This window comes from Mycolicibacterium sp. 624, assembly GCF_040548615.1.
GTDB lineage: Bacteria > Actinomycetota > Actinomycetes > Mycobacteriales > Mycobacteriaceae > Mycobacterium.
In genome coordinates this window covers 286,277-342,424 of the sequence record NZ_JBEPRZ010000003.1, presented here as the reverse complement: position 1 = coordinate 342,424, position 56,148 = coordinate 286,277, and the positions used below count along the sequence as shown (strand labels likewise).

Here is a 56,148-nt window from a genome sequence, read left to right as displayed (position 1 = left end):
CTGTACGTGCCAGGTGTCGCTGTGGCAGCCGCCGCTGCACAGCCGCCCGCCACGAGGAAGCACGCCGCGACGTACCAGAGATTCCCGATGGGATCGCCATTCGCGGTGATGCCGTTCACCGCGCCGAAGTAGGCCGGCAGTGAGGCCAACCACAGAACCGCCATGACCGCGAGATAGGCAATGCTGTAACGGATTACTAGTGGGCTCGTATGGCGCTGCGCTGTTACGGCACTGGTGCGCAGCCGCCGCCACTGGCTGACCATCACCGGAACCGCGACACAGGTGATCGCCACGAGCTCGGCGGCATAGACAGTCCCCATCAGCGTGGTGTTGGTCAGCGCACCGATGAGCGTCGCGGGCAGTGGCAGGATCGCGGTTCCGAGCGAGGCCAGCACGCCCACGACGACGGTCCGCCAGAGCACCTGCACACCGGTGAAGCGCTCACCGCGGTCGACGTGTCGGCCCACAAAGAACTGGACGCACAGGGCCAACGACATCGGCCACAGCGCGGCGAACACTACGACGCTGGGCAGTGGCACGGCATCGAACATCGGTTGGTTCATCGGGTTGTCGACGGACCACTCCCACCAACGCAGTTGGGGGCCGAGGTGATCGAAGATCTCGTAGAAGGCGTGGTGCACGAACCCCACGCACACCGCCCCAATGAATGTCCCGTAGCGGCGGAACACCCCGAGGACCCTGACGATCTCGAAGGCGACCGTCGCCATCATCGGATAAATCGCGATGATGTAGAGAGGCAGTCTCCCCCAGAGGAAGTCGACGCTGAAGACGTTATGGGCGAACATCGTGTCGACGTGCTCGTCGATGCCGAATGCCGCCGGGAAGTACAGCGGCGGTTCGATGATCAGGAGGTAGGCGATCGCGCCGAACCACAGGGCGAGATTGGTCGCGTCACCGTGACGTCGGTATCGGCTGATCGCGTAGACCAGGGTGAGGATCGCTCCCACGATGACCGTCAGTTCGAGCACTGGCAGTGTCCAGTTCTCGAGGGCCAGCGGGTTGCGGAACTCGACCAGGCCGCCGGCTTCCTCGCAGGAGAATCCGAGCGCTCTCGCGAGTTGCTCGAACGTCGGCGCGCACAGATCAGACATCGGCTTCCCTCAACGCTGCGGCGGTGTACCAGTTCGTCACGTCGTAGCCGGCGTCGTAGCGATCGAACCACTCCTCAGCCAGCGCCGGCAGCTTTTCGTGTGCGGGTTTGTGGTTCGGCATCTGGCTGCGCACGATGCCTGCCAGTGCCCGCAGCTGCTGGCCGGCAGGCAGATGCGCGAACGCGTTCTGCACGGGGCCGTTGTCGGTCTTGGTGCCGAACGGGAGCCGCCGACGGATCTCTTGTTTGTACCGATGGGTGACGAAGGTCGAAAGTGCGTCGACTCGGCGTTCCTCCACCGCGATGTGCTTGTTGAATCCCTCCGCGGCCATGCGCACGACGGCCATCACGTGTTTGAAGATCGCCGGGGCTACCCGGACTCGATAGATCGGGTCGGCCACCACGTGGTCGTAGATGATGAGCGCGGAGCTTCGATGCTCGACCTCCTCGACGAAGTGCCACAGAAACAGCGACGCCACCCGATCGTCGCCGGGGGCGAACAGCGTGTCGTCGTTGTCGAGCATCAGCTTGAACACTGGCGTGAACGTCGCCTCGAGGTCGGCGGTGTAGGCCAGGCGGTAGGCCAGCGACGTGTTCGCCGTCAGATCGTCGAATGCCGCGATGACCTCGTCGAGCGTTTCCTTCAGCGCCGGATGGCTTTTGATCAGCCCCTTCACGTGTTGGCGATGAGCCATCGAGTGCTGACCCTCTTGCCGCACGAAGGCGTCGGCCTCCTCGGCGACCGCCGGGTCGGTGATCAGCGGCATCGCCTCGGGGATCATCGCCCCGATCATCTTCTCGAATGCGACGGCCAGGAACGAGACCGCGTTGGCCATGCACGAGAACGCGGGATTGTCCTCGTTCCACAGGAACGGCACGTCGTAATCGGCGAAGCCGAAGCGCATCTTGCGTACTTGAAGGTCTGTCATCAGCTGGCACCTCGTGACTTGGGCGCTCGGCTGATCCCCCGCAGCGCGTTTCCTTGAACATACAACCATACGTATATCCGTGTGATCGTATGATAGGTAGGCCGCGATGCGGCGTGAAGACACGCGTCGGCCCACCTTTTCCCAGGCCAGCAGGGGTGTCGTGCTATGGTCGCGTCGCTGCCGGCGTGGCGCCGGAATGTTCACTTAGACAGCGTCGGCCGAGGATCGGACATGGCACGCAGGCGTGGATGGGGTGGGCATCCGCCCAGTAGCGACGACGAGGCCGCGGAACGTGTCGTCGCCGCCGCGGTTGCGCTGATCGCCGAAACCGGTTCCGCCATCACCATCGCCGACGTCGCATCCTCGCTGGGCGTCATCCGTCAGACCGTCTATCGGTACTTTCCGACTGCTGAGGCATTGATGCACGCGGCAGCGGTCTCGCTGGTGGACGGCTTTCTCGATCGACTTGAGGAGCATGTCCGCGGGATCGCGGACCCGGCTGTGGCGATGACCGAGGGAACGATCTACTCGCTCGAGACAATCAGGAACACACCAGGTTTCGGCATTCTGATTACGGGAACCTTCACTCAGAATTTCGTTGAGAACCTCGCCTCCGACGAGGCGCGCACATTCGGTATGCGCATGATCAACAGGTTCGACGTCGACTGGCAGGCCCACGGCTACGACGACGTCAGTCTGCGCGAGCTGGTTGAGTTCACCTTGCGCACCATGCTGTCGTTCGTGGTGGCGCCAAACGACCCGACTCGCTCCCAGGACGACCTGCGACGGTATCTGCGCAGGTGGCTGGGCGGCGCGATCGAAGCGCAGGGCAGGTCTGGGTTGGTCCCGCCGTGACTCGGATCATTCACCTCGTGACGTGGCTGGCCGTCATCGCCGTACCGGCGGCCGGGTGGTTCGTGAGGGATTGGTCGGCTGGCACAACGCTGGTCGTCTACTGGTTCGAAACCGCCGCGGTGTGCCTGTTCATCGCCGCCCGGATCCTCGTTCACCAGTACTGGAATCCTCGCCGCGGACACTTCAGGTACGCGGCGCCGAGCACGGATCGACGCAACTCCTACCCGTCCTTCGTCAAGGGCTTCGTCATCACCACCACCGCCTTCTGCGTTGCCCATGGAGCTGTTCTCGGCGCCATGGTGCTGGTGCTCAACCGCGGCGGAACACGGCCGATCGTTGACATCGACTGGCACAGTGTGGGATCCGGCTGCCTCAGCGTACTGATTCTTCTCGCCATCGATTTCGTCGTCGATCTGTTCAGCCTTCGGCAACGATCATTCCTCGACATCGAACAGCTCGCCAATCGAGGCACCAGTCGCATAGTGCTCGTGCATCTCGTCCTTCTCGTCGGCTTCCTCGGCATCGCGCTCACCGGCGCGCCGACGGCGCTGTTCGGAGCCTTCGTCGTCCTCAAGACCCTGTTTGCGCTGAGCAGTGCCCTGCCGCAGTGGGAGCCCGTCGCAGCGCCGGAGCGGCTCAGCCGGGTGATGAACCGACTAGCGCGCGATCGCCCCGGCCTGAGCTTCGCTGAACAGTGGGATAAGGACCGCGCCGAGGAAGCCCAACGGCGCGACAGAAACGAGCAGCCCTGGGGCGGCGCTCGCTCCGGCACGAATTTGGCATAGCGCCGGTAGTCGGCAGCAACCAAATCTGTCCCCTGCGATCGTTTCAACGACAACCACTCGCGCCACGGGAACGAAGTTCTGTGCGTTGAAACCGCACCACAAGAGGATGATTCGATCTTGATGCGCGGACACCGCGCTCCGCGGGGGGGCTCTGCGCCGAAGTGGAGGAGGAGCGAAATGAAATATGTCGTTGCGATGAACTTCAGGATGGGCGGTTCGGCATCCGAGAACGACGCAACCGTCAAGCGCATGCTTGAGCTGTACTCCAAGTGGTCACCGCCCAAGGGCACGACCTTCCATCAGTTCCTCGGCAGACTCGACGGTGGCGGAACATTCGCCGTCGTCGAGACCGACGATCCCGCGGAGATCGCGGAGACCACCAGCCAGTTCGGTCCATATGTCGAGTACCAGCTCTATCCGGTCCTTGACATCGAGGACACGGTCGGTGCCGCGCAGAAGGGCGTCTCCTTCCGGGAGTCGGTCGGCTGACCTCGCGATTCGGCCGCATCAGGTAGGTGTGAGGATCACGAGTCGCTGCGTCGCTCGGGTCATCGCCACGTAGCGGTCGACCGCGCCTTCGACACCGCTGCCGAATGCCTCGGGATCGACGAGGATGACGAGATCGAACTCGAGCCCCTTCGCCAACTCGGGCGGCAGGGACTGGACGCGGGATGTCGGCTCGAACGTCGGATCACCGATGACACAGGCTGTTCCGTCGTCATGCGAGGCGAGCCAGTCATCGAGGACGGCGGAGAGCTCCGACACTGATCGGTGTTCGACGGGGATACCGCTGCTGCGGACGGAGGTCGGCACGTTGGCGTCTGGGAGGACGGCCCGGATGATCGGCTCGGCTTCGGCCATGACCTCGGTCGGCGTCCGGTAGTTGATGCTCAGAGACGCCACGTTGATCCGCTCGAGGCCGATCCGCTCGAGCCGTGCCCGCCAGGACTCGGTGAACCCGTGCCGGGCCTGCGCACGGTCGCCGACGATGGTGAAGCTCCGGGTGGGGCAGCGCCGCATCAGCATCTGCCACTCGGCGTCGGTCAGTTCCTGAGCCTCGTCCACGACGACGTGTGCGAATGGGCCGGCAAGCGGATCGGTGTCCGCGTCGGGCAGGGCGGCCTCGTCGACCAGCGCGTCACGGATACCCTGCTGGCGCAATTGGGCGATCATTCCCTCGTCGTCGTCGGCCTGTAGAAGTTCGTCGACGACCCTGTCCATCTGTCTGCGCTCGGCGGCGACGGCCGCCTCGTACGCGCGCCGACGACGTGCGGCGGCCGGGTCGCCGAGCCGCTGCCGCGCTGCGTCCAGCAGCGGCAGATCGGACACCGTCCAACTCCGGGCGTCCGCGCGCTGCAACCTCCGCACGTCGTCGGGACCAAGCCACGGCGCGCACTTGCGCAGGTAGGCCGGCACCGTCCACAGGTCTGCGACGAGATCTGCGGCCGCGATCAGCGTCCACGAGTTGTTCAGCTTCGACCGCAGCTCCTCGTTCTGCAGCAGGGCGTTACGCAGTGCAGTGGGTGGGGCGTCACCGGCGCACTTGTCGAGCAGGATCGTCAGCAGCACCTCCCAGATCGCCCCCCGCGCGATGTTGTGCGGCGTCCCCGGCTCCGGTGCGTCGAACGCCTCGGCCCAGTCGTCGGCGCTCAGCCAGATATCGGCCCAGTCGGTCGTGACCGTCATCCCCGCGCTTGGCGGCTCCTCATAGAACCTGACGGCCGTTTCGATCGCCCTCACCATGTCCACCGATGCCTTGAGCCGGGCCACCTGCGGGTCGGTCTCGACCCCCGCCGCGGCTCCCTCGGGGACAAGGTCACCCACGGTGCAGGTGAGCACGCCCTCCTCGCCCAAGTTGGGCAGGACATCGCCGACATAGGCCAGGTAGGGCTGATGCCGACCGATGAACAACACCCCGCCTCGATGCTGATCGAGCCGGTGGTCGGAGTACAGGAGGTAGGCGGTCCGGTGCAGGGCGACGACGGTCTTGCCCGTCCCTGGACCACCGTCGACGACGAGAGCTCCGGGTGATGCCGCGCGGATGATGGCGTCCTGGTCGGCCGCGATGGTGCCGAGCACGTCGCGCATCTTCGCCGACCTGTTGGTGCCCAGGCTTGCGATGAACGCCGACTGGTCGTCTAGTGAGGCGTTGTCATTCAGACCGTCGGGGGTGAACACCTCGTCCCAGTAGTCGCTGACCCGCGCTTCGTTCGCCGATCCGGAGCTCCAGCGATATCTGCGGCGACGTGTCAGACCCATCGGGTTGGCATGGGTCGCACCGAAGAACGGCTCGGCCGCGGGCGTGCGCCAATCGATCAGCAGCTGACGGCCCCCTCCGTCCATGAGGCCGAGCCGGCCGATGTACACGGGCGCGACGTCATCCGGCCCGATCATGTGCCCTAGGCATACATCCAGACCGAAGCGGCGCAGGTAGCGCAGATGCGCCGCCAACCGGTGAATCTCCATGTCGCGCTCCATCGCCCCCCGATCCACGCCGCCGGGCGACCTGTGCAGGGCATCGAGGCGGGCGGTCACGTCCGCGATGGACTTCTCGAGGCACTGTGCGATGGCCGCAAAGTGCCGCTCGTCGTCGGCGATCAGTGTCGGGTCGGCCTTCGCGGTAAGTCGACCGGGAAGGGCGAAGGCGCTCGTCGACATCACACTCATTTCGTGGCCCTCACTTACATGCGTCTGTGGGTTCGGCCAGCGATTCTGCGGCACCACCCGGGTCTTGCCGCAAGCCCCCCACTGCGCTATATGTTGAAGGTGGAAGGAGTTTCGTCCTCCTTTCTCATCGATCGTCCCTCGCGCACGGGCAAACTCCACGACCTCCTCGGTTGTTTGACTCCGCCACGAATCCTCGACGGACGTCCGGCGATGTGCGGAAAACCGCCCGGCGAGATGTTTCGATGAAGCCGATCCGGGAAACCCACGCCCCGAACTGCTAAGGGGCACTAAACAAGCCCGCTCTGGACGTCGAGGAGCCGAACCATGGGCAACGGCACAGCTGGACACACGTCAGCGGATCGCCACCCGTCCCGCACCACACGCGCACAACGCGGGATCCCCCTCCTGCTCGTCGCAGCCGTGGCGGTCCTGACAGCGGTGGTACACCCGTTCGTCTACACCCCGGTGGCGGCAGCCGCGCCATGCCCCGACGTCCAGGTCGTGTACGCACGCGGCACCTTCGAGCCGCCCGGTGTCGGACTCACCGGACAGGCGTTCGTGGACGCACTGCGCGGGAAGCTGCCCGACAAGTCCGTTGACGTGTACCCCGTCAACTACCCTGCTTCTCTCGACTTCGCCCGAGCAGCCGACGGTGTCATCGATGCCACCAACAAGGTGCAAGACGTGGCGGCAAAGTGCCCCGACACGAAGATGGTGCTCAGCGGCTACTCCCAGGGCGCCGCCGTCATCGCCTACATCACCACCGATTCGGTGCCTGCCGACTACAAGTTGCCACCCGGGATAACCGGCCCGATGCCGGAGTCGGTGGCCGGTCACGTCGCCGCTGTCACGCTCTTCGGAAAACCGTCGACCGGGTTCATGAACATGATCGACCGCAGTGCACCGCCCATCACGATCGGCAGCGAGTACGCGGGCAAGGCGCTCGACCTCTGTATACCCGCAGACCCGATCTGCTCGCCGAACGGCGGCGACAGTGCCCTGCACACCCTGTACGCGGTCAATGGAATGGCCGACCAGGCAGCGACATTCGCGACCCAACACCTGCGGCTGACGTGAGGTAGTTCAGCCCCGAATCTGTGAATTGTGCGAGGAAAGGGCGCTGTTGCGACCTCTCCCCTTCTCCGGCTGTGGCCGCCCTCACACGATGGTCGACATCTACCGGAAATGAGAGGGCCAGGACATGGTGTCGCAACAACAGGAAATGGGCGAGGCGCCCAGCGGAAGGTCGGTCGCAGGCAACGTGATCCGCGGATCACTGGGCAACTTGATCGAGTGGTACGACTGGTACGTCTACGCGGCGTTCAGCATCTACTTCGCCAGCGTGTTCTTCCCCTCGGGCAATCCGACGGCGCAGCTGCTGAACACCGCGGGGATCTTTGCAGTCGGATTCCTGATCCGACCGCTGGGTGGTTGGGTGTTCGGCCGCTACGCCGACCGTTTCGGGCGCCGCGCCGCGTTGACCCTATCGGTCACCATGATGGGTGCCGGCTCGCTCGGCATCGCTGTGCTGCCCGGATACGAGCAGATCGGGGCGCTGGCGCCGATCCTGTTGGTCGCAGCGCGCCTGCTGCAGGGATTGTCACTTGGAGGCGAGTACGGCACGTCGGCGACGTACCTGAGCGAAGTGGCCACGCCCCACCGCCGCGGCTTCTACTCCTCGTTTCAGTACGTGACGCTGACGAGCGGTCAACTGCTCGCTCTCGGCGTGCAGATCGTGCTGCAGCAGATCCTCACGCCGGAACAGATGCACGGCTGGGGTTGGCGGATCGCTTTCGTCATCGGCGCGGTGGCCGCCGTGACCGTGATGTGGCTGCGACGCACGATGGACGAGTCGGCGAACTTCGAGCTGGCAGTCAGTGAGAGCGCCGAGACCACCGAGCGAGGCAGCCTCCGGGTCTTGCTGTCCTACCCCCGAGAGTGCCTGACCGTCGTCGGTCTGACCCTCGGCGGCACCATCGCGTTCTACACATTCACGACCTACATGCAGAAGTTCATGATCAACACGACGGGCCTGCCCAAGGAACAGGTGACCTGGATCAACTTCGTGGCACTCGTCCTCTTCGTCGTCATTCAACCGCTTTTCGGTGCACTCTCGGACCGAATCGGCCGCCGCCCGCTGCTCATTGCCTTCGGCTGTGGCGCAACCCTTTTCACCGTCCCACTGCTCACGGCGGTGTCTCGGGCCGACTCCGCGCTCACTGCGTTCTGCCTCATGCTCCTGGGCCTGCTCATAGTGTCGGGCTACACGTCGATCAACGCCGTGGTGAAGGCCGAACTCTTCCCCGCCCGTATTCGAGCGCTCGGCGTCGGACTACCGTATGCACTCACCGTTGCGATCTTCGGCGGCACCACCGAGTACATCGCCCTGGGACTCAAGAGCATCGGGCACGAGAACTGGTTCTTCTTCTACGTGGCGGGCGCGGGTTTGGTCTCGCTGTTGGTCTACCTGTTCATGGGCGAATCCTCGGCACGCTCGCACTTGGAGCGCGAGGAACGCGAACTTCATGCCGTCGACCCCGAACCCGCCAATATCGTGCAGGTTTCGGGTAGCGCTTCGTAGCATCACCACCATGCGGGTTCTGCTCGTGGAAGACGATGAGGGGGTGGCGTCGGCGCTGGCCGAGCTTCTCGGTCAGACCGGCGCCACCGTCGTCCACGCAAGTCGTGGCGCTGATGCGCTGCATCGTGTCAAGGGCTGCGATCTGGTCCTGTTGGATCTTGGGTTGCCAGATATGGACGGCCTAGACGTACTCCGAACGCTGCGGCGTGCGTCGACGGTGCCGGTGATCATCATGACCGCCCGAGACAGCGACGGCGCCGTGGTGCTGGGGCTTCGCGCTGGAGCTGACGACTATCTGGTCAAGCCCGTGCGCAAAGCCGTGCTGCTGGCGCGAATCCACGCCGTCATGAGACGCCTCCGCCGTGTCGGCAGCGACAGCCCAACCCCAATCAGCCCCGTCGTCGCGGGCCCCGTCACGATCTACCGTGACCGTCATGAAGTCACACTCGAGGGAAGACTCGAGGCGCTGACCAAGACCGAGTTCCAGATCCTGGCCACCCTGGCCTCCCGCCAGGGCGAGGCGGTCAGCCGCGAGGACCTCATGCTGGAGGTGTGGGGCACCGCCGTCGTCGGCCGGTCCAGATCGTTGGACTTCTTCATCGGACAGATAAGAGCAAAGCTCGCCGGTCTGCCGCTACAGACCGTGCGCGGCTTCGGTTTTCGGTTGGACTCCTGATATGGGTCTGCGAGTTCGGGTGGTGCTCGTAGTCCTGTCCCTTCTCACCATCGCCGCCCTTGCGGTCCCCCTCGCGCTGAGCCTGGCCGACCGGCGAACCGCCGCACTCGCTGAGGAACGGGGTCGCCAGCTTGCCGCGCTGGCGGCCTCCGCGGCCATGCCCGACACTCCCCTGCATCGACTGGTCGAGCGCTATCACGACGTATACGGGGAGGGCATCCTCGTCGTCGATTCCGATGGTCGCCCCCTGGCCGCCGGTGGTCTGAGCGTCGAGGATCCCGCAGTCGCGGATGCGGCCGAACGAGCCCTCGTCGACGCACCCGACGTGCGGTGGACGCGGATCTGGCCGTGGGACCGCCGTGAGGTTCCGGTGGCCGCCGGTGTGCGACGCGAAGGGGAGCTGGCCGGTGCCGTGGTGATCGCCGTCGACACGTCGATCGCGGCACGCGGTATCGCCATCGGCTGGATGTGGGTGGCCGTCGGCTGCCTGGCTCTCCTGGTACTGGCACTCCTGGTCGCACGTGCCCTCACGCGGTGGGTGCTGCGCCCGGTCAACGGCCTCGAGCGCGCGGTCGCCGACATGACCGAGGGGGTCGCTGGACCACCTGCCGATGTCGCGGGTCCACCCGAACTCCGTCACTTCAGCTCGGCGTTCAACACCATGGCACAAGTGGTTCGGGGCTCGCTCGATCGCCAACGGCGCCTCGTCGCCGATGCGTCACATCAACTTCGCAATCCGTTGGCAGCCGTGCGACTGCGCGCCGACAACCTCGAGGACCACGTGGCCGAGGCGGGACGGCCGACGTATGTGTCGATGACCGCCGAGCTCGACCGCCTGGAGAATCTCCTGCAACAGCTGCTGCGGCTGGCCCGCGCGGAGGAGGTCAGCGGTAGTCGGATGGCGGGCCTGTCCCCCACCGCCGCGAGTTCGACCGACCTCGAGGAGGTCGTCACCGAACGCATCGCGTTCTGGCGGCCCGTCGCCGACCAGCAGAACCAGCGGCTGCGCTTCGTCTCGGATCGTCCCGGCCTGGCGGTGCCACTGGCCCGGCACGACGTAGAGCAGTTGCTAGACGTCGCACTGGACAACGCCATTCGGTACGCCGGACCGGATACCACGATCACAGCCTCGACCGAGTGCACCGACGATATGGTCGACCTGATCGTCAGCGACGACGGTGCCGGTCTTCCCGACGAGGACCTGTCCCGTGCCGCCGGGCGATTCTGGCGAGGTCGAGACGACCGCTCCGGTACCGGCCTCGGGCTGGCCATCGCCGGTGAGATCACGACAGGCCACGGTGGGACGACCGCAGTGGAGCGGGCGCCCGAGGGTGGTCTCCTGATCCGCTATCGGCTGCCCACGACGAGTACCCCGACGTGACGGGCAGTCAGCGGATCGCGCTGAGTCGCCGCGCATTCATCGCCGCGACGGCGGCGCTGGCCGTGGGCTGCGCGGACCGCGAACCCCCCGGACGAGTGCGTCTGGCCGCCGGCGAGCGAGGTGGGCTGTATTTGGCGTTCGCGGAACTTCTGGCGAAGCAGCTCGGAAGCCGTGATCGAGACATCGGCGTCGACGTCATGTCAACCGAGGGCAGCGTCGACAATCTCGTCCGCCTGCGTTCGGGGGACGTGGATTTCGGGCTAGTACTTGCTGACGTCGCCGAGCGGGACCGGGCCACGGGCCCCACCGACAGTGCGCCGCAGGCAGTCGCCCGGGTGTACGAAAACTATCTCCAGGTGATCGTGCGGGACTCCGCTGAGTTTGACGAGCTCGCCGACCTTGCAGGCCGAGCGATATCCATAGGCCCGGGCGGGTCGGGTGCGGCGGCAACCAGTGAGGTGATGCTCGAGGCCTCGGGACTTCGCGGCCGGGTGGCGACCGAGAGGTACCGCCTGAGAGAGGGACTGGCTCGGCTGGCGGACGGCGGTGTGAACGCCCTCGTGTGGTCCGGCGGTGTGCCGACACCGGCCATCGCCGATCTGGATGCACAAGTGCCACTGCGGATGCTGGACATCGGCCGGCTCGCGGCACCGATGAGCCAGCTCTCCGGCTACCCCTACCTTGTCCGCACCGTACCGAGCGGTGCCTACGTGCCACCCGGTCTTCGCTCCATCGGTGTGCCGAATCTGCTGCTGTGCCGGCAGGACATCTCAGCGGACCTCGTCGGCACCGTCGTGGACGTAATCGCCAATGATGCAGCGCAACTGGTTCCACCCCACGTGCGCGGCCTGCAGTACCTGGACCCGCCGTCGATGGTCCAGACCGGCCTGATTCCGCTGCATCCGGGCGCGGTGCGCGCCTACCGTCGACTTCACGGGTGATGGTGCATCCCCGCTAGAGCACCGAACCTGTGAATCGTGCAAGGGAATCCACGCCGAGTCCGTGCTCCCATTCCCTCCCGGAGATGGCCCGCGCGACCATGAGGACTGACAGCACGGTTGTCCGCACGCTGAGTGGTGGAGGGCTCATCATGAGTACGAACGGAAGGGCACTACTCGCCGCGGCCGTCGCGGGAGCGTTGGTCATCGGCGGGGTGCACTGGCTGAACCGGCCCAATACGGACACGCCGCGGGAGGGATGTCCCACGGTGGTCGTCGCAGCCTCCGTCGAGAAGTCCGACCTGATGGCCGAGGTCGCCGATCGATACAACAAATCCGACCGCACGGTGAACGGCGCCTGCTACGGAATCGCGATCAGCGCAATGGCTTCCGGTGTCGCCGAGAAGCGCCTCACCGATGCGAGCTGGGATCCGGCATGGGGGTCCGCACCCGATGCCTGGTCACCCGCGGCATCCACCTGGCTGCAACTTTTGCGTCACGACCGCGCCGCTTCGGACCGGCCTGACATCCTGGCCGATGACAACGCGTCGGTGGTGTCCACGCCGATCGTCCTCGCGATGCCCGAACCGAAGGCGAGGGCGCTGGGCTGGCCCGAAGCTGCCATCGGCTGGTCTGACCTGCTTGCACTCGCGAATCACCCGGCCGGTTGGGCGTCCAAGGGGCACCCCGAGTGGGGTGCCTTCAAGTTGGGCAAGACCAACCCCAACGTGTCCACATCGGGGCTGTCCGCGATCGTCGGCGCTTTCGTCGCGGCCACCGGAACATCCAGCGACCTGACCCTGGACACGCTGCGGGATCCGCGCGTTCGTGATTTCGTTGCCGGAGTCGAGAAGTCGGTCGCGCACTACGGTGACACCGCGCTCACGTTCCTCACGAATCTACAGCGGGCCGACGACGCCGGCGCCGCTCTCGGCTACGTCAGCGCTGTGGCCGTCGAGGAGAAGTCCATCGTGGACTACAACGCGGGGAATCCTTCTGGCGACCTTCAGACGCTGGGACGACACGCCGCGCCGCGAGTGCCCTTGGTCGCGATCTACCCGAAAGAGGGAACGCTCAACAGCGACAGCCCCTTCGCAGTCCTTGAGGCACCGTGGTCGGAGTTGGGCAAGCAGTCCGGCGCCCGGGACTTCTTGGACTACCTACGTGAGCCGGCACAGCAGGAGTTGTTCACCGACAATGGCTTCCGTACATTCGATGGCCGGACCGGCATTGTCATCAGCGACTGCGACTTCTTCGCCGAGGATGTGGGCGTCGTCCTGTCGCCGCCGAGCCCGCCCGTCTTGGCGGCTGTGCGCGCGGACTGGACAGACCTGCGCAAGCCCGCGCGAGTCTTGTTGGTACTTGACGTGTCCGGGTCGATGGCTGGCTCCGCCGGCACTGGGCGGAGTCGTCTGGAGCTGGCTCAGACCGCAGCCGTCAACGGCCTCGCACAGCTCTCCGATACCGACGAGGTCGGGTTGTGGACATTTCCGGCTCCAGCCCAGGGGCAGGTGTTCTGGGAGCAATTGCCGCTCGCCCCGCTCGGTCCGCAACGGCAGTCGATGATCGCGCGCATACAACAGCTCGTCCCGGCGGGCGGTACTCCGCTCTATGCCGTCACCAGGAAGGCGTCGCAGGCAGTGAGTCTCGGCGCGCGCGATGACGTGATCAACGCTGTCGTGGTGATGACCGATGGTCAGAACGAGTATCCGGAGGACGACGATCTCGCCGGTCTGGTCCGACAGTTGGGTGAGCAGGCTCTGGAGGGTGGTGTCCGCGTCTTCACGATCGCTTACGGCGAGGACGCCGACCTGGGCACCGCCAGGCAGATCTCAGATGCCTCGCGCGCCGCCGCGTATGACGCGACCGACCCGCTGACGATCGACGAGGTCTTCACCAACGTTCTGTCGAACTTCTGATGATGAGCACTCGTTGTGGAGCGCGGCTGCTGACGACTGCGTGCGACCCGTGGCTGCTGCTGCTGTCTGCGTTCGGTGGCGGCACGGCGTGGGCGTTGGGCGCCCCGATCCCGATCTCGGTGAGCACGGCCGCTGCGATGTTGGTGACAGCGGCCGCGGTCGATGCCCTCACTCGGTCAAGGAGTCAGAGGCCAACGTCGCCGCCGCCGGGGACGCCGCAGCAGGCGTTGATCCACCTTCTCGACGGACACGTGAGCTCATTGAGGTCCATGCAGACGGCGACGCTACCGATTGCGGTGCAGACGAGGACCGCGGACGCAGTGGCAGCCGCTGACACCGCCCGGCCGTCGGTGCTGGCGGTGGCAGCGGCAGTGGACGCGTTGGACGACACGATTATGGCCGCCTGCAAGGTCTCTGGTCACGGCGAGCACGCGACGGAGTCGATCAGGAACACCGTCGACCGGCTGAGGTCGCGGCGCGCCGCTCTACTCGCCGGACTCACCGCCACAGTGGACGAGGTGGCCACCGTGTACGCGGGGCTGTTGGAGTTGTCGGCAACGGCGCGCACTGTCGGTGTCTCGCTTGACGATACGAACGTCGGCGCGGTCAACGACTCGATAACGCTGTTGCAGACGACTTTCGCAGAACTGGAGGCGGACGCAACGAGACTACCCATCGATGGGCTGGCCTAGACCGGCCCGAATCCGAATTGGACTGTCGCCCATCGGATTGCCGCCCCGCAGACGGCGTCGTTCATTGACGCGCGAGCCGCCGTACAGGGGGTGAAAAGCAGGAAACCCCCGGACTGATCAGGAATGGCACTGGGTTGCAGCGCGCATACCGATCAGCTCGGGGGTTGTCCGGAGGGAAGGTCTAGAGGGCGGTGACGCCGACCGCCTGGGGACCCTTCGCACCCTGCGTGATGTCGAACTTCACGCGCTGATTCTCCTCCAGCGTGCGGAATCCGCCCGACTGGATCTCGGAGTAGTGAACGAACACATCTGCCGCGCCGCCGTCAGGCGAGATGAAGCCGAAGCCCTTCTCGCTGTTGAACCACTTGACGGTTCCTTCTGCCATGCTCTTACTTCCTTCTTCTTCTAACAATGAATGCAACTGATGTGCATCCAGATCTGGGGGGACGGTATTGGACTAGGTGCGATCACCAATTCGGATTGGGATCACGAGACTCGTACGAAGTGAGTGAGCGAAGACCGTCACAAGTGCGGCGCTCCTGCCCGACCGCAAACCGGCCAATCCTCAAATCGACGACGTCACGACTAGATCAGTCGTGCGACGAAATACCGTCGATGTGGAGTCACTCTACCGGCTTTTCGTCGCCGTCCCAACAGTTAGCCGAATATGGGTTTCGGCATGGTCCGTCGTGGAGCGGCCGCTGAGCCTGCAACGCAGTCCCCTCGCAGGTGCTCGAACACGGCACTCGGACAGCGCAGCGGGACCTTTCACCTCCTCATGTCCGGGTGCCCGATTCGGTGCGGCAGGCATCACACGTCGTGCATGCACCACGGCGTGTCGCGCACTGTTTCGACGCATCCGCCGCCGAACGAACCCTCCCCTTGGGACCCGTGGGGCGCATGTGACTCGCAATCAGCGATATCGACCGCCTGTCGGGGGCGTGCGACGGTAGTCTTTGGACGGCTATCGCGGTACCCACCACCAGGTCATACGCGAGGAGCGGAGACCGTCTTGAGCACTCGCAGAGCAGCGATACGACGACCGTGACCTCCGATCGCCCCGCGACAGGTGAGGATCTTCCGCAGATCCTGGCCGACTCCATCACGAACCTCCTCGACAAGCCTCGAGCCCGTGGCTGGATCCACCTGGTGGTCGCCGTGCTGGCCGTCGTTGCAGGTGCGGCGCTGGTCGCGGTCGCGGCCGTCAATGTCTCATCGCGGGCCGGGTGGGCGACCCTCATCTACGCCGTGGCCATCATCGCCATGTTCAGTGTCAGCGCCATCTATCACCGCGTGGATTGGATCTCCCCGATCACCGAGAAATGGATGATGCGCCTCGATCACTCGCTGATCTTCGTCTTCATAGCGGGCAGCTACACCCCGTTCGCACTGTTGGCCATGCCGCACCACACCGGCACCGACCTGCTGATCCTGGTGTGGACCGGCGCTGCGGCCGGTGTCGCGTTGAAGATGCTCTGGCCATCCGCGCCGCGGTGGGTCGGTGTCCCCCTCTACCTGCTGCTGGGGTGGGCGGCGATCGGGTTCGCCGGATCGCTCAAGGACGGCGGCGGCCTGGTGGCGGTGGTATTGCTGGTGGCCGGTGGCGTGCTCTATAACGTTGGCGCGGTGTTCTACGGCTTTCGATGGCCCAACCCCTGGCCCCAGACGTTCGGCTATCACGAGTTCTTCCACGCGTTCACCGCAGTGGCCGCGGTCTGCCACTACGCCGCCGTGTGGGTGGTGCTGCGGTAGTGACGCCGTCGCCAACGACGACCACGACACCGACCACCATCCCGGCGCTCCTCGAACACAGTGCGCGTGAGTTCGGCGGGCACACCTACCTGATAACCCCCGATGAACGGCTCACCTACCAAGAGGCCGAACAGCGTTCGGCCGTGGCCGCGCGGTGGCTGCTGCGCGAGGGCGTCGGCAAGGGCACCAGGGTGGGGCTGTTCTTCGCGAACGGTGTCGACTGGGTGATCTGGTGGCTTGCCGCATCGCGGATAGGGGCGCTGGCCGTGCCGCTGAGCACGATGTACACACCCGCCGAGCTCGCCAAGGTGGTCAGGCTCGCCGACATCGGTCTGCTCGTTGCGCCTGATCGCGTGCTCACGGTCGATGTCGCCGAGCGGCTCGAGGCAGCGCTGCCCGGGCTCGTTGATCAGCAGACCGGGGCTCTGGTCCTGGGCACTGCGCCCTACCTGCGTCGCATCGCGATCACCGGCGACACTGACCGGCGCTGGGCCACCCGGTATGACGAGGCGGCCACCGCCTCCGTGCCTCCTGCGGTGCTGGCCGCGGTCGAGGCAGAGGTCTCCGCTGCCGATCTCGCGGTCATGGTGCACACCTCCGGATCCACCGCGGACCCGAAGGGCGTCATTCACACCCACGGCACCCTGGTCAGGCAGACCGCGACCTGGCCCGCAGCGGTTCGTGTCGTCACCGGATGGGACGGCGCCACCCGGGTGCTGTGCGCGATGCCGTTCTTCTGGGTCGGCGGGCTCCTCGCGGTGACGGGCGCGCTGCACGAGCCCACCACGGTCCTGGTCCTGCCGCGGCTGGATGCCGAGACAGCGCTTGACATGGTTGAGAGGGAGCGGGTCACCGGGGTCGTGGGTTGGCCGGCGTTCACCCAGCGACTGCGTGAGCATTCGACATTCGGCCGTCGCGATCTGAGCAGTGCGCCGCTGCTGCGCGAGGGCCCGTTGGACATCGCTATGACCGACGTCCCGGACGGATATCCCGTGCACCGCACCATGTCCGAGACCGCAGGCGGCTTCGCTCATACCGATATCGCGATCATCGGCGATGACGGAACACCGGTGGATTCGGGCGTCGTCGGTGAGCTTCGCATCCGCGGAGTCGGTGTGATGGTCGGTTACAACAAGCGGGAGCGGTGGGAGACCTTCGACGAGGACGGTTGGTATCACACCGGCGATCTGGTCTACCGCAACGACGGTGACCCGCGCCTGTTCTACGTCGGGCGCACAAGCGAACTGATCAAGGCAGGCGGTGCGAACGTGTCACCGTTGGAGGTCGAGGCCGTGATCGCCGACTTCGCCGACGTGACGCAGTGCATCGTCGTGGGCATCGAGGATCCAGTGCGCGGTGAGGAGGTCTGCGCCGTGATCGTGCCCGCTAACACGGAACTCGACGTGGCATCCCTCGCGTCACGTGCGCGCGAGCAACTCTCGGCGTACAAGGTGCCCACGCGATGGGCGATCGCGGCCAGTGACCAGATTCCGACGCTGCAGAGCGGCAAGCTCAACCGGAGGGCACTGCGCGATCTCGTCGTCGACGGCGTCCTGACGTCAGTGAGCTCGTAACGCGTTTCGCGTCATCCCCACAGTCTGCGGAGCCGACTACCGAAGGGGTGCTTCACGGTCAGCGAGCCGAACCTGACGTGGCCGCGCAGCACGACGTGCACCCGGCCGGCGGGCGGTGCGGTGTTGGCACGGGAATGGGCGCTGCTGCCCAGGCACCTCAGGTCGTTGATGTCCACCGTGAAGTCGTCGGGCACCACGATCTCGGTGCTGCTGCACATGTCGTCGACGTCGACCGTGATGACCGGGGTACGGACATCGGCCTGCGTGAGATCGAGTTTCACGTCGGAGAACCGCGTCTTGAGCGCCAGCCGCTCGGGCGCCCGCCAGTTCCCCGACCGGTGAATCGAGGACATGGTCACCTTGATCGGAAGTGCCGCGGTCGCCGAGGGCAACGAGAATTGGCGGGGGTCGGTGGCGACATGCGAACCGGGTAGGTCGGCCACGACCTCGCTCAACTCGCCCCTCGTCCGCGCGGCCAGTGCGGCGTCCATGCGGGAGCTGAACTCGTCCAGGGTGATCATGCCCTCGCCGACGGCGCGGTGCAGCATCTCGACCACGCGCTCGCGATCCGCATCCCCTACCCGCAGGTCTCGTTCGTCCACTCGACCCAGGATAGGGGTTGGCCTGCCGCGGTTTACGCTGACGCACGTGTCCGATCAAGATCGTCTGCGCTGGGACGAGCGGTACGCAGATCGTGGACCGGTGCCACTCGACGACGTGTCACTACCCCCGGTGTTCGAGCCGTTCGCCGACGTGTTCCCGACCGCGGGACACGCTATCGATCTCGCATGTGGTCGCGGGGCGGCCGCGGTGTGGCTCGCCCGACGCGGCATGACGGTGTCGGGCTTCGACGTCTCCGCCGTGGCAGTGGCCCAGGCCGGTGAACTGGCGTTGGCCAGCGGTGTGATGCAACGCTGCCGTTTCGTGGCCGTCGACCTCGATGCCGGTCTGCCCGCCGGGCCGCCCGCGGACGTCGTGCTGTGTCACAGGTTTCGCGACTCCCGACTGGACAGCGACATCGTCGCGAGGCTCGCTCCCGGTGGAGTGCTGGCTATCAGCGCGCTCAGCGAGGTGGGCGCCTCCCCCGGCCCATTCCGGGTCAAGGCCGGCGAGTTGAACGCAGCGTTCGGCATCCTCGAACCGATCGCCGCAGGCGAGGGCGACGGAGAAGCCTGGCTTCTGGCCCGCAAGTAGACGTGCCAGCCAGTTGGGCGACGCACGCGGCTATCGTCGCCTGCGTGCTCGAACCCCTTTGGACTGCCGCAACCAACCATGTGTTCCTCGACTCCGTGCGCGAGGGCACGATCACGGACTCAGCGTTCGACCGCTGGCTGGCCCAGGATGCGGTCTTCGTCGCGGACCTCCTGCGCTTCCAGGCGCGATTGCTCGCCCGGGCACCACGATCCGCCCAGTCGACGCTCGCGGGTGGGTGCGTTGCCCTGGTCGAGGAGCTGGACTGGTTCGACGTGCAATCCGCGCGGCGAGGCATCGACACCGAACAACCGGCGCTTCCCGCGACCCTCGCCTACCGGGACCTGCTCGTGCGGCTGGACAACGCACCCTTCGACGCGGCGATCACCGCGCTGTGGGTTCTGGAACGGGTGTACCTGCTCGCCTGGACCGTTGCGGCGTCCCCGGAATCGCCGTTCTCCGAGTTCACCGATCACTGGACGACCCCGGAATTCGCCGGCTACGTCGAGGCGCTCGGCGCTCTGGCCACACCGGATGGTCACGACGACCTCATCGCTGAGGTCCTGTCGTACGAGGTGGCGTTCTGGGATATGGCGCTGCCGAATCTGTGAACAGAATTGATTTTGTGTCTAGTTAGTCGTTGACACCCGACACTCGCGCGGGTTCTGATGTGGACGTGACGACCGACGCATCCACCGCGACGGCCACGCCGCCGCAGATCTATCCAGTCGACCTCGCGAGGTCGATGCGCGATGTCGTGGCCGCGGAGGCCGCCGCATCGGAACGACTTCGCACACTCTCTGCGCCGATCGTCGATGCGATGTGGTCGAGCGGCCTGATGACATCGTTCAACCCGGTGGTCGCTGGTGGCACGGAACCCTCCTTCGCTCAGATGATCGAGGCGTGGATCGAGATGGCTTGGCAGGACGGGTCATTCGGCTGGACAGGTATTGCGAACATGCCGTCGTCGCTGGCCGCGGCGACCTATCTGCCCGAGGCGGGTTTCGAGGAGGTGTTCACCCGCAATGGCAATCGCGTGACCCTCGGCGGCCAGTTCGCCCCGAATGGCCAAGGTGTGGTTGTCGATGGCGGCTACCGCTTGACCGGGGCGTGGAACTTCGGCTCCGGCACGGCGCACTCGGCGTATGTGGCGGCCGGCTTCCTGCCGATGGAAGGCGGCGAGATGCGCTGGATCGCCGATGGCATCCCCGAGATGATGATCGCCGTCCTGCCGCGTGATGAGGTCACCTTCACCGACGGCTGGCACGTCCAAGGGCTCAAGGGCACAGGCTCCTACGACTACAACGTGGCGGACCTGTTCGTGCCGGCATACCGGACGTTTCAGCTGTTCACCCGCGAACCCCTACGCGGTACCTCAGCGGTCGGTCGGATGGGCATGATGGCCGTGACCGGCGCCGGTCACGCGGCGTGGGCTCTGGGCGTCGCCAAGAGCATGCTCGACGATGTCCAGGAACTTGCCGCCACCAAGTACCGAATGTCAGATATGGCGGCGCTCGCGAGCCGGCCGACATTCCAGAAGAGCCTCGCCCATCACGTGATGAGTTGGCGCGCGGCGCGATTGCTCGTCCTCGACACCTACGGTCGGGCCGAGTCCGGCGTGCAGGCCGGTGCCGAGCTCACCCCGCAGGGCCGTGCCGACATGCGGGCCGCTGCGGTGTTTGCGACGGACCTTGCCCGCGCATGCGCCGAGTGGGCCCATCTCGCCGCAGGCACCACCTCCATCCGCGAGGGCAGCCGGTTGGAGCGGGCGTTCCGCGACATCTACACCGGTACACAGCACGCGTTCATCAGCGAGAAGGTCGCCATCGACGCGGCGCAGATATGGCTGGGCACCATCGAGGACCACTTCGCGCTGTAGCGCGGCTCGCCGACTTCACCTTCAGCTGATCGTCGGCTCGCCGACTTCAGCCAATCGTCGGCTCGCCGACTTCAGCCAATCGTCGGCTCGCCGACTTCAGCCAATCGTCGGCTCGCCGACTTCAGCCAATCGTCGGCTCGCCGACAGCGACCAGCATCTTGCCGATATTGGCCCCCGTGAAGAGTCCGTTGAGTGCGTCGACGCATGACCCGACACCCTCGAAGATCGTCTGCCGATGCCGCAGCAGGCCGTCCTGCTCCCACTGACGTAGCGCGGTGAAGGCCTCGTCGAAGCGACCCCACTGATCGAGGGCATTGAAGCCCTGCATCGACGCGGTTCGCGCCAGCAGGTTCACATAGTTCGACGGTCCGGGATGCTCGCCGGTGAGATAGCTGGAGATGACCCCGCACAGGACGACACGCGCCCGCGGTGCGAGACGGCCAAGCACCGCATCGAGGATCGGGCCACCGACGTTGTCGAAGTAGACATCGACCCCGCGCGGACAGTGCTGTTTGAGGCTGGCGGCCAGGCCGTCCTCGCGGTAGTCGATACACGCGTCGAAGCCGAAGTCCTCGACGACGGCCCGGCACTTCTGTGACCCACCGGCGATGCCGATCACACGGGCGCCGTGAATCTTGGCGATCTGTCCGGCGATTGACCCCGTGGCGCCCGCGGCGGCCGAGACCACGACGGTCTCGCCGTCCTTGGGCTTGCCGATGTCGACCATCCCGAAGTACGCCGTGGCGCCGGTCGGGCCATACACCGACATGATCGCCAACTGGTCGGTCAGCCCGGGCATCGGCGTGCTGAACAAGTCATCCCGGATGATGACGTACTCCTGGAATCCGGTCAGGGTCGTGACAATGTCGCCGACTGAGTAGGCGTCGCAGCGGGACGCCACGACCTCGCCGATACCGGCTGCACGGATGACCTCACCGAGTGCCACCGGCGGCAGGTAGCCGGGCTGGTCGTTCAGCCAGGTCCGTACCGCGGCGTCGATCCCCACGTAGGTGGTCCGCAGCAGCGCCTCGCCGTCGGCCGGCTCGGGAGCCGGTGACGCGACGATCTCAGTGTCCCCGGGTGCGACCGCCCCGGTGGGTCGACGGCGAAGCAGCACTTGGCGATTCATCGGAGCGGGCACATCGTGAACCTACCCAATCGGGTGCCCTCAGAATGCAGAACGCCCCTCGACGCCGTGAAGACGGGCCGAGGGGCGTTCTCGAGCGGATGGGGTCAGCCCGCAGCAGCGATGGCCGCGTCGTAGTTGGGCTCCTGGCCGATCTCGGGGACGAGCTCGGCGTAGGCCACATTGCCGTCCGCGCCGATGACAACGACGGCCCGGCCCAGCAGACCCGCCATCGGACCATCGGCGATCGTCATGCCGTAGTCCTCGCCGAAGGTGCCGCGGAACGCCGATGCCGTCGTGACGTTCTCGATGCCCTCCGCGCCGCAGAATCGCTTCTGCGCGAACGGCAGATCCTTCGAGACGCACACCACGGCCACGCCATTCCCGGCGGCGCGCTCGTTGAAGGTGCGGACGCTGGTGGCGCACACCGGCGTGTCCACCGACGGGAAGATGTTCAGCACGACCGACTTTCCGCGGTACTGCTCGCTGCTGATCTCGCCGAGGTCAGTTCCGGTCAGGGCGAAGCCAGGTGCCGGCGATCCGACGGTGGGCAGTTCTCCGACAGTGTTGATGGGGTTTCCGCGCAAGGTGATCTGTGCCATGCCGACAGTCTGCCAAGTCGGATGCCACAGCGGTCGGTCAGGGTGCCGAACGTCGGTCGGACGGTCCTGGGACCGGCATCACCACTCGATGATGCGGCTCAGGTAGGGCGCCATCTCGTTGGTGCGGACCGGCGAGACGGTGACAGCCTTGTCGGTGACCCCGACCATCTGCCCGTTGCCGATGAACATCGTCACGCTCTGAGTGCCCTCGGGCCCGTAGAAGATCAGGTCACCGGGCAGCGCCTGCGACGGCAGGATCTTGCGGCCGACCTTGTACTGCTCACCCGAGGAGCGCGGCATCTTGATGCCCACGCCACCGAATGCGTAGACGATCAGACCGGAGGCGTCGAATCCCGCGACCTTCGGTGCGACGGGCGCCGCCGGTGCCGCAGGTGTGAGGAGGCTGGGGAACAGTGGATCGGGGTTGTTCGCGGTGAGCCCCGTCGCGGACGGCTCCTCGCGGACAGGGGGAAGGCTCGGTCCGTTGATGTCGCCACCGCCGTAGGTGAAGGGGACGCCCTGCTGCGAGACGGCGCGCTTGATCACCATGTCGATCGCCTGCTGGCGCTGCGCCGGCGTCGCGTAGTTGTCCGCGTGGGCCAGCCCGGGCGTCGCGAGGAGTACGGCCAGGCCGAGCGCGATGGCGTAGATGCGTCTCATTCTTCAATCCCACTTCTGCGGTCGTTCATCTGCGGTTGGCACTGCGCTGTGCCGTCGGGCTGGTGTGCCGTCGGGCCTCATCGTGAGGTCACAATCTTCACATCAGTCACTTGCACCCCAAATTGTGCCACTCCCCTGTGTCAATAAGGCCCATGGCAGTGGGAACTTGCCCGTACCGTGACCGAACGGTGACCATCCCATGGTGAGCCCAATCACGTTTTACCCGTTGAGCTTTCGGGCGCCTCCCCGTTGTGATGAACGGGGTGCGAGGATGCTGCACGTGATCGAATCGACAAATGAGGCATGGTCGGCCCGGCTCTGGAACGAGATTGACCAGACCTTCACCGCAATCCTCGAGCACCCTTTTGTGAAGGGCCTGCGCGACGGCACTCTCGATATTGACGCATTCGCCCAGTACGTCGCCCAGGACGTGCACTACCTGCGGGACTACGCGCGCGCCCTGGCCATCGTCGGCGCCAAGGCCCCCACCCTGACCGACACGGCGATGTTCGCGCGGCACGCAGCCGAGGTGTTCGACGTGGAACTTGAGCTGCACGGCTCGCTACTACCCGAGATCGGTCTGGATTCAGCGGCAGTTAACGCGGCGCCGGTCACGCCCACCACCAGGGCATATACCAGCTATTTGCTTGCCACGGCCTACGGTGGCAGCTTCGCCGAGGGTCTGGCCGCGGTCCTGCCGTGCTACTGGATCTATGCCAGGGTCGGCGCCGCGCTCGCCCAGAGCGGTTCGACGGACAGTCGCTACCAACGCTGGATAGACAGCTACGGCGGGGAGGAGTTCGCGGCGACCGTCGCCGAGGTCCTTGCTCTAACCGATCGGATCGGATCGACGTTGAGTCCCGCCGAGGAGGAGATTGCGCGAGCCCACTTCGCGACGACGTCGCGCTACGAGTGGATGTTCTTCGACGCCGCTTATCGCCGCGAGATTTGGCCCGTCTGAACGGCGCGACGGCGGTCCGTCGAATGCCCGTGGGCGCGGCATCGCGCACAACATGTAGGGTTCGACGGCCAGTCGCACTTCGTCAAGTTTCAGTCGAGGTGTCCCGGGAACATTCGGCACCATCCGCAACGTTCTGATGGCGCCGGTTCCACACTCGAGAGGACGTTCCCTTGGCCACCGATTACGACGCACCACGTAAGACCGAGACCGAAGACACCGCCGACGAATCGTTGGAGGCGCTGGCTGGCCGTCGGACCGACGCCGCCACCGCGGTTATCGACGTCGACGAGGGCGACGACGACATGTTCGACCTGCCCGGTGCGGACCTGTCCGGTGAGGAACTAACGGTCCGAGTCGTGCCCAAGCAGGCCGATGAGTTCACGTGCTCGCGTTGCTTCCTGGTGCACCACCGCAACCGTCTCGCGACGGAGTCGGGCAACCAGCAGATCTGCACCGACTGCAGCTGAGGTTCTACAGAAGCGCTTCTACAGAAGCGCAGCGCGCACGCGTTCGCGCCACCACGCGATCCTCGTCGGATCGGTGAGGGCGTAGCGCGCCAGGGCGTCGGCGTCGGGGGCGGGTGGCATCGGCGCGACCGGTAGATGGCCATCGACGGCGACCAGCGTCCGGCTGGATGAGACCACGTCGCCACCGAGCCGCGCCGCGGTGGCGAACCCGTAGGCGTACGGCAATTCGGCCAGCGCCCCAGCGAGTGCCAGCCCCGCAGCCAGTCCGACGCTGGTCTCCACCGCGGACGTCACCACGCAGGGCAGCTCGAGCCGCTCGGCCTGGCGCAGCGCCCGCCGCACACCGCCCAGCGGGGCGCAGGCCAGCACCGCGACGTCGGCGGCGTCGGCTGGTGCCACGGGTGCCGTGTCAGTGAGCAGACGCGATGCGGGAACAGCGACGGAAACAGTCACGCGTCGGCGGACCGCGGCCAACTCGTCCAGGCTGCGGCACGGCTGCTCGACGTACTCGATGCCGCCAGCTGCCTTGGCCAGGACTGCAATGGCCGAGACCGCGGTATCGACATCCCATGCGCCGCCGGCGTTCAACCGGATGGCGCCGTCCCGGCCGAGACCGTCGCGGACGGCCTCGAGCCTGGCGATGTCGTCGGCAATCGCACCCGCCCCCACCGCGACGTCCGCACTGCGGCAACCGGATTCGGCCACCAGCTGGCGTGCGCGAGATGGATCGACCGCCGGCACGCCGATGGCAACGGGAACCCTGCCGCGCACCGCGTCGGGCCAACCCACGGTGCCGGGCTCGGTCGCCGCCGTCAGCCACCGATGCAGATCGCCGATGGCGCAGTCGTCGGGCGGACTGAACTCACCCCAGCCCTGTGGTCCCTCCAGCAGCACGCCCTCGAACACGCTCCCGGAACCGTCGGTCACGGGGAGCGCGAACACGGGTGCCGCGGCGAAGTCGATCAGCGTCCTCATCAACGTCAACTTAGCGAGTGCCCATGGGCGAGCAGCGACTGCCATCGCCTCAGCGACAGCCGGTTACTCTGAGCCGATGACGGGTTGGATGACGGAACGCAGAGTCATCCAGCGAGCCGCCGATGAGGCGTTGATGACACCACGCCCGCTCCCCGACGGCGATCGTGACGATTCCCACGACCGCGCGCCCGATGACCGGGACTACCCACCCGGATTCGGTTCGGCGAGAGTCGGTGACCCGAATGTCACAGTGCTGTCAGGTATCAGCGCGTTGGCGGGTGGCTATCGGAATCGACCTTGGTACCAGACCAGGCGGCTGTTCCCGGTGTTGGCTGTGGCTCTGATCCTCGCAGTCGCGGCGTGGGGCATCATCGGTGTGCTCCGGAGTCCGGGTGATGACTCCCCCGCTGTGTCGCCAACCGGCGAGCCCGCGCCCGCCAGCCCACTGCCCCCGATGAGCCGGGGGGAGCCCATCGAGGTCGCTCCGCCGCCTCCCCCGGCGCCGCGTCCGACGGCCGAGAAACTCAATCCGCCGGCCAACCGAAATGGACAGTGGCCGCGGTCCAGACCATCGCGGCCCGATGGGAAACCCGAGATCGGTGTCACCCGCACACCAGTCACCCGTGCGCCGCTGAGCGTCGCACCGATACCTCGGCAGCCCCGCTGACCCATCCAGGGGTGCGAGCGCGGTGCGGGCTCAGCGGATCCGCTCGCCGTACACGCGGGTGACGGCCAGTTTCATCAGGACTCTGCGGTCCGACACCATGACCGATCGGTACTCGTCCCAGTCGGGATGCTCACCGGCCGCGGCCCGGTAGTAGTCCACCAACGCCCCGACCTCGGGACCATGCGGGTCGGTGCCGGGCCCGGTGAGTGTCACCGTGCCCTCGGCGGTGGCCCACGACCAACCGTCACGGCTCGTGACCTCGAGTGCGGCCCGCGGATCGCGGCGGAGGTTGACTGTCTTGGCGCGCCCTTCGGTCATCGACACGTAGACGACGTCGGCGTCGCGGTCGTAGAACGGCGTCACCGGCGACAGCTGCGGCATCCCGTCGGCCTTGATAGTGGCCAGGACCCCCAGGCCACTCTCGGCCAGCAGGTCACGAGGGTCAAAGGGTTCGGGCATGCCCATCGCAACGTGCCAGGGCTGACAGCCATTCCCGCCGCGCGGGTGCGGGGTGCGACGATGACGCGGTGATCGACCTACCCAGGCTGGTGAGCGACACCCTGGAGTCGTGGGATCTGGTGGTCGACGGCCCGGTAGCCCATGGCCATGGTTCGGTGACGGTGCCCGTCCACACGTCGGACCGCGTGCCCGCCGTGCTCAAGATCGCCCTTCCCGCAACCACTCCCGCGCTGGAGCACCTAGCGCTACGCCGCTGGGGCGGCAATGGTGCGGTGTTGTTGATGCGGGCCGATCCGCACCGGCGAGCGGTGCTGCTAGAGCGCCTGCACAACCGGAACCTCGACGATCTCTGGGACATCGAGGCATGCGAGGTTGTCGCGTCGCTATACGGGCGGCTCCATGTGCCGGCGATGCCGCAGCTGCCCGACCTCGCCGACATGGTCGCGAGCTGGACCGAGGACCTCAGCGCGCTCCCGCGCAGTGCGCCCATCCCTCGCCGGTTGGTCGAGCAGGCCATTGCGCTCGAACGGGACTTCTCCTCGGACGGCTCGACCAGTGCCACGCTTGTGCACGGCGACCTGCACTATGCGAACGTCCTGGCCGCCGATCGTGAGCCGTGGCTGTCGATCAGTCCCAGCCCGATCAACGGCGACCCCCACTTCGAGGTCGCACCGATGCTCTGGAACCGGTGGGACGAACTCGCCGGTGATACCCGCGGCGGCATCCGCCGACGATTCTTCGCCGTGGTGGACGCCGCAGGTCTGGACGACGAGCGGGCGCGGGACTGGGTGGTGGTGCGTGCCGTACGCGAGGCGATGGTAGGTCTGACTGCCGTAGAACCAGATCCGGCATTGGTGACCCGATGCGTGGCCATCGCCAAGGCCGTGCAGGGCTGACACCCGCGGTTCCGATTCACACCCCGCGCGGCAACTGCGCGCTGATGAGGGGCGCGATCCTCTCCGCCATGTAGGCGTGTCCGGCGTCGGTGGGATGTACGCCGTCGGCGCCGATGAGGTCAGGGCGGCCAACGAACCACTGCTCGGCGATCGGGTCGACGAAGGTCGCGCCGGCCATGCTCGCCGTGAAGCGCAGGACGTCGCGAATCTGAAGCACTGCCTGGGGCACGTCGGTGGTGGGCCACGGCGGTCCGATCACCAGCAGGTTCGCCCGCGGAGCGATGCGGTGAGCCTGCGCGAAGGCATCCTGCGTCATCCCGGCAAGCGCCAACGGGTCGGCCCCCTGGTCGTTTCGCGACCCGAAGAACACGACCAGTACGTCGTTGGCCGTGACGGCGCGCGGTGTCAGGTCGCCGAACACGTTGCCGTTGTAGCCGCGCACGACGTAACCCGCGCGCCCCTCGGCGGCGACGTTAGGATCCACATCCTGACCCCGGCGTGCGAGCTTCTGCCAGGTCAGCGCCGTCCAGCCCTGCGCTCCATTGCCCCCCTCGGTGCTCCCGGTGGTGTAGGAATCACCCACCACCGCCACGCTGTAGAGCGGCGACTCCCGAGTGAGCAGCACGTGGTGCGGCGGCGCGTTTTGGGACGATGTCGAACTCGGCGTGAGCAACGCACCGGAGATGACGACGAGCGCCACGACGGCAGCGGCGACACGACCCACAGCTATCCTCCAGTTCATCCGGCGCGGGCCGACAAGGCCTCGGATCGTGTGTCGTGCGCGGTGTCGACCGGATGCAGTCTGCCGCCGCTCGACGGGCCCTTCCCCTCATCGCCGCGGGTGTCCGCGGCAACTTCCCTGACGTCGACCATCCGGCGCATCCATCGTCGCGCGGGCTCTTCGACCAGGTGATACATCAGGCTCGAGAACGCGATGGCCGCCGCGATCAGCCCCACGACGATGAGCTTCCCAGCGCCACCGGTGAGGGTGATCTCGAACTGCTTGGCCGCCCAGGTCCAGGCCGTGTGGATGAGTTCGTGCACCATGTAGAGGGCGAACGAGATCTGGCCGAGGTAGACCAGCACCCGCGTGGACAGCAGCCGCGGCAGGCTGCCCGCCCCTATGGACAGGGCCACCACCAGCGGCAGGAACAACACGTCGATGAGCCCGCCCGCATCCCGAACCGTCGCCACCGGATGGGTGCTGAAGTAGTACAGCGCGCCGACGATCACGGCGATCAGGACGATTGACGCGTAGCCGACGGCCTGGCGGGTGCGGTCGGTGGGTCTGAGCTTGCGGACAGCGGCACATGCCAGCGCGCCCGCGGTGAACTGCATGACGATGCGCGGCAACCAGCTCCATGGCGTGTAGAACTCGCCGGAGGCCAGAAGCAGCATCACCGGTGGCAGGGACGCAGCGAACGCCAGCAGCAGCAGGCCGCGCGCCCGCGTCGCCCGTGCCATCCGGAACACCACCAGGGCGATGCCCGCGAACAACAGGTAGGCCAGCCACTCGGCGCTGATCGACCAGGCAGGGCCGTTCCAGCTCGTCCCGTCGAAGAACGGCTGGTACCACAGCTGGACCAAGAACAGTTGGCGAATGTAGCTCGTCGCCGTCAACGTGTCGACGTTCTCCGATGGCACATGGCCGACATTGAGCGTGAAGATGATCCACAGGGCTGCGAGATGCAGTGTGACGAGGTAAATCGGCCACACCCGAGCCAGGCGCAACCACAGGAACCGAAGTGTGGCCCGCATGGACCAGGTACGGCCCATCCTGTCCAGGTACGTCCAGGTCAGCACGAATCCACTGAGGATGAAGAAGAGGTCGACGCCTTGCGCGCCGGCGTCAAACAGCGGAGCCAGCGCAGCGGCGAAATCCGGTGCGGCCTCCCCCAGCAGCGGCCGAAAGTGAAAGAGCACCACCCACACCGCGGCGACGATCCGCAGGCCGGTTAAAGCCTTGATCTCACCGCTGCGCACAACACTCTTTCCGTATCACTTCAGCTTTTCGTTCGCGCCCTTGCGTCACGCCACCGGGCGGTCCACCCCTCGGGGGCGACCAGGCAACCGGCAGCCATCGCAGGGTAGCAGCGTGCCGGAGTCGTTTGGGTGAGCGCGACACTGTGCGATTCCTGTGTGTGGCAGACCCCGACGCCACCGGCGCTCGCCAGCAAACGCCGCTTCGGGTGAGCGCCTGCCCGGACGAAAAGACATGCACCAGTACAGCGAAATCACTTTCCTTCAACACGGCGCCGCCCCGCGCGCACGGGTACACAATCGGCTCACAGCCAAACGACGAAAGAGGCCTCCATGCCGCTGGACGAGATTCGACAACCTCGCCGCACCGTGATCGTCGGTACGGGCCTCGGCCTCGCCGCGACCGCACTCGCCGGCTGCGCCACTGCCGACAACAAATCCGCCGAGTCGTCAACGGGTTCGGCCCCAGCGGGAGGCGAGGGCTCACCGGCCGCCGACGCCCCGCTGGCGAAGACGTCCGATGTGCCCGTCGGGTCCGGGATCATCGTCGACGAGTTCGTTCTCACCCAACCGACCGCAGGGACTTTCAACGGCTTCTCGTCGGTCTGCCCGCACCGCGGATGCAATGTGTCGGAGGTGATCGACGCGAATATCGTCTGCCCGTGCCATGGCAGCCGGTTCGATCTCGAGGGTGCGGTCGTGAGTGGTCCGGCAGTCGAGCCGCTGGAGCGCAAGACCGTGTCGATAAAGGGGGACGCGATCCTCGCCGGCTGAATGCGAGGATGGCGCGATGACCACCCGATGGCAGAACTCGGACGCGCCGCGGGGCGACGATTACGACGCTCGCTGGCGAACGCTGGCCGCACAGGGCCGCAGCATCCACGGTGAGGCTGACCTCGTCGACGCTCTGCTGCACGAGGCGGGCGGCACGCGCGTGCTCGACGCGGGTTGCGGGACGGGTCGGGTTGCGATCGAGCTGGCGACCCGCGGTTACCGCGTCACCGGTGTCGACGTTGACCCAGCCATGCTGTCGACCGCCCGCGACAAGGCCCCCGAACTCCGCTGGCTGCAGGCCGATCTCGCCGATCTGGCGGCGGTCACCGACGAGCGCTTCGACCTGGTTGTGCTCGCCGGCAATGTGATGATCTTCGTCGACCCGGGCTCAGAGGGGGCCGTCCTCGCGGCGGCCGCGGGGCGGTTGGTCGACGGCGGGATTCTGGTCGCTGGCTTTCAGATCCTGCCGGACCGGTTGTCGCTGCAGCGCTACGACGAACTCGCCGAGGCAGCGGGTCTGCAGCCCGTGGCCCGGTGGTCCACCTGGAATCGCGACCCGTTCACCGGAGGCGACTACGCGGTGACGGTGCACGCCAGGAGCCGGTCATGACGCTGCCGTCTCCTGATCCGGATCTCGCGCACCTCAGTGATGTGGTTCCCGCGGTTCTCACCGCGATGGGTGCGCCCGGTTTCTCCAGCCCGATCGCGCTCCCGGGTGACGTCTCCGGCGCCTGCGTGCTGCTGATCGACGGGCTCGGCGCCGAGCTGCTGGCCGCCCACGCCGGCGACGCACCCGTGCTGGCCGGACTTCGGGGGCAGACGATCAGCGTCGGGTTTCCGTCCACCACCGCGGCGGGTCTTGCCGCAGTCGGCACCGGCTGCAGGTCCGGTGAGCACGGCATCGTCGGATATAGCTTCCTGCTGCCCGGAACCGGTGTCGTCAACGCTCTGAGCTGGCGGCCCCACCCGTGGGGAGACGACCTACGGGCGACGGTCGAACCCGAACGGGTGCAACCGCTTCCGACCACATTTGAGCGGGCCGCGTCGGCCGGGTTTGCCGTCAGCGTGATCTCCGCGGCGAAGTTCGCCGACTCCGGGCTGACCCGCGCCGTCCTGCGCGGCGGCCGCTACGTCGGTGTTCATGCGATCGGTGACCTCGCCGCCAGTGTGCGCGCCGTCGTCGCCGATGGCGGCTTCTGCTACGGCTATCACGCCGACCTCGATCTGTTGGGACACCTGTACGGCCCGGGGTCTGATGCGTGGCGCGCGCAGCTGCAGCAGGTCGATCGCCTGGTCGCGTCGGTGGTGGAGACCCTGCCGCCCGGCGGTCTGCTCGCCGTGGTCGCCGATCACGGCATGGTCGCGGTCGACGCGGCCGGTGTCGTCGACCTCGACGCCTCTCCCCTGCTGCTCGACGGTGTCGCCGACATCGGAGGTGAGGCCCGCGCCCGCCACGTCTACACCGCCGCCGGTGCCGCGGACGCGGTCCTCGCCGCGTGGCAGGAGACGCTCGCGGATCGTGCGTGGGTGGTGTCGCGGGACGAGGCGATCGCGGCCGGGTGGTTCGGCGCACGGGTATCCGATGAGACGCGCATGCGGATCGGTGACGTGGTGGCGGCCGCCCGGGATTCGGCGGCGATGGTGCGCCGTACCGTGGAACCCATCGAGTCCTCGCTCATCGGCCACCACGGATCGCTGACGTCTGCCGAGCAGCGCGTGCCACTGCTGCTTGCGCATGGCTGATCCCCACTCCGTTAACCTCAACGCCCGTGATCGTCCTGCTGCCGCCTTCGGAGACCAAACGTGACGGCGGCGATGGGCCGCCACTTCGCCTCGAGACGTTGGGCTCGCCAGAGTTGGGCCCGCTGCGGTCGGAGTTGATGGGCGAACTCGTCGCCCTGGCGGCCGATCGGCCGACCTGCCGAAAGGCCCTGGGTATCTCGGCGGCCCAAGATGCCGAGATCGACCGCAACGCGGCCCTGCTCACCGCGGGCACCATGCCCGCGATCAATCGCTACACCGGCGTTCTCTACGACGCCCTGGATGTCGAATCCCTCAGTGGGGCAACGGCGTCGAGGGCGCGAGCGCGACTGGCGGTGGGCTCTGCGCTGTTCGGGTTGTTGCGCGCCGACGACGCAGTTCCCGCCTATCGGTTGTCGGCCGGGTCGAAGTTGCCCGGTCGGCCGTCCTTGGCGGCCCGATGGAAACCTGTCCTGGAGCCCGTACTCGCCGCGCTGGCGCTCGATGAACTGATCGTCGATCTGCGCTCCGGCGCGTACGCGGCGCTGGCGCGGGTGCCCGGTGCAGTCACGGTCGACGTGGTGTCGGAACGCCCCGACGGAAGCCGCGTCGTGGTGAGCCACTTCAACAAGGCCCACAAGGGGCGGTTGGCGCGTGCACTCGTCAGCTCCAGGTCCGAGCCCGACGATGCGGCGAAGGTGGCGGCGGTGGCCAAACGCGCAGGCATGCAGGTGGAACGCAGCGGCAACGCGCTAACGGTCGTGATTACCGGTTAGTGCAGCGTCGCAGGGAGACTCGCGCCTAGGTGCACGGAATCCCGTGCGGACCGCCGATCCAGTGACCGGGCGGGGACTGCCAGGGGCACCACTTCTTGACCTGTCCGGGCGAGCCCCAATTGACCCCCGGATCCCAGTCAACCCAGTCTCCCGGGCCCGGAATCCATGGAATGTCCGGACCCCAACCGGGATCAGCCTGTGCCAAGCCTGTTCCGAGTCCAATGGAGGCAGCGCCAAGCGCACCGGCGATCATTGCTGTCGCCGCGGTTCTCCTCAAATTCACCTTTGGTCTCCTTCCTGCTCGTCGCCGCTGCCTCCGAGACAAGACAGGGTGTTGACGCGCGGTACCAGGAAGCCGGTATGTCGTCGTTGTGCTGGACGGCAGACCAACGTTCACGACCCGTGCGTCCAGAATACGCCTCTGCCCGTGGCGTAAAAGCGCAGATCACGGCTGGTCAGAAGGGTGGTGCCGCGCCAGCGGGCTGACACTGCGGGTCGGTTTCGTTGAGCCGGCGTTCATCGTCGATGCGATGTGCACGGGCACGGGAGGTGCCGCGTCGGGGCATGGTGAGCCCGCTACCCGGGGCCGTTGCGTGCGGCGTCATGCGCGTGATGCTGGCGGCGACGGGTGCGGTCGGGGCGCTCAGTTCGGGGAACAGCGAGCTGCCGCCCGGGCAGGTGCGGTAGGTCTGACCGTCGGGCGCGGTCCAGACGACGGCGCCGTCGGGGTCTTGGCGGTCGTGCCAGCCGCCTTGACCGCTCCAGAAGGTTTTGAGCAGGTGATGTTTTCGGCACAGGCACTTCAGGTTCGATGCACACGTGGGCCCGACAGGGTACGGAATCGTGTGGTCGAGGTCGCAGGCAGTGGCCGGTTCGTCGCAGCCCGGGAACCGGCACGTCAGGTCGCGGCAGCGCACGAAGTCCGCCAGTGCCATCGACGGCACGTAACGGGGTTCCGGAGGTGCGGTCCCGGGGTGCAGGACGTGTTTGATCGCAGCGGTCAGGGCCAGGCGGCGGATGATTGGGCCGGCCAGAACGGGCCCGTCGATCATCACTCCGGGTGCGGTGGCCGCCAACTCGCCGGGGTCAGTGTCGGTGAGCGCCTCAGCCAGGGTCAGTTCGCGCACAGGCTTGTCGAACATGCGCGGCTGCTCGCCGTCGAGAGCGGCGTCCTGGCGCGCTGTCACGTCATCCTGGTCGGTGAGGGTGTCGTCGCGGGTGATGACGTAGACCACTGCCGAACTGCGGACCGGTGCGGCGGCGGCGCAGTCGGGGTCATCGCACAGGCAGGTCAGCCGATCCGCTCCGGTGGCCAGTGCACCGAGGGCGTCGGCGCGACGCTGATCGAGGGTGCGGGGGTCCCGCCCGCACACGGTGTCGGCCAGCCCATCGAGACGCCGGCCCAGTGCCTTGGCATCGTGGGCGAACAGCTCGCCCCACAGTGTCGCGATACCGGAGGCGTCATCGACGTCGATGTCGACACCGCGGGAGCGCGCCCGTGTCTGCGTGCGGCGCAGCGCATGCGGGTCGTGGCGGTCGACGAACACGTCGATCGCGTCCACCGTCCTTTCCTTCGACATCGGCGGCCAGTCGGTCAGCGCGTCAGCCAGATCGGCGTCAACGGCACGCAAGGCGTCGGCATCCTTGATCAGGGCAGTACGCCACACCGCGGTGGACACCAGCTGGTAGGACAGCTGGCCCTGGGAGAAGGCCGCCGCGACCCTCGGCAGCCGGTCGCGCAGCGATGTCGCGACCAGCAGTTGATTCGACGCCGCCGCGGAGGTGATCTGTTGGGCGGCACCGATCTCGGCGCAGACCGCTCCCCAGTTGTCCAAGTACCACTGTTCCCGCGAGGCGGAGTCGTCGGCGGACTGGCGGACGTCGAGTATCGCCACCATGGCGCTCAGGCGCCGTGCACAGGCCGCGGACTCGACCCGCGCCCACGCTGCCACGGCCTCACCACCAGAGGCCCGGGTTGCGACTGACACGAATTCATCGAACACATATTCGAAAATAGTCGCAGTGCGGGACACGCGCCAGCACCGAAATCGGCATCTGTGGATGAAAACGCCACTGTGGATAACTCGGTGATCAACCGCCGAGAATGTCAGAGCCCCATGCTAGTTGGCCCGAGCGCCGGTCCCCGGCATCGAACGCGACTCAGAGCGTCCCGAACAGTTCGATCGAGTTACCGTCGGGATCGGCGATGAACATCCAGCCCATCCCGGGGACCGGTTCGAACTCGGTGGGCGGTTCCACGACCTGATAGCCCGCCGCCTCGATCTTTGCGGCCGTCTCGCGCAGGTTGGTCACCCCGATGGTGAGGTAGCGCATCCCCGCCTGAGCCTTACCGCCACCGGGCATCACCGGTTGCGCAGGGGGCGTGTTGTAGGTGACCAGCTTGATCACGCTCGCCCCCAACGCATATCGCCGTTGCCGTCCGTCGGCGAACTCAATCTCACCCTGCAACTCGAGGCCGAGGAAGTCCTCGTAGAACGCGACCATCGGGTCGAGGTCGGTCGTGACGAGTCCGATCTCTACGGTCGGTGTCAGCAGGTCAAGGTTCACGGTCACCTCTTCGGTATCGCGGGTCATGGGGGCGTGCCGTTCGGAGCCTAGCCACTGTTGTCGCCCCCGAACCCGGACACGCAGGCAATATATGGGGACCATTCAGCTGACGCTTACGACGGGAGATCGCGTGGAGACGTTCTGGCGCTACCTACGCGTACAGGCGTTCGTCTTCGTGTGCGGCATCGTCGGTCCGATCTTCCTGATCGTCTACTTCGCCACCCAGCCCGATCCGACCATCAAGTGGATGTACTGGGCGGGCCTGTTCATCACGGCGCTCGACGTGTTCATCGCGCTGGGGCTCACATCAGCGGCCAGTCGCGGCAACCCGAAACCCTCCAGGTCAGAGCCATCGGAGCAGTAGCCAATGCTGCCCGAATTTCACCACGACCGAGTTCCTCTGACAGACTGATCGCTGAGGGGAGTATTCCTTCGCCGCGGTGTCGTCATCACGTTGTCCACCTTTGGACAGCCGGTGCCGTGGGCCGCATTCTGCGGCGGCAGAGACCTCAGCCGTGTTTGACGACCGGAGGAAGCTCTTGAACGTTACCCAGATCGAATGGATCGTCACGCTTGGCGTGACGCTCGCAGTGCTGCTATTCGACATCATCTTCATCGCTCGCAGGCCTCACGAACCCACATTCCGTGAGTGCGCGATAGCGCTGACGTTCTACGTCGGTCTTGCAGTGCTGTTCGGGATATGGGTCTGGTACTTCCACGGCAGTCAGTTCGGGGTGGAGTTCTTCGCCGGCTGGCTCACCGAGTACAGCCTCTCGGTGGACAACCTGTTCATCTTCCTGATCATCATGGCGAGCTTCAACGTGCCCAGGAAGTTCCAGCAGCAGGCGCTGCTGATCGGCATCATCCTGGCGCTGATCTTCCGCGGCATCTTCATCGCGCTGGGCGCGGTCGCGATCAACCAGTTCTCCTGGATCTTCTACGCATTCGGCGCGTTCCTGGTGTACACCGCAATCAAGCTGGCCCGCGACACCGAACACGATGACGACGCCGAGAACGGTGTGGTGCGTTTCGCCCGCAAGCATCTGACTCTCACCGACAAGTGGGATGGCCTCAAGATGTGGATCAAGGAGGACGGCAAGCGTCTGATGACGCCCATGTTCCTGGTGATCGTGGCATTGGGCACCACCGATCTGCTGTTCGCGCTGGACTCGATTCCCGCCATCTACGGGCTCACCCAGGAGCCCTACATCGTGTTCACCGCGAACGTGTTCGCGTTGATGGGTCTGCGCCAGCTGTACTTCCTGCTGGGCGATCTGCTCAAGCGGCTGGTCTACCTGTCGCAGGGGCTCGCCTTCATCCTGTTCTTCATCGGCGTGAAGCTGATCCTGCACGCGTTGCACGAGAACGAGCTGCCGTTCATCAATGGCGGCGAGCATGTGCCGGTCCCCGAGATCCCGACGCTGGCCAGCCTGGGCGTCATCGTCGTGACCCTGGTGATCACCACCGTTGCCAGCCTCTACAAGACACGAGTGATCGACAAGAAGAACGGTGCCTCCAAGGTGTCCCCGGCCCCCGACGCCGAGACCTCGGCGGATACACCGGATCGGCCCGCCTAACTGACGCCGGCCAACGGCATCGACTTGCCGTTGGCCGGGGCAGGCCCCAGGATCTGGGGCAATGAATCAGAACTCGGCCGTCGAATTGTCGGCCATCGATGCGATCGACCAGGCCTCGCTCGTCGCGGCTGGTGAGTTGGGGGCGGCGGATCTGCTCGACGCGGCGATCCTGCGCGTCGAGGCGACCCGCTCCCTCAATGCCGTCATCACCGACCTGTTCGAGCGGGGTCGCGCACAGGCGACTGCGCTCGACGAGTCCGGGGTGCTTCGGCACGCGGCAGCGGGGCCGGTGGCCGGGGTGCCGTTCCTGCTCAAGGATCTCGGGGCGTCGCTCGCTGGCGCCCCCGAGGCGATGGGCTCGCGGGCGTTGCGATCCCACGTGGCAGGCGAGTCCGCGTGGATCGTGGACCGCTACCTGGACGCTGGTCTGGTGGTGTTCGGCAAGACCAACACGCCGGAGTGGGGAAACCACTGCACCACCGAACCCTCCCTGTTCGGGCCGACGGTCAACCCGTGGTCACCGGATGTCAGCCCCGGCGGGTCCAGTGGCGGTTCTGCGGCTGCGGTCGCCGCCGGTGTCGTGCCCGCGGCCTCCGGTGGTGACGGCACCGGCTCGATCCGTGTGCCTGCCTCATGCTGCGGGCTCGTCGGACTCAAGCCGCGCCGGGGCCGAACATCGTTCGCGCCGGGCGGCGGCCACGGGCTCGAGGGGCTCGTCAACGAGCATGTGCTGACGCGGACGGTGCGCGACAGTGCCGCGTTGTTGGATGTCGTGACCGGGTCTGCACCTGGCGATCCCTACACGGCACCGCTGCCGCGGTCACCGTTCCTGCAGGCGATGTCGGAAACCCCTGCGCCACAGCGGATTCTGACCACAACCGGATCGCCATTCCCGGGGTCGCCGACCCATCCGGAAGTCATCGCCGCGGTCGAGTCGGTGGCCGCGACGCTGAGCGATCTTGGGCACCACATCGCGTCCGGTGCGCCGACAATCGATCCGGACGTGGTGGCCGACGCGATTGCGGTGCTGCACACCGTCAGCAATGCCGAACTGCATGCCCTCGCCACCGGGCACCTCGGTCGCGAACCCCGCGAGGACGAGTTCGAGGCCAGCACGTGGGTGATGGTGCGCGAGGGCTTCGAGACAAGCGGTGTGGCATACGCCAGGGCGATCCACGCCGTGCATGACCAGACGCGACGCTTCGTCGCAGGCATGTCTGGGCATGACGTGCTGCTGGTGCCAACGTTGCTCACGTTGGTACCGCCATATGCGCTCCTCGATCAGCCGCGTGGAACCACCAGGGGGTTCTTCGACGTGGAGTTCGCCACGACGGGCTGGACCGCGCTCGCCAACGTCACCGGTTGGGCCGCGATCTCGCTACCGCTCGGGATGAGCGCGACGGGGCTGCCGATCGGCGTGCAGTTGATGGCGCCCGACGAGACGATCCTGCTTCAGCTCGCCCGCCAGCTCGAGCAGGCGTCGCCGTGGATCGATCGACGCCCTCCGGGATGGCTCGCCTAGTCGACGTGCGCGTTGATCTGTGCCAGCCACCCCTGCGCCACAGGCAGGTCCGTGCCGTACTCGTCGTGCCAGTTCAACCACTCGTACGGCGGCGTCTGCGGATAACCCTCGGGTGAGTCCTCCCAGTTCTCCTGGCGACCGAGCGCGGTGATGTCGAGATAGCTCCACGTGCTACCCATGGCCTCGTCACCACGGTTGTCCACGAAGTACGTCCGGAACACGTCCTCGCCATCGCGAATGAAGGCGTTGTGCCCGTGAAAGTCCTTGACCCCGAAGTCAGTGTCGAAGTCGTCGGTGAGGGTGAACCACGGCATCTGCCAACCCATTCGATCCTTCAGCGCTGCGATATCCACTTGGGGCGCCCGCGATGCGTAGACCAGCGTCGTGTCCCGCGCATTCAGATGGCCGAGGTTCCCGACATGGTCGGCGACCATGGAACAGCCCCGACAGGCGTGCTCCGGCCAGCCGAACACTCCCGGTTCGAAGAATGCCCGGTAGACGATCAACTGTCGTCGGCCATCGAACAGGTCCAGCAGGCCCACCGTGCCCCGCGGCCCGTCGAACGCGTAGGGCTTCTCCACCCGAACCCAGGGCATCCGGCGGCGTTGAGCAGCCAACGCGTCACGCGCCCTGGTCATTTCCTTCTCCCTCACCAGCAGGTCCTGGCGCGCGGCGTCCCACTCCTGCGGCGAGACGATCGCCGGCCTCACCGCTCCTCCAACCCCGACTTGAGACCGGCGAGCTTGCGCGGCCAACCCTGCGAGATCAGGCCCCGCACCATGCTGTCTGGACCGAAATCGTCGTGAATCACGGTGAGCTTCACCTGATCACCCTCCTGCTCAAGGTCGAAGGACACCCTCGAGCGTCGCTCGGCAGCGAGTTCGGCGATGGTCGCCTCCGTCAGGCTCGGTGCGATCTCGCGGATCTCGGGGACGAAGGTGTGGAAGGTGAATGCCAGCCGGCGGTAGGGGTCTGACTCGAGGATCACCTGCTCGGGATGCTCGATCCGCACTCCCCCCTCGACCCACGCGTAGGTGGAACCCTTCGTCCAGTCCGACTCGATCGCGTGGCCCATGTAGTTTCGCGAGAACACGGGGTCGGTGATCGCCCGCCAGAGTCTCTCGGGCGTGGTCTTGATGTAGGTCGTGTACACGAATTCCGGAGTGTCGCTCATCTTCTCTGTCTCCAATGCCGTCTTCAGGTCGGCCAGTGCCTTTACCCGCGGCTGGTCGTATTGATTGATCCACCGATCGGCGATGGCGTTGATCGGCTCGGCGTTGAGGTAGTGCAGCTTCTCCCGGCCCCGCCACGTCGTCGTGACCAGGTTGGCGCCTTCCAGCACCGCCAGATGCTTGCTCACCGATTGCCGGGCCATCGCCAGGCCAGTGCACAACTCCCGCAGGCTCTGACCGCCGCGGACGTTGAGGCTGTCCAGCAGACGGCGCCGGCTGGGATCTGCCAACGCCTTGAAGACCTCGTCCATCCGCGTCGTTCGCTTCCTTACATGCAGCCGGTTGGCTGCATATCTACCCTATGCAGCCGATTGGCTGCATGTCAATGGGTGGCACTCGTCGGCCGGATTTCCCAGTTGTCTGCGTGCGCCGACGCTGGGATGTCAGCGCTAGCCCGCAGCGCCGTCAATCAGATTGGCGGGAACTGGGATTCGCGCCGTCACCGTGGTTCCCGAACCCGCGGCGCTCACCACGTCGAGCCGGCCAGACACCGCCTCCACCCTGTCCCTGAGCCCAATGAGGCCACTGCCCCCGCCCGAGGTGGCACCGCCAACACCGTCGTCGGACACCTCAAGTCGCAGATCGTCGCCGTCGAAGCCGACGCGAACCGTCACCTCTCTGGCGTCGGCATGCTTGACGACGTTGGTGAGAGCCTCCGCGATCACGTAGTAGCCCGCCACCTCGATGGATTCGGGCAGCCTTCGATCCACCGCGAGATTGAGTCGGACGGGCACCGTGGACCGGCGCGCCAAGGTCTTGACGGCCGGGCCCAGCCCGCCCTTCGAAAGGATGGCGGGGTGAATGCCGCGCGAGAGGTCCTGCAGCTCGGTGTACAGGTCGGCCATGCCGTTGACCAGGTTGTCGATCTGCTTGTGCACTGTGACCTGATCGTCGGGGACCGAGGCCTCCAACGCGCGTAGTCCGAGACCGAGCGAGACGATGCGCTGCTGCGCGCCGTCGTGCAGGTCCCGTTCAATGCCCCTGCGAGCCTGATCAGCGGCAGCGACGATACGTGCCCGCGACGCCTGCAGCTCGGCTCGCGTCTCCGCGTTGTTGATGGCCATACCCACCAAATCGGCGAAATCGCCGATACGAGCCTCGGTTTCGGGCGGAAGCGCATCCGAGTGGGCGGAGCCGACGATGAGGGCGCACCTCGGCTCACCGTTGACGTTGACGGGGCAGCCCACCCCGGAACGCAGCCCAAGTCCCCTCAGCCTGGTGGCGATGGAACCCTCGACGTCGGTGTAATCATCGATCCGAGCCGATACCCCGGTTCGGAGCACCCGACCCGTGATGCTGTCGCCATCGAGTGAAAGCCGTTCTCCGACCGAGAGCTTCGGCTTTCCCGGTGCGTCGTGCGCCGCGAGGACCACACACTGGTCCCCCGGCTCGAACCTGGTCAGGGTGACCTGCTCGACACCCAGTCCCCTGGCCAGTTCGTTGACCGCAACCGGATACACAGCCGATGGATCGGCACCTCCTGCGACAAGTGTGGCCACCCGGCGCAGCGCCGCCTGCTGGCGGGCGAGGGCATCGGCTTCGCGACGACGCTCCTCGGACTCGGTCGCGCGCAGCCGAGCCTGGCCCGCCAGAACGTTCACAAGCAGCGCCAGCGGCAGGAAGATGAACAGCGCGGGCGCCAGGCTGTCGCTGCCCTCCAGGTGGAAGTACGCATAGACCGCAGCACTCGCCAGGGACGTCGCCAACGCCAGTCCGAAGTTCCACCCCGCCGAGACCACCAACACGCCGAGCAGGAACACCGCGCCGAACGCGTTCTCCGGCGCCACCCGCTTGAGTTGGAGGACCAGAATCACCTCGGCGACGATGAAACCGACCGCGACGAGGATGCCCCAGCCCAGGGGCCGCGCGGTGGGGCTCAACACGAGGGCAAGCAGCCGGCTGCGAAACGAGCGCCGGCTGTCGTCGGTTACCGGTCGCTCTGTCATCCAACGGGATGCTAGTGGGTCGGCTCCAGTGGGAGTTCCAGCTAGCCTCAATGACGCCGGATCAAACAGCTGGGAGACTCGTTCCATGTGGTTTCCGGGACGTCAAACGTGCGCTGCCTGATCGTCGATGACAGCGCCAACTTCCGCGATGCCGCGAGCAAGATGCTCGAGCGTGCGGGGATCGAGGTCGTCGGTATGGCGAGCAATGGGGCCGACGCCCTGACCCGATTCCGGCAACTGAGCCCCGATGTCACGCTGGTCGACGTCGACCTCGGCGTGGAGAGCGGATTCGACCTCGTCGTCCAGTTGTGTCAGGCCACCACGCCGTCGCCGTCTGTGATCCTCATCTCGACGCATTCCGAGCAGGATTTCCTCGACATGATCGCGGCTAGCCCGGCGATTGGCTTCCTGCCCAAGTTCGCGCTCTCTCCCGACGCCATTCGCGACCTGGTGGCCACGCGGGGGTAGCTGCCTAGAGCGAGTCGAGATACATGATCACGGCGCGCACGCGCCGATGGTCATTGCCCGTCTCCGGCAGGTCGAGTTTGGTCAGAATGCTGCGGACGTGCTTCTCGACCGTTCCCTCGGTCACCCAGATCCGACGACCGATTCCGGCGTTGGACAACCCCTCCGCCATCAGCACGAGGACCTCGCGTTCCCGGGTACTCAGTGCGGCCAGGGGGTCGTCTCTGCGCCGCGCCGACACCAGCTCGGCCACCAGCGCCGGATCCACCACGGATGCACCGTTGGCGATACGCCCGACTGTCTCGATGAAGTCGGCGACGTCGGTGACGCGCGTCTTCAGCAGGTAGCCAATCGAGTGGCCCCCGGCGAGCAGCTCCATTGCGTGCTCGACGTCGACGTGAGCCGACAGCACCAGAATGGCGATGTCCGGCCACTCCTCGCGGATCGCCCGCGCCGCGTCGAGGCCCTCGGTGCTGTGCGTCGGCGGCATCCGGATATCAACAAGGACCAGCCCGGGCTGGGTCTCTCGGACCAGATCGAGAAGTTGAGCCCCGTCACCGGCCTGACCCACCACATCGAAACCCGACCGCTGCAGAAGACTCGTCACACCCTCACGAAGCAGGACGTCGTCATCGGCGACAACCACGCGTACGGCATTCACCACGCGATTCTCTCATCGCAACCGCGGAGCTACCTGCTAGCCGGTAGGCCGAATGGAGGGAAAACCTCCATGGGCATGGCGGACAGCCCCGTCGACACCTGGCCGGCGAGAGAGAAGTGTCATCCACACCAGATCACCGAAGGCCCTTCGACCCCGCCGAGGAGCACGACATGACCCTCTCGCTCGCACGCAACACTCACTCCGCCTCCCTGCTCGACGGCGAGGTCGTCGAGGAGTCCGAACTGGGCTCCATGCGCCGCGTGACCGCCGACAATCTTCCGATCCTCAAGAACCTGTCGATCAAGCGGGTGCTCCTCAACCCCGGCGCGATGCGCACACCGCACTGGCACGCCAACGCCAATGAACTCACCTATTGCGTGTCCGGAACCGCTCTCGTGTCCGTCCTCGACGACGGCAGTCGGTTCTCCACCTTCATCATCACGGCCGGGCAGATGTTCCATGCCGCGTCCGGGTCCCTGCATCACATCGAGAACATCGGCGACGACATCGCGGAGTTCATCATCGCCTTCCGCAACGAGCGCCCCGAGGACTTCGGTCTCGGTGCCACTTTCGGCGCCTTCACCGACGCCGTGCTGGGCAACACCTATGACCTGCCCGCCGCCGACTTCGCCAAGATCCGCCGCAGCACAACCGATCGCAAACTGGCCGCCCGCATGGGCGATCCACAGATCCCGGCCGGCGCGTACTTCAACGATCCGCACAAGTTCGATATCGAGGCCCAGGCCCCGGGATTGAACTACGTCAGCGGTAACGCACGATTCGCCAGGGACCAATTCTGGCCGGTGCTCAAGGACATCTCGATGTACTCGCTGCGCGTCACCGAGGTCGGCATGCGCGAGCCGCACTGGCACCCCGTTACCGCCGAGATGGGCTACGTGCAGCACGGCGACGCCCGGATGACCGTCATGAATCCCGATGGCACGCTGGACACCTGGAATCTCACCACCGGGGACATGTACTTCATCCCGCGGGCCTACCCGCACCACATCGAGAACGTCGGCACGGACGACTGGCACTTCCTGATCTTCTTCGATCAGCCGTTCCCGGCCGATATCGGCTACCGCGCCTCGGCCAGTGCCTACTCTCGCGAGGTCCTGGCAGCTGCGTTCAACACCCACGTCGAGGACCTGCCCGACTTCCCCTTCACACCGGCCGACCCGCTGATCGTCGGACGTAGCAATCCGGTTGACGCACACGGCGTCGGCGAGCACTGAAACCACTGGCGCAGGACGGGAGAGACCGATGTCAAGCATGTGCTGGCGAAGGGAACTCGACGTGGCGTCGGGAGATATGCCGACCATCGTCGCGTCGCTGTCCGAGTTGTCCCACCGCGACCGTGTCTTGGCGCAAAGCCCGGGCACTGACGGTGAGCCGCTCAGCTACACCGCGGCTATCGAGGTTTTCGATGTCATCGAGACCGGTCGCGTCCTGGTGGTGTGGACGGCGACGTTCCCGGTGCCCGATAGGCGCTTGGCCACCGCGGAGATGCTGGGCCACGCCGTCTTTCGTGACTTCATCGGACAGCTGCGCTACGAATTGCTCGCGGACGCAACCCTCGACGTGTCGGCGTGACGGCGGTCGGCCGCCCGGTCAGCCGGGTCGAGGGCCACGACAAGGTCACCGGCACAGCGGTCTACACCGCTGACGTCGTGGTGCCGAACGTCGCACATGCCGTTCTGGTGCAGTCCACGATCCCGCGCGGTCGGGTGCTCGCGGAGTCGCTGCGTGCGGTGACCAGACTCGCCTCCGCGGCACCTGGTGTCCTGCGTGTCATCACCCCGCTGAACTGCCCGCCGCTGAAGCCGCCGCCGCGGGAGATGAGCGATGACCTGCCGCTGGAACGCCGGCCGCCGCTGGCCGACCTCACCGTGCAGCACGTCGGACAGCACATCGCCGTCGTCGTCGCGGACACGCTCGAGAACGCCACGCACGGGGCCTCACTGATCAACGTCGACTACGAGAGCCTGCCCGCGCACATGTCGGCGAGCCAGGTGCTCTCCCAACCGGTTACGCCCGACGACGGAAACGGGTGGGTCCGGCACGGCGTCTACCGACCCGACCACTTCGTCAAGCTCGCCGACGAGAGGCTTCAGGACCACCGCGGTCCCGATCGCGAACCAGCGGACGGTGTTCGGGTCTCGGCGCGGTTCTCCACCCCGGTCAACGCCCATTACCCGATCGAACTGGCCGCAACCACGGCGCACTGGGACGGCGACGTGCTCACCGTGCACGACACCACCCGGTGGATCACCGGCGAGCGGGCGGCGCTCGCCGCATACCTGGACATGCCCGAGCACAACATCAGAGTCCTGGCGCCCCTGGTGGGCGGCGCCTTCGGGTCCAAGAGCTTCCTGTGGATGCACGCGGCGCTGTGCGCCGTCGCGGCCCGCGAGGTCGGACAGCCGGTCAAACTGGTGCTCACACGCGGCCAGATGTTCACCTCGACCGGGCATCGGCCCAGGACCGAGCAGCGCCTGTCCCTGGTGGCCGAGCACGGTGGTGCCATCGTCAGCACCGAACACCACACCCTGACCGAGACCTCGACCGTCGCGCACTTCTGCGAACCCGTCGGCCTCTCGTCGCGATTCCTCTACCAGTCGCCGCGCCTGGCCGTATCGCACACCGTGGCGCGGATCAACTCCCCCACACCATGTTTCATGCGCGGGCCCGGCGAGGCCCCTGGTCTGTTCGCGCTCGAGGTCGCGATGGACGAACTGGCCTACGCGACCGGCCTGGATCCCGTCGCGCTGCGTCTGCGCAATGACCCGGAGCTGGATCAGGCGAGCGGGCGGCCGTGGTCGGGAAAGCACCTGCGCGAGTGCTACCAGCAGGGTGCCGAGCGCTTCGGCTGGCACAGCCGGCCAATGGAACCGCGCAGTCTGCGACGGAACGGTGTTCAGATCGGTTGGGGCATGGCCACTGCCACCTATCCCGGTAGACGCATGCCAGCGGCCTGCCGCGTCACAACGACCGCCGACGGGATCGTCCGGTTCGCATCGGCGACCCATGAGGTGGGCACCGGCGTTCGCACCGTGATGTGTCAGGTCGCCGCCGACGCCGCGGGCCTCCCACTGGCCGCCGTGGCCTTCGACTCGGGCGACTCGCTGTTTCCGCATGCGCCCTACAGCGGCGCGTCGCAGACCACCGCCACCGTGGGATCCGCCGTCCACGCGGCGGGTACCCAGTGGCGACTCCGGCTCGACGAGTGGTTCGGTGATCGCGCCGGCGTCGACACTCCGTCCGTCATCGAGCTGATCCGCGAGGGTGGGACGGCCCTGCTGGAGCGGCTGACCTTCACCGTCGACAGTGCCGGGCCCACCGCAGACGGCCCGGTGTCGCAGTCGTTCGGCGCCCACTTCTGCGAGGTCGAGGTCGACGAGGACATCGGCCGTGCCACCGTGACGCGCTGGGTCGCGGTGATGGACTGCGGGCGCGTGCTCAACCCCAAGCTGGCGCGTAACCAGGTGATGGGCGGCATCCTGTTCGGCCTGGGCATGGCGCTCATGGAACGCCTGCCCCACGACCCTCACACTGCACAACCCATCGGCGAGTACTACCTGCCGACGCATGCCGACGTGCCCGAGTTCGACATCGGCTTCATCGACGTTCCCGATCTCGCACTCGACCCCATCGGGGTGCGGGGCATCGGTGAGATCGGCACGTGCGGTGTACCCGCTGCGATCGCGAACGCGATACATCACGCCACCGGGCGGCGGCTGCGTGACCTTCCCATCACGGTGGAAGCCCTGATGACCCCCTTCGATACGGGAGTGTCCTGATGAGTACGGAACAGTCAACCTGCACCACAGTCGAACTCGTCGTCAATGACGTTCGGCGCCGGATCGCCATTGACGTCAGGCAGACCCTGTTGGACCTGCTTCGCGAACGACTGCACCTGACCGGCACCAAGAAGGGCTGCGATCACGGACTGTGCGGCGCCTGCACGGTCACCGTCGACGGTGAGCGGGTGCTCAGCTGCCTCACCCTGGCGATGTCAGTAACCGGGCGCGACGTCCGCACCATTGAGGCAGCAGCCGACGCTGACGACCTGTCCCCCATCCAGAGGGCTTTCATCGAACACGACGGATTCCAGTGCGGCTACTGCACTTCGGGTCAGGTGACCTCAGCGCAGGCACTGCTGCGCGAGCACGCTCGAGGTGACCTGTCCACAGCATCGTTCGAGCGCGGGCGGTGTGCAGCGTTGCGGGGCGAGGTCGCGCTGACGCATGACGAGATCAGGGAACGTATGGCGGGCAACATCTGTCGGTGCGGGGCCCAAGCCAACATCGTCGCCGCGATCGCCGATGTGGCAGGCGCGCCGTGAAGCCGTTCGCGTTCGGTCACGCCGATAGCGTCGACGATGCGATCCGCACCGCGGCCACGACCGGTGGTCGATACTACGCGGGCGGCACCAATCTGCTGGACCTGATGAAGACCGGCGTCGAGACACCCGACGTGCTGATCGACATCGGCCGGCTCGGGCTGACGGACATCACCACCACAGCTGACGGCGGTGTCCTGATCGGCGCCGGCGCCACCAACACCGCGGTCGCCAACCACGCGTTGATCCGGACCCGCTACCCGGTGTTGTCGCAGGCGATCCTGTCCGGTGCGACCACACAACTGCGCAACATGGCCACGGTCGGCGGAAACCTGATGCAGCGAACGCGCTGCCCCTACTTCATGGACCCGGGATTCCCGTCCTGCGAGAAGCGGTCACCCGGGACGGGCTGTGCGGCGCGGGACGGCTTCAACCGCGAACACGCACTGTTCGGCGCGGACGGATCCTGTGTCGCCGTGCACCCGTCGGACATGGCAGTGGCGCTGACGATCCTCGATGCCACGGTGCACGTCAGGGGCCCCGGCGGTGCGCGGGTGATTCCGGTGCAGCGGTTCTTCACCCTCCCCGGCGCAGACCCCGGCCGCGACAACACCTTGGCGCCAGCCGAACTGATCGTCGGGGTTGGGCTCCCGCCGTCGAGGTATGCCGACCACAGCTGGTACTTGAAGGTTCGTGACCGACACAGTTATGCGTTCGCCCTGGTCTCGGTCGCGGTGGGTCTCGAGGTCACTGACGGCGTGATCCGGTCGGCCGGGCTGGCCCTTGGCGGGGTGGCCGCCATGCCATGGCGTACCGGTGACGCCGAGGCCGCGCTCGTCGGCAGACCGCCAGGTCGGGAGGTCTTCCGGCGTGCGGCCCGGCTGGCACTGGCGGGCGCCCGACCGCTGCGCCAGAACGGCTTCAAAGTCGACCTCGGCAAGCATGCGGTGGTCAGGGCGTTGACGGTCGCGGCGGATTTGCCGGTCTGACCCTGCGAAGGCCTGCAGGCGCGACCAGGCGGCGTGCGAGACTTCAGCCATGGTCATGCCTATCGAACGCCCCAAGCTGGAGGGCAACGTCGCGGTCGGGGGTGATCGCCAACTCGGGTTTGCCGAGTTCGGCGACCCTCAGGGCCGCGCCGTGTTCTGGCTGCACGGCACACCGGGCGCGCGCAGGCAGATCCCCGTCGAGGCCCGTGCCTACGCCGAGCAGCGGCACATTCGGCTCATCGGTGTTGACCGGCCCGGCATCGGCTCATCGACACCTCACCAGTACCGCAACGTACTGGCCTTCGCCGAGGACCTCCGAACCATCGCCGACGTGCTCGGGATCGGCAAGATGGCGGTGATCGGACTCTCCGGCGGCGGGCCTTACACCCTGGCCTGCGCAGCGGCGATGCCCGACCGCGTCCTATTGGCCGGTGTCCTCGGGGGCGTCGCACCCACGGTCGGCCCCGAGGCTATCGGCGGCGGATTGATGGGGTTCGGTTCACGCGTGGCGCCCGCGCTTCCCATCATCGGGTTGCCGCTGCGGCTTGCGGCGGTCGGCCTGGTCCAGATGATGCGTCCCGTAGCCCCTCTGGCACTGCACGCGTATGCGCTGGTGTCCCCCGAAGGCGACCGGCGTCTGCTGGTCCGCCCGGAGTTCGGCGCGATGTTCCTCGACGATCTGCTCAACGGCAGCCGCAAGCAACTGGCCGCACCGTTCGCCGACGTCGCCGTCTTCGCCAAGGACTGGGGCTTCCGGCTCGCGGACATCAAGGTGCCGGTGCACTGGTGGCACGGCGACGCCGACCACATCGTGCCGTTCGCGCACGGTCAGCACGTCGTATCGCTACTACCCGACGCGGAGCTCTACACCCTTCCCGGTGAGAGCCACCTCGGTGGGCTCGGCGTCGCCGAGGTGATCCTTGGCGATCTGATGAATCTGTGGGACGCGCTCGACGCCGAGAAGTGACGCCGTGACATCGCAGCCGCCCTGGCCGCCGGAAGGGCCATCGCCGCAGTGGTCGCAGAGCTGGCCACCGCACCCGGTCCCGCAGCCACAACGCTCCTCGGCCGATATCGCGGTGTCCATCGTCGCGCTCGTGGTGACGGCGCTCATGGGGGCGGGCGCTGCGCTGATGGGTCTGTTCCTACTGGCGTTCCTCGACCACTGCCCACCCGCGACATGCAGCATTGACGGTGCGGTCACCGCGGTTGGGACCGCGCTCTTGATCGCGCTCGGTATCGGCGTGGCGGGCCTGGTGGCCACGGTGGTCCTATTGGTCCGCCGCAAGCGGGCGTGGCCCTTCGCGGTCGCGACGCTCGCGCTGTGTGCGCTGACCCTCGTCCTGGGCATGGTCGCCTACGTTGCCGCAGTTGGCGGCTGAACCTCACCAACGCCGGCAACTATCAGCGGATCCGTGAGTTGGCGGGGTCGTAGATCGGCTTGAGCGACACCGTGATTGGATACGTCGTCCCATTGACGTTGACCTGGTAATCGCCGGCGCGGATCCACTGCGCGTCGACCGTCGCACCGTCCGGCGAGCGGACGTAGGCCATACCGACGCAGGCACCCGCCGTCTCCCCCCATGCCGCCGAGGACACCTGCCCGGCGACGGCGCCGTCGCGCAGCACCAGTTCGCCACCCCACAACATCGCCTCCGGTGAGCCGACCGTGAAACCGACAAGCTTTCGGCGTGGGCCGTCGGACCTGGCTCTCTCCACCGCGGTTCGGCCCAGGAAGTCGATGTCGGTGTCGAGCTTGCACGCGAACAGCAGGCCCGCCTCTACGGGGTTGTCGTTGGGTGTCAGCTCCCGACCGAAGGCGCGATACCCCTTTTCCAGCCGCAGCGATTCGATGGCGTAGTAGCCACCGCGCGCCACCCCGAACTCGGCGCCTGCGGACATCAGCGACTCATACACCCCGACCGCGAACTCGGTGGGAACGTAGAGTTCCCAACCGAGTTCACCCACATAGGTGATGCGGGTGGCGCGAACGCTGGCATGACCCAGGCTGATCGACCGGCTAGTACCGAACGGGAACGACTCGTCGGCGAGGTCAGCGTCGGTGAGCGTCGACAGCAGATCGCGCGAGGCCGGTCCCATGACACCGAACACCGCCAGCGCCGAGGTGGCGTCGACCAGATGCGCGAGGGTGCCGTCGGGCAGGTTCCTGCGGATGTGGTCCTTGTCCCGCTCGGTGGTCGCCGCACTGCTGACAATGAGGTACTCGTCGTGCGCGGTGCGGGTCACGGTGACATCGGACTCGTAGGTGCCGCGCGCGTTGAGCATTCCGGCGTAGACCGTCCTGCCGACGTCGACGGCCATATCCGCTGTACACAGCCACTGCAGAGCCGCCTCGGCGTCGGGTCCAACGAGCAGGTACTTCGAGAACGACGTCTGGTCGAACACGGTGACCGCGGTCCGCGTGCTGATCTGCTCAGCGGCCGACCACGGCAACCAGTTCTGCTTGCCCCAGGAGTACTCGATGACGGGATCGTGGCCCTGCGGGGCGAAGAAGTTGGCGCGTTCCCAGCCCATCCTGCTGCCGAAGTTCGCGTTCGCGTCTACCAGTAGATGGTGGACGGGTGACCGGCGGAAGGGACGCGCAGTGGTCATCTCCCGGTTGGGCCAGGGGATTTCGTAGTGCAGGCCCAGCACCTCGGCCACCCGGTCGTGTAGCCACCGGTTGTTGCCGTTGAACGGCGCGAACCGTCGAATGTCGACGCTCGTGAGGTCACTGGTGGGAGCGCCGTTGACGATCCACTCGGCCAACGCCCGACCCGCTCCGCCCGCCGAGGCGATACCGACCGAGTTGAAACCCGCGGCCACGAAGTAGTTGGCGCACTCCGGCGCCTCACCGAGAATGAACTGATTGTCCGGGGTGAAGCTCTCCGGTCCGTTGTAGAGCTTCTTGAGTCCGGTCTCCTCCAACACCGGAATTCGCAGCAGTGCGTTGTCCATGAGGATCTGAAAGTGGTCCCAGTCCTCCTCCAGCAGCTGGAATTCGAACGGGTAAGGGATAGCGTCAGGACTCACCCACGGTTTGGCCTCCGGCTCGAACCCGCCGATGACCAGTCCCCCGACCTCCTCCTTGAAGTAGGTGTAGCCGTCGGGGTCGCGCAGGATGGGCATGTTCGGGTGCACACCCTCGATGGTCTCGGTGACGACGTAGAAGTGCTCGGCGGAGTGCAGTGGCACGTTGACCCCGGCCATGGCGCCGACCTGCTTGGCCCACTGTCCGGCGCAGTTCACCACGATCTCCGCTTCGATGTCCCCCGCGTCGGTGCGCACGCCGGTGACCCTGCCATCGGCGGTCAGCACGTCGATCACCCTGGTGTGCTCCAGGATTCGCGCCCCACGCAGTCGTGCGCCCTTGGCCAGCGCTACCGTCAGGTCGGTCGGGTTGGCCTTGCCGTCGGCGGGCAGCCAGATGGCGCCGACGAGGTCGTCGATCCGCATGACGGGATAGTGCTCGAGCGCCTCCGCGGGCGATAGCAGCTCACACTCCAGGTCGAATGCCGCGGCATTGGCTGCGGTGCGGCGCAGCTGAATCATCCTGTCCTCGGTACGCGCCACCGTCACGCCGCCGCACTGGCGGTAGCCGGCGGTCAGCCCGGTCTCGGCCTCGAGATCGCGGTACAGCTGCGTCGAGTACTGGACCAGCCGCGTGCCGCTCTCGGACGCGCGCAATTGCCCGACCAGACCCGCGGCGTGCCACGTGGTGCCCGACGACAACCGTCCCTGCTCGAGCAGCACGACGTCGGCGTGGCCGTACTTGGTCAGGTGATACGCGACGCTCGCGCCGATCACACCGCCACCGACGATCACCACTCGTGCGCGGTCGGGAAGGGCTGCCATATCGTCCTCTCAGTCCGATGCCCGCACGTCGGCGAGCAGTCGGTTGAAATCGGGCCCACGGAACTCCTGCATGGCCAGTTCGAAGCGCTCCATTGCCCAGCCCCAGAAGTCGAAGTCCAGTGCGCTGGAGCCATTCTGGATGCAACCCCACAGCGTCCAGCCGTATTGGGAGACGGTGCCCTGCAGGCGGACACGGGCCATTTCGTGACGAGTCCTGCGTCCGAAGTACTCGACCACCAGTTCCTCGAGCTGGTCGAGGGACAGCCGGCATTCGCGCCAGATGTTGCCTAATTCGAAGCACGGGTCGTTGTTGCCCGAGTACTCGTAGTCGATGACCCAGACCTGGTCACCGTCTTCGACGAAGTTGGCCGCCAACAAGTCGTTGTTACATGGGACGGTGGTGTCGTCACCGCCAAGGGCGACGCGGATGGTCTCGAACTGTTCGGCAAAGCTCAGGTAGTCATCCGGAAGTCGGAAGCCGTTGTCCTGCACGACCTTCAGGTACTGGGATTGCCGCACGAACATGTCGAAGTCGTCGCGGAACCGTGGTCCGGCGTGCAGTGCGCGGCAACCGGCGGCGACCTTGGCGATGACGCCGGGCCTGGCGAAGTCGTCATTGGTCAGCGTCGCCCCGGGAACGAACCCGATCAGCAGGATGCCGAGATCGGGCCGGTAGTCGATCACGGGCGCCCCGACGCCGGCCTGTTCGGCGGCAAGAGTGTTGGCGTACTCGTTGTCACGGTCGATACCGAGCAGGTTCGACGAGGAGTCACAGCAGCGCGCGACGAAAATCCCCGTGGGCGTGGTGATCTTGACGTTGCGATTCGTCAGGCCCCCCGACAGGTCCTCGAGCACCCGCCTCTTACCCGCGAGTGCGGGGAACTGATCCAGCACTGCGTCGAGTTCGGCATCGGTGAGCGAGAACGACACCGCATCAGTCCGGGTCGTGACGCAGTGCCCGGCGCAGCATGTGCATCGCGACGGTGGTGGACCGCTCTCTAATGTCGGATCGGTTGCCCGGCAGCAGCAGTGTGCGCGTCGTCGGCGCACCGTCGCCGAGCCGCACACTGAAGCAGACGGTGCCCACCGGCTTCTCGTCGCTTCCCCCACCGGGGCCTGCGATGCCGGTGATCGCCACGGCCGTGTCGGCTCCGAACCGCTGCAGCGCACCCGCGGCCATGGCCTCGGCGACCGGCTCGGACACCGCGCCGTGCGCCGCGATGAGATCGGGATCGACCCCGAGCAGATCAGCCTTGGCGGCGTTCGAGTACGACACCACACCGCCGGCGACGTAGTCCGAGGAGCCGGCGCGGTCGGTCAATCGGGCGGCGAGCATACCCGCGGTGCACGACTCAGCGGTCGCGATCGTGCGGCCCGCCAGCAGCGCGGCGACTTGGTCGTCGACCAATGCACCATCAGTTGAGTAGATCTCCCTGGCGTGGTGCTTCTGCAGTAGCCCCACCAGTCGCGCGTAGACGTCGTGGGCGCTGGGCTCATACCGGGTGACGATCTCGAGTTCGCCGCGACGCAGACACGTCGTGATCTCCAACCGGTCGAAGTCGGCGATCTCGGTCTCACCGATGCGCAGCGTCTCGGCGAGACCCGACTCGGGCAGCCCGAACATGCGGATGGTGTCCTGTCGATACTCCGTGCGGCCCGCGATCGCATCGGTAACCGCAGGTGTGGCAATGGCGGCGGTCCACATCGGCTGAAGTTCACGCGGCGGCCCGGGCAGTACCACCACTGTCGGCTTGCCCGGCACCACGACACCCGGTGCGGTACCGACCGGGTCGAGGATCTGCGCTCCCTCGGGCACCATCGCCTGCTTGCGGTTGGCGGCCATCACCGCATCGAAGTCGACGTCCTCGCGACGTCCCATGAGCCTGCGCAGGATGCCGGCGATCCGCTCCTCGAGTGCGCTGTCGAGGACGAGGTCGCGTCCGCAGAACCGGGCCACCGTGGCCACCGTCATATCGTCGGCGGTCGGGCCGAGCCCACCGCTGGTGACGATGAGGTCGACGCCTTCGGCCGCCAGGAATCGCAGCTGCGCCTCGATGTCGGCGGGACGGTCACCGCAGATGGTGATGTGCGCGAGTTCGACGCCAAGTTCGAGTAGCCGATCGGCGACCCACGGGCCGTTGCGATCCTGAACCCTCCCGGTCAGCACTTCGGTTCCGGTAACCACGATTCCCGCACGTGCACTCACGGGTACAGACACTACGACCATCGCCGCGCATGCGTGGCGCGTGGCGTGGACGTGTTGCGTTCAGCGTCCCGCAATGTGGCAGCGCTAGGTTCGGCGGCCGTGACGAGCGCCGTCCTGGCCATGCCAGAGGTGATGGACCCGATGTACTGGTTGGGCCACGGCGGCCCCTTCGCGGCGGCGCTGCTCCCCGGCGTGGTGATCATCGTGTTCCTCGAGACCGGCCTTTTCATCCCGTTCCTGCCCGGTGACACGCTGCTGTTCACCGCGGGTCTGCTTGCCGCGCAACCGAACGCCCCGGCGAGTGTCTGGCACCTGGGCGTCTGTGCCGCCGCGGCCGCCATCGTGGGCGGCCAGGTCGGCTACCTCATCGGCAGACGGTTGGGGCCCGCACTGTTCAAGAAGGAGGACGCGCGGTTCTTCAAGAAGCGCTACCTTGCCACGTCGCATGCGTTCTTCGACCGACACGGTCGCAAGACCATCGTGATCGGGCACTTCATCGGCGTGGTCCGGACGTTCACCCCGGTGATCGCCGGCGCGTCGGGCATGCGCTACCGCGTGTTCCTGGTCTACGACATCATCGGCGCCACGGCCTGGGGCGTCGGGCTGACACTGATCGGCTTCCATCTCGGCGGCGTCGGGTTCGTCAGCACCCACCTGGAGTTCGTCGTGTTGGCCATCGCGGTGCTGTCGGCGCTGCCCATCGCGGTGTCGGTGCTGCGGGCCCTTCTGGCGCGCCGGCCCTGCGTTCCGACCGCCCGGCCCTGCTTCGGCGACAGGTGCTGCTCGCAGTCGGTCGGTGATCCATACGCTGAGGGCTGCCGTGGCGCAGGCAGCCGAGGACACTGACGACAGCCCAGCCTGTGGCACGGAAGGTAACTGTGGCGGAGATTACTCCGAGTGCACTGCTGAGCGAATAGAACACCATGTAACTACCAATGATGCGGCCAGCCAATTCTGTTGTGTGCGGGACGATTTGGCTCTGCCGGTGACTTGCATAGCCTGGACTGCGAAGTCCAGCGCGATCACGCCGACGCCGAGCAGAATAAGGGAGCGTGTGGCCCGAATGCGGCGAACATTCATGTCCGAAAGGTCGGATACCCCTGATGTAGTTGGCGGACAGGATATCCGGATGCTTTCGCGCAGCAGGTGAGATCCGTGTCAGGCGAGAGCCTTGACGGCCTCCAGATAGTCATCGATTGCGTCGCGGTTGCGGGTCAGGAACTCGATGCGGTCGCTCATGCGGTCGCGTTCGGACTCCAGGGTGGTGAGCATCTCGGGTGTGGCGTCGGCGAAGTGGATGGTGCGAGGCTTGTCGAGACACGGGAGGATCTGCTTGATGATTCGTGTCGGCAAGCCGGAGTCGAGCAGTCCCCGGATCTGAATGACCCGGTCGACCAGGTAGTCGTCGTACTCCCGATACCCGTTTGCCATGCGGCCGGGAACGATCAGACCTTCGTCCTCGTAGTAGCGCAACGCTCGCGCAGACGTGGCCGTCAGCTTTGCGAGTTCTCCGATCCTGATGCGACGCACCTCACTTCCCGCCTAGTGGCCCACAGCTTGACCTTAACGTTAACGTCAACCTAGACGATGGCGTCATGACTCAAGTTCCGCACCCCTCGCAGCGTGCGTCCCGTCCTGACCGTCTACCGCTGGCAGGCCTGCTGGCGCTGGGCGCGGCGGGGTTCATCACGATCATGACTGAGGCGCTACCAGCAGGAATCCTGCCTGCGATGGGTGGCGACCTGGGCGTCACCGAATCTGCGGCCGGGCAG

The 56,148-nt window shown here is 66.5% G+C and carries 58 protein-coding genes (2 of these 58 only partly in view); 36 read left to right on the top strand and 22 right to left on the bottom strand.

Going from position 1 to position 56,148, the window contains the following annotated elements; translation table 11 throughout:
• A protein-coding gene (locus ABIA65_RS14530) for a hypothetical protein (RefSeq protein ID WP_354523971.1) crosses the window boundary here: on the bottom strand, positions 1 to 1,112 show its 5' portion. Its footprint begins 49 nt before the window's first position; the window shows 1,112 of its 1,161 coding nt (coding positions 1-1,112); the start codon lies at positions 1,110 to 1,112; the stop codon falls past the left edge of the window.
• On the bottom strand, positions 1,105 to 2,040 hold the full coding sequence (locus ABIA65_RS14525) for a metal-dependent hydrolase (RefSeq protein ID WP_354523970.1): 936 nt from the start codon (positions 2,038 to 2,040) through the stop codon (positions 1,105 to 1,107). Before ABIA65_RS14525 ends, ABIA65_RS14530 begins: the two co-directional genes overlap by 8 nt.
• Positions 2,041 to 2,271: 231 nt before the next feature.
• Here ABIA65_RS14525 and ABIA65_RS14520 point away from each other — a divergent pair, with 231 nt between their 5' ends.
• The 3 genes from ABIA65_RS14520 to ABIA65_RS14510 all read left to right on the top strand — a co-directional run bounded on the left by ABIA65_RS14520 (position 2,272) and on the right by ABIA65_RS14510 (position 4,169).
• Positions 2,272 to 2,895: a TetR/AcrR family transcriptional regulator gene (locus ABIA65_RS14520; RefSeq protein WP_354523969.1), complete on the top strand. Its 624-nt coding sequence runs from the start codon at positions 2,272 to 2,274 to the stop codon at positions 2,893 to 2,895.
• Positions 2,892 to 3,680: a DUF6498-containing protein gene (locus tag ABIA65_RS14515; protein WP_354523968.1), complete on the top strand. Its 789-nt coding sequence runs from the start codon at positions 2,892 to 2,894 to the stop codon at positions 3,678 to 3,680. Before ABIA65_RS14520 ends, ABIA65_RS14515 begins: the two co-directional genes overlap by 4 nt.
• Positions 3,681 to 3,857: 177 nt before the next feature.
• Positions 3,858 to 4,169 carry a DUF3303 domain-containing protein gene (locus tag ABIA65_RS14510; protein ID WP_241405285.1) on the top strand — a complete coding sequence of 104 codons (312 nt, stop codon included), beginning with the start codon at positions 3,858 to 3,860 and terminating at the stop codon, positions 4,167 to 4,169.
• A gap of 18 nt (positions 4,170 to 4,187) precedes the next feature.
• Here the strand turns inward: ABIA65_RS14510 and helR are convergent, their stop codons facing one another.
• Positions 4,188 to 6,347, bottom strand: a complete 2,160-nt coding sequence (helR, locus tag ABIA65_RS14505; RefSeq protein WP_354523967.1) for an RNA polymerase recycling motor ATPase HelR — start codon at positions 6,345 to 6,347, stop codon at positions 4,188 to 4,190.
• A 429-nt stretch (positions 6,348 to 6,776) separates the two neighbouring features.
• On the opposite strand from helR, the gene ABIA65_RS14500 reads away from it, so the two are divergent.
• The 7 genes from ABIA65_RS14500 to ABIA65_RS14470 all read left to right on the top strand — a co-directional run bounded on the left by ABIA65_RS14500 (position 6,777) and on the right by ABIA65_RS14470 (position 14,534).
• A complete protein-coding gene (locus ABIA65_RS14500; RefSeq protein ID WP_502919572.1) occupies positions 6,777 to 7,424 on the top strand; it encodes a cutinase family protein in 648 nt (215 codons plus the stop codon).
• Between the two features lie 124 nt (positions 7,425 to 7,548).
• Entirely contained in the window at positions 7,549 to 8,928 is a 1,380-nt protein-coding gene (locus ABIA65_RS14495; protein WP_354523965.1) for an MFS transporter, read from the top strand.
• Between the two features lie 10 nt (positions 8,929 to 8,938).
• A complete protein-coding gene (locus tag ABIA65_RS14490) occupies positions 8,939 to 9,604 on the top strand; it encodes a response regulator transcription factor (protein ID WP_241405282.1) in 666 nt (221 codons plus the stop codon).
• A gap of 1 nt (position 9,605) precedes the next feature.
• Positions 9,606 to 10,985 (top strand): HAMP domain-containing sensor histidine kinase, encoded by a 1,380-nt coding sequence (locus ABIA65_RS14485; RefSeq protein ID WP_354523964.1) that lies wholly within the window; start codon positions 9,606 to 9,608, stop codon positions 10,983 to 10,985.
• Positions 10,982 to 11,926: a TAXI family TRAP transporter solute-binding subunit gene (locus ABIA65_RS14480; protein WP_354523963.1), complete on the top strand. Its 945-nt coding sequence runs from the start codon at positions 10,982 to 10,984 to the stop codon at positions 11,924 to 11,926. The genes ABIA65_RS14485 and ABIA65_RS14480 overlap by 4 nt, the downstream gene beginning before the upstream one ends.
• A 149-nt stretch (positions 11,927 to 12,075) precedes the next feature.
• On the top strand, positions 12,076 to 13,842 hold the full coding sequence (locus tag ABIA65_RS14475; RefSeq protein ID WP_354523962.1) for a substrate-binding and vWA domain-containing protein: 1,767 nt from the start codon (positions 12,076 to 12,078) through the stop codon (positions 13,840 to 13,842).
• A gap of 2 nt (positions 13,843 to 13,844) precedes the next feature.
• Positions 13,845 to 14,534 carry a hypothetical protein gene (locus ABIA65_RS14470; protein ID WP_241405278.1) on the top strand — a complete coding sequence of 230 codons (690 nt, stop codon included), beginning with the start codon at positions 13,845 to 13,847 and terminating at the stop codon, positions 14,532 to 14,534.
• Positions 14,535 to 14,715: 181 nt separating this feature from the next.
• On the opposite strand, the gene ABIA65_RS14465 is transcribed toward ABIA65_RS14470, so the two are convergent.
• Complete coding sequence (locus ABIA65_RS14465) at positions 14,716 to 14,919, bottom strand: cold-shock protein (RefSeq protein ID WP_241405277.1); 204 nt, start codon at positions 14,917 to 14,919, stop codon at positions 14,716 to 14,718.
• 659 nt (positions 14,920 to 15,578) lie between these two features.
• Between ABIA65_RS14465 and trhA the strand changes: the two genes are divergently transcribed.
• Positions 15,579 to 16,286 (top strand): PAQR family membrane homeostasis protein TrhA, encoded by a 708-nt coding sequence (trhA, locus tag ABIA65_RS14460; protein WP_241405276.1) that lies wholly within the window; start codon positions 15,579 to 15,581, stop codon positions 16,284 to 16,286.
• Complete coding sequence (locus ABIA65_RS14455) at positions 16,286 to 17,860, top strand: class I adenylate-forming enzyme family protein (protein ID WP_354523961.1); 1,575 nt, start codon at positions 16,286 to 16,288, stop codon at positions 17,858 to 17,860. The genes trhA and ABIA65_RS14455 overlap by 1 nt, the downstream gene beginning before the upstream one ends.
• Positions 17,861 to 17,871: 11 nt before the next feature.
• Here the strand turns inward: ABIA65_RS14455 and ABIA65_RS14450 are convergent, their stop codons facing one another.
• A complete protein-coding gene (locus tag ABIA65_RS14450; protein ID WP_354523960.1) occupies positions 17,872 to 18,462 on the bottom strand; it encodes a DUF1707 SHOCT-like domain-containing protein in 591 nt (196 codons plus the stop codon).
• Positions 18,463 to 18,508: 46 nt separating this feature from the next.
• On the opposite strand from ABIA65_RS14450, the gene ABIA65_RS14445 reads away from it, so the two are divergent.
• The 3 genes from ABIA65_RS14445 to ABIA65_RS14435 all read left to right on the top strand — a co-directional run bounded on the left by ABIA65_RS14445 (position 18,509) and on the right by ABIA65_RS14435 (position 20,930).
• Positions 18,509 to 19,054 carry a class I SAM-dependent methyltransferase gene (locus ABIA65_RS14445; protein WP_354523959.1) on the top strand — a complete coding sequence of 182 codons (546 nt, stop codon included), beginning with the start codon at positions 18,509 to 18,511 and terminating at the stop codon, positions 19,052 to 19,054.
• 44 nt (positions 19,055 to 19,098) lie between these two features.
• Entirely contained in the window at positions 19,099 to 19,662 is a 564-nt protein-coding gene (locus ABIA65_RS14440) for a TenA family protein (protein WP_241405272.1), read from the top strand.
• Positions 19,663 to 19,796: 134 nt separating this feature from the next.
• Positions 19,797 to 20,930: an acyl-CoA dehydrogenase family protein gene (locus ABIA65_RS14435; protein ID WP_354524220.1), complete on the top strand. Its 1,134-nt coding sequence runs from the start codon at positions 19,797 to 19,799 to the stop codon at positions 20,928 to 20,930.
• A gap of 121 nt (positions 20,931 to 21,051) precedes the next feature.
• Here ABIA65_RS14435 and ABIA65_RS14430 read toward each other — a convergent pair whose 3' ends face one another.
• From ABIA65_RS14430 to ripD, 3 genes are all read right to left on the bottom strand, one after another.
• Positions 21,052 to 22,071 carry an NADP-dependent oxidoreductase gene (locus ABIA65_RS14430; protein WP_354523958.1) on the bottom strand — a complete coding sequence of 340 codons (1,020 nt, stop codon included), beginning with the start codon at positions 22,069 to 22,071 and terminating at the stop codon, positions 21,052 to 21,054.
• A gap of 92 nt (positions 22,072 to 22,163) precedes the next feature.
• Positions 22,164 to 22,658, bottom strand: a complete 495-nt coding sequence (gene tpx, locus ABIA65_RS14425) for a thiol peroxidase (RefSeq protein ID WP_241405270.1) — start codon at positions 22,656 to 22,658, stop codon at positions 22,164 to 22,166.
• 78 nt (positions 22,659 to 22,736) lie between these two features.
• Complete coding sequence (gene ripD, locus ABIA65_RS14420; RefSeq protein ID WP_241405269.1) at positions 22,737 to 23,318, bottom strand: NlpC/P60 family peptidoglycan-binding protein RipD; 582 nt, start codon at positions 23,316 to 23,318, stop codon at positions 22,737 to 22,739.
• A 280-nt stretch (positions 23,319 to 23,598) separates the two neighbouring features.
• On the opposite strand from ripD, the gene tenA reads away from it, so the two are divergent.
• Entirely contained in the window at positions 23,599 to 24,279 is a 681-nt protein-coding gene (gene tenA / locus ABIA65_RS14415; protein ID WP_502919566.1) for a thiaminase II, read from the top strand.
• Between the two features lie 170 nt (positions 24,280 to 24,449).
• The gene (locus ABIA65_RS14410; RefSeq protein WP_241405267.1) at positions 24,450 to 24,746 is read left to right on the top strand and encodes a DUF4193 domain-containing protein; all 297 of its coding nucleotides are present in this window, start codon (positions 24,450 to 24,452) and stop codon (positions 24,744 to 24,746) included.
• 18 nt (positions 24,747 to 24,764) lie between these two features.
• On the opposite strand, the gene ABIA65_RS14405 is transcribed toward ABIA65_RS14410, so the two are convergent.
• Positions 24,765 to 25,721, bottom strand: a complete 957-nt coding sequence (locus tag ABIA65_RS14405; protein ID WP_241405266.1) for an enolase C-terminal domain-like protein — start codon at positions 25,719 to 25,721, stop codon at positions 24,765 to 24,767.
• Between the two features lie 76 nt (positions 25,722 to 25,797).
• Between ABIA65_RS14405 and ABIA65_RS14400 the strand changes: the two genes are divergently transcribed.
• The gene (locus tag ABIA65_RS14400) at positions 25,798 to 26,388 is read left to right on the top strand and encodes a hypothetical protein (protein WP_241405265.1); all 591 of its coding nucleotides are present in this window, start codon (positions 25,798 to 25,800) and stop codon (positions 26,386 to 26,388) included.
• A gap of 30 nt (positions 26,389 to 26,418) precedes the next feature.
• Here the strand turns inward: ABIA65_RS14400 and ABIA65_RS14395 are convergent, their stop codons facing one another.
• Complete coding sequence (locus tag ABIA65_RS14395) at positions 26,419 to 26,847, bottom strand: PPOX class F420-dependent oxidoreductase (protein WP_354523956.1); 429 nt, start codon at positions 26,845 to 26,847, stop codon at positions 26,419 to 26,421.
• Positions 26,848 to 26,915: 68 nt separating this feature from the next.
• Here ABIA65_RS14395 and ABIA65_RS14390 point away from each other — a divergent pair, with 68 nt between their 5' ends.
• Positions 26,916 to 27,743 (top strand): aminoglycoside phosphotransferase family protein, encoded by an 828-nt coding sequence (locus tag ABIA65_RS14390; RefSeq protein WP_354523955.1) that lies wholly within the window; start codon positions 26,916 to 26,918, stop codon positions 27,741 to 27,743.
• A 16-nt stretch (positions 27,744 to 27,759) separates the two neighbouring features.
• On the opposite strand, the gene ABIA65_RS14385 is transcribed toward ABIA65_RS14390, so the two are convergent.
• Together ABIA65_RS14385 and ABIA65_RS14380 are read right to left on the bottom strand one after the other, a co-directional pair.
• Entirely contained in the window at positions 27,760 to 28,485 is a 726-nt protein-coding gene (locus ABIA65_RS14385) for an Rv0518 family GDSL lipase (protein ID WP_502919565.1), read from the bottom strand.
• Entirely contained in the window at positions 28,482 to 29,726 is a 1,245-nt protein-coding gene (locus ABIA65_RS14380; RefSeq protein WP_354523953.1) for an acyltransferase family protein, read from the bottom strand. The genes ABIA65_RS14385 and ABIA65_RS14380 overlap by 4 nt, the downstream gene beginning before the upstream one ends.
• Before the next feature lie 330 nt (positions 29,727 to 30,056).
• Here ABIA65_RS14380 and ABIA65_RS14375 point away from each other — a divergent pair, with 330 nt between their 5' ends.
• Genes ABIA65_RS14375 through yaaA form a run of 4 tightly spaced genes read left to right on the top strand, consistent with a single transcriptional unit; the run spans position 30,057 to position 33,013 of the window.
• Positions 30,057 to 30,497, top strand: coding sequence for a QcrA and Rieske domain-containing protein (locus ABIA65_RS14375; protein WP_354523952.1), 441 nt, complete (start codon positions 30,057 to 30,059; stop codon positions 30,495 to 30,497).
• A 16-nt stretch (positions 30,498 to 30,513) separates the two neighbouring features.
• Complete coding sequence (locus ABIA65_RS14370) at positions 30,514 to 31,107, top strand: class I SAM-dependent DNA methyltransferase (RefSeq protein WP_354523951.1); 594 nt, start codon at positions 30,514 to 30,516, stop codon at positions 31,105 to 31,107.
• Positions 31,104 to 32,240 (top strand): alkaline phosphatase family protein, encoded by a 1,137-nt coding sequence (locus tag ABIA65_RS14365; protein WP_241405258.1) that lies wholly within the window; start codon positions 31,104 to 31,106, stop codon positions 32,238 to 32,240. Before ABIA65_RS14370 ends, ABIA65_RS14365 begins: the two co-directional genes overlap by 4 nt.
• Before the next feature lie 26 nt (positions 32,241 to 32,266).
• Positions 32,267 to 33,013, top strand: coding sequence for a peroxide stress protein YaaA (yaaA, locus tag ABIA65_RS14360; protein ID WP_354523950.1), 747 nt, complete (start codon positions 32,267 to 32,269; stop codon positions 33,011 to 33,013).
• 455 nt (positions 33,014 to 33,468) lie between these two features.
• On the opposite strand, the gene ABIA65_RS14355 is transcribed toward yaaA, so the two are convergent.
• Both ABIA65_RS14355 and ABIA65_RS14350 read right to left on the bottom strand, forming a co-directional pair.
• Positions 33,469 to 35,001, bottom strand: a complete 1,533-nt coding sequence (locus ABIA65_RS14355) for an HNH endonuclease signature motif containing protein (protein ID WP_354523949.1) — start codon at positions 34,999 to 35,001, stop codon at positions 33,469 to 33,471.
• 172 nt (positions 35,002 to 35,173) lie between these two features.
• A complete protein-coding gene (locus ABIA65_RS14350; protein WP_241405659.1) occupies positions 35,174 to 35,587 on the bottom strand; it encodes a VOC family protein in 414 nt (137 codons plus the stop codon).
• A gap of 85 nt (positions 35,588 to 35,672) precedes the next feature.
• Here ABIA65_RS14350 and ABIA65_RS14345 point away from each other — a divergent pair, with 85 nt between their 5' ends.
• From ABIA65_RS14345 to ABIA65_RS14335, 3 genes are all read left to right on the top strand, one after another.
• Positions 35,673 to 35,945: a hypothetical protein gene (locus ABIA65_RS14345; protein ID WP_354523948.1), complete on the top strand. Its 273-nt coding sequence runs from the start codon at positions 35,673 to 35,675 to the stop codon at positions 35,943 to 35,945.
• Between the two features lie 175 nt (positions 35,946 to 36,120).
• Entirely contained in the window at positions 36,121 to 37,158 is a 1,038-nt protein-coding gene (locus tag ABIA65_RS14340) for a TerC family protein (RefSeq protein ID WP_354523947.1), read from the top strand.
• Positions 37,159 to 37,219: 61 nt separating this feature from the next.
• A complete protein-coding gene (locus ABIA65_RS14335; RefSeq protein ID WP_354523946.1) occupies positions 37,220 to 38,680 on the top strand; it encodes an amidase in 1,461 nt (486 codons plus the stop codon).
• Here ABIA65_RS14335 and ABIA65_RS14330 read toward each other — a convergent pair.
• From ABIA65_RS14330 to ABIA65_RS14320, 3 genes are all read right to left on the bottom strand, one after another.
• Positions 38,677 to 39,390, bottom strand: coding sequence for a DUF899 domain-containing protein (locus ABIA65_RS14330; RefSeq protein ID WP_354523945.1), 714 nt, complete (start codon positions 39,388 to 39,390; stop codon positions 38,677 to 38,679). The two genes, ABIA65_RS14335 and ABIA65_RS14330, sit on opposite strands and share 4 nt — an antisense overlap.
• Positions 39,387 to 40,163, bottom strand: coding sequence for an ArsR/SmtB family transcription factor (locus ABIA65_RS14325; protein WP_354523944.1), 777 nt, complete (start codon positions 40,161 to 40,163; stop codon positions 39,387 to 39,389). Before ABIA65_RS14325 ends, ABIA65_RS14330 begins: the two co-directional genes overlap by 4 nt.
• 138 nt (positions 40,164 to 40,301) lie before the next feature.
• A complete protein-coding gene (locus tag ABIA65_RS14320) occupies positions 40,302 to 41,858 on the bottom strand; it encodes a GAF domain-containing sensor histidine kinase (protein WP_354523943.1) in 1,557 nt (518 codons plus the stop codon).
• Between the two features lie 108 nt (positions 41,859 to 41,966).
• On the opposite strand from ABIA65_RS14320, the gene ABIA65_RS14315 reads away from it, so the two are divergent.
• Positions 41,967 to 42,326, top strand: a complete 360-nt coding sequence (locus tag ABIA65_RS14315; RefSeq protein ID WP_241405658.1) for a response regulator transcription factor — start codon at positions 41,967 to 41,969, stop codon at positions 42,324 to 42,326.
• Positions 42,327 to 42,330: 4 nt separating this feature from the next.
• Here ABIA65_RS14315 and ABIA65_RS14310 read toward each other — a convergent pair whose 3' ends face one another.
• Positions 42,331 to 42,984 carry a response regulator gene (locus ABIA65_RS14310; protein WP_241405249.1) on the bottom strand — a complete coding sequence of 218 codons (654 nt, stop codon included), beginning with the start codon at positions 42,982 to 42,984 and terminating at the stop codon, positions 42,331 to 42,333.
• Positions 42,985 to 43,154: 170 nt separating this feature from the next.
• Here ABIA65_RS14310 and ABIA65_RS14305 point away from each other — a divergent pair, with 170 nt between their 5' ends.
• From ABIA65_RS14305 to ABIA65_RS14275, 7 genes are read left to right on the top strand one after another with little or no spacing between them, the layout of a single operon-like run.
• A complete protein-coding gene (locus tag ABIA65_RS14305; protein ID WP_354523942.1) occupies positions 43,155 to 44,219 on the top strand; it encodes a cupin domain-containing protein in 1,065 nt (354 codons plus the stop codon).
• Between the two features lie 28 nt (positions 44,220 to 44,247).
• Entirely contained in the window at positions 44,248 to 44,577 is a 330-nt protein-coding gene (locus ABIA65_RS14300) for a hypothetical protein (protein WP_241405247.1), read from the top strand.
• Positions 44,574 to 46,784 (top strand): xanthine dehydrogenase family protein molybdopterin-binding subunit, encoded by a 2,211-nt coding sequence (locus ABIA65_RS14295; protein ID WP_354523941.1) that lies wholly within the window; start codon positions 44,574 to 44,576, stop codon positions 46,782 to 46,784. The genes ABIA65_RS14300 and ABIA65_RS14295 overlap by 4 nt, the downstream gene beginning before the upstream one ends.
• A complete protein-coding gene (locus tag ABIA65_RS14290) occupies positions 46,784 to 47,329 on the top strand; it encodes a (2Fe-2S)-binding protein (protein WP_241405245.1) in 546 nt (181 codons plus the stop codon). Before ABIA65_RS14295 ends, ABIA65_RS14290 begins: the two co-directional genes overlap by 1 nt.
• The gene (locus tag ABIA65_RS14285) at positions 47,326 to 48,315 is read left to right on the top strand and encodes an FAD binding domain-containing protein (RefSeq protein WP_354523940.1); all 990 of its coding nucleotides are present in this window, start codon (positions 47,326 to 47,328) and stop codon (positions 48,313 to 48,315) included. The genes ABIA65_RS14290 and ABIA65_RS14285 overlap by 4 nt, the downstream gene beginning before the upstream one ends.
• Positions 48,316 to 48,364: 49 nt before the next feature.
• The gene (locus tag ABIA65_RS14280; RefSeq protein WP_241405243.1) at positions 48,365 to 49,282 is read left to right on the top strand and encodes an alpha/beta fold hydrolase; all 918 of its coding nucleotides are present in this window, start codon (positions 48,365 to 48,367) and stop codon (positions 49,280 to 49,282) included.
• Between the two features lie 4 nt (positions 49,283 to 49,286).
• Positions 49,287 to 49,697: a hypothetical protein gene (locus ABIA65_RS14275; protein WP_354523939.1), complete on the top strand. Its 411-nt coding sequence runs from the start codon at positions 49,287 to 49,289 to the stop codon at positions 49,695 to 49,697.
• 22 nt (positions 49,698 to 49,719) lie between these two features.
• On the opposite strand, the gene ABIA65_RS14270 is transcribed toward ABIA65_RS14275, so the two are convergent.
• Genes ABIA65_RS14270 through ABIA65_RS14260 form a run of 3 tightly spaced genes read right to left on the bottom strand, consistent with a single transcriptional unit; the run spans position 49,720 to position 54,376 of the window.
• Positions 49,720 to 52,170 (bottom strand): GcvT family protein, encoded by a 2,451-nt coding sequence (locus tag ABIA65_RS14270; protein ID WP_354523938.1) that lies wholly within the window; start codon positions 52,168 to 52,170, stop codon positions 49,720 to 49,722.
• A 9-nt stretch (positions 52,171 to 52,179) separates the two neighbouring features.
• Positions 52,180 to 53,100 carry a choline/ethanolamine kinase family protein gene (locus tag ABIA65_RS14265; protein ID WP_241405241.1) on the bottom strand — a complete coding sequence of 307 codons (921 nt, stop codon included), beginning with the start codon at positions 53,098 to 53,100 and terminating at the stop codon, positions 52,180 to 52,182.
• A 4-nt stretch (positions 53,101 to 53,104) separates the two neighbouring features.
• Positions 53,105 to 54,376 carry a competence/damage-inducible protein A gene (locus ABIA65_RS14260; protein WP_241405240.1) on the bottom strand — a complete coding sequence of 424 codons (1,272 nt, stop codon included), beginning with the start codon at positions 54,374 to 54,376 and terminating at the stop codon, positions 53,105 to 53,107.
• A 99-nt stretch (positions 54,377 to 54,475) separates the two neighbouring features.
• On the opposite strand from ABIA65_RS14260, the gene ABIA65_RS14255 reads away from it, so the two are divergent.
• The gene (locus ABIA65_RS14255; protein WP_502919564.1) at positions 54,476 to 55,222 is read left to right on the top strand and encodes a DedA family protein; all 747 of its coding nucleotides are present in this window, start codon (positions 54,476 to 54,478) and stop codon (positions 55,220 to 55,222) included.
• Between the two features lie 312 nt (positions 55,223 to 55,534).
• On the opposite strand, the gene ABIA65_RS14250 is transcribed toward ABIA65_RS14255, so the two are convergent.
• Positions 55,535 to 55,906, bottom strand: a complete 372-nt coding sequence (locus ABIA65_RS14250; RefSeq protein WP_241405239.1) for a MerR family transcriptional regulator — start codon at positions 55,904 to 55,906, stop codon at positions 55,535 to 55,537.
• Between the two features lie 65 nt (positions 55,907 to 55,971).
• Between ABIA65_RS14250 and ABIA65_RS14245 the strand changes: the two genes are divergently transcribed.
• A protein-coding gene (locus ABIA65_RS14245; protein ID WP_354523937.1) for an MFS transporter crosses the window boundary here: on the top strand, positions 55,972 to 56,148 show its 5' end (the start). The gene runs 1,101 nt beyond the window's last position; only the first 177 of its 1,278 coding nucleotides appear in the window; its start codon is at positions 55,972 to 55,974; its stop codon lies off the right edge, out of view.

What these genes read in the sequence shown, in the direction of transcription:
- ABIA65_RS14525 (WP_354523970.1), bottom strand. Translation starts at nt 2,040, where the DNA reads ATGACAGACCTTCAAGTACGCAAGATGCGCTTCGGCTTCGCCGATTAC.
- ABIA65_RS14520 (WP_354523969.1), top strand. Translation starts at nt 2,272, where the DNA reads ATGGCACGCAGGCGTGGATGGGGTGGGCATCCGCCCAGTAGCGACGAC.
- ABIA65_RS14510 (WP_241405285.1), top strand. Translation starts at nt 3,858, where the DNA reads ATGAAATATGTCGTTGCGATGAACTTCAGGATGGGCGGTTCGGCATCC.
- helR (WP_354523967.1), bottom strand. Translation starts at nt 6,347, where the DNA reads ATGAGTGTGATGTCGACGAGCGCCTTCGCCCTTCCCGGTCGACTTACC.
- ABIA65_RS14495 (WP_354523965.1), top strand. Translation starts at nt 7,549, where the DNA reads ATGGTGTCGCAACAACAGGAAATGGGCGAGGCGCCCAGCGGAAGGTCG.
- ABIA65_RS14490 (WP_241405282.1), top strand. Translation starts at nt 8,939, where the DNA reads ATGCGGGTTCTGCTCGTGGAAGACGATGAGGGGGTGGCGTCGGCGCTG.
- ABIA65_RS14485 (WP_354523964.1), top strand. Translation starts at nt 9,606, where the DNA reads ATGGGTCTGCGAGTTCGGGTGGTGCTCGTAGTCCTGTCCCTTCTCACC.
- ABIA65_RS14475 (WP_354523962.1), top strand. Translation starts at nt 12,076, where the DNA reads ATGAGTACGAACGGAAGGGCACTACTCGCCGCGGCCGTCGCGGGAGCG.
- ABIA65_RS14470 (WP_241405278.1), top strand. Translation starts at nt 13,845, where the DNA reads ATGAGCACTCGTTGTGGAGCGCGGCTGCTGACGACTGCGTGCGACCCG.
- ABIA65_RS14465 (WP_241405277.1), bottom strand. Translation starts at nt 14,919, where the DNA reads ATGGCAGAAGGAACCGTCAAGTGGTTCAACAGCGAGAAGGGCTTCGGC.
- ABIA65_RS14435 (WP_354524220.1), top strand. Translation starts at nt 19,797, where the DNA reads ATGCGCGATGTCGTGGCCGCGGAGGCCGCCGCATCGGAACGACTTCGC.
- tpx (WP_241405270.1), bottom strand. Translation starts at nt 22,658, where the DNA reads ATGGCACAGATCACCTTGCGCGGAAACCCCATCAACACTGTCGGAGAA.
- ripD (WP_241405269.1), bottom strand. Translation starts at nt 23,318, where the DNA reads ATGAGACGCATCTACGCCATCGCGCTCGGCCTGGCCGTACTCCTCGCG.
- ABIA65_RS14405 (WP_241405266.1), bottom strand. Translation starts at nt 25,721, where the DNA reads ATGAGGACGCTGATCGACTTCGCCGCGGCACCCGTGTTCGCGCTCCCC.
- ABIA65_RS14400 (WP_241405265.1), top strand. Translation starts at nt 25,798, where the DNA reads ATGACGGGTTGGATGACGGAACGCAGAGTCATCCAGCGAGCCGCCGAT.
- ABIA65_RS14395 (WP_354523956.1), bottom strand. Translation starts at nt 26,847, where the DNA reads ATGCCCGAACCCTTTGACCCTCGTGACCTGCTGGCCGAGAGTGGCCTG.
- ABIA65_RS14385 (WP_502919565.1), bottom strand. Translation starts at nt 28,485, where the DNA reads ATGAACTGGAGGATAGCTGTGGGTCGTGTCGCCGCTGCCGTCGTGGCG.
- ABIA65_RS14375 (WP_354523952.1), top strand. Translation starts at nt 30,057, where the DNA reads ATGCCGCTGGACGAGATTCGACAACCTCGCCGCACCGTGATCGTCGGT.
- ABIA65_RS14370 (WP_354523951.1), top strand. Translation starts at nt 30,514, where the DNA reads ATGACCACCCGATGGCAGAACTCGGACGCGCCGCGGGGCGACGATTAC.
- ABIA65_RS14365 (WP_241405258.1), top strand. Translation starts at nt 31,104, where the DNA reads ATGACGCTGCCGTCTCCTGATCCGGATCTCGCGCACCTCAGTGATGTG.
- ABIA65_RS14345 (WP_354523948.1), top strand. Translation starts at nt 35,673, where the DNA reads ATGGGGACCATTCAGCTGACGCTTACGACGGGAGATCGCGTGGAGACG.
- ABIA65_RS14335 (WP_354523946.1), top strand. Translation starts at nt 37,220, where the DNA reads ATGAATCAGAACTCGGCCGTCGAATTGTCGGCCATCGATGCGATCGAC.
- ABIA65_RS14325 (WP_354523944.1), bottom strand. Translation starts at nt 40,163, where the DNA reads ATGGACGAGGTCTTCAAGGCGTTGGCAGATCCCAGCCGGCGCCGTCTG.
- ABIA65_RS14320 (WP_354523943.1), bottom strand. Translation starts at nt 41,858, where the DNA reads ATGACAGAGCGACCGGTAACCGACGACAGCCGGCGCTCGTTTCGCAGC.
- ABIA65_RS14305 (WP_354523942.1), top strand. Translation starts at nt 43,155, where the DNA reads ATGACCCTCTCGCTCGCACGCAACACTCACTCCGCCTCCCTGCTCGAC.
- ABIA65_RS14300 (WP_241405247.1), top strand. Translation starts at nt 44,248, where the DNA reads ATGTCAAGCATGTGCTGGCGAAGGGAACTCGACGTGGCGTCGGGAGAT.
- ABIA65_RS14290 (WP_241405245.1), top strand. Translation starts at nt 46,784, where the DNA reads ATGAGTACGGAACAGTCAACCTGCACCACAGTCGAACTCGTCGTCAAT.
- ABIA65_RS14280 (WP_241405243.1), top strand. Translation starts at nt 48,365, where the DNA reads ATGGTCATGCCTATCGAACGCCCCAAGCTGGAGGGCAACGTCGCGGTC.
- ABIA65_RS14270 (WP_354523938.1), bottom strand. Translation starts at nt 52,170, where the DNA reads ATGGCAGCCCTTCCCGACCGCGCACGAGTGGTGATCGTCGGTGGCGGT.